The sequence below is a fragment of the Aestuariivirga sp. genome, assembly GCF_046294715.1.
Lineage (GTDB): Bacteria > Pseudomonadota > Alphaproteobacteria > Rhizobiales > Aestuariivirgaceae > Aestuariivirga.
This window is the reverse complement of sequence record NZ_JBKBKI010000005.1, coordinates 54,278-109,171: the sequence shown is the minus strand read 5'-3', so window position 1 is coordinate 109,171 and position 54,894 is coordinate 54,278. Positions and strand designations below refer to the sequence as shown.

Annotated in this window: 57 protein-coding genes (2 of these 57 only partly in view); 22 read left to right on the top strand and 35 right to left on the bottom strand. The window is 64.7% G+C overall.

The window, feature by feature from the left end; all coding sequences use genetic code 11:
- The 9 genes from ACK4HL_RS05580 to ACK4HL_RS05540 form a co-directional block, all read right to left on the bottom strand.
- A protein-coding gene (locus tag ACK4HL_RS05580; protein WP_409757054.1) for an acyl-CoA carboxylase subunit beta crosses the window boundary here: on the bottom strand, nt 1-982 show its 5' portion. Its footprint begins 551 nt before the window's first position; 982 of the gene's 1,533 nt are visible here — the first part of the coding sequence; it begins with the start codon at nt 980-982; its stop codon lies off the left edge, out of view.
- 106 nt (nt 983-1,088) lie between these two features.
- Nucleotides 1,089-1,784 (bottom strand): ATP12 family chaperone protein, encoded by a 696-nt coding sequence (locus ACK4HL_RS05575; RefSeq protein WP_409757053.1) that lies wholly within the window; start codon nt 1,782-1,784, stop codon nt 1,089-1,091.
- Nucleotides 1,781-2,455, bottom strand: a complete 675-nt coding sequence (locus tag ACK4HL_RS05570) for an HAD-IA family hydrolase (RefSeq protein WP_409757052.1) — start codon at nt 2,453-2,455, stop codon at nt 1,781-1,783. Before ACK4HL_RS05570 ends, ACK4HL_RS05575 begins: the two co-directional genes overlap by 4 nt.
- A complete protein-coding gene (locus ACK4HL_RS05565; protein WP_409757051.1) occupies nt 2,452-3,438 on the bottom strand; it encodes an RluA family pseudouridine synthase in 987 nt (328 codons plus the stop codon). Before ACK4HL_RS05565 ends, ACK4HL_RS05570 begins: the two co-directional genes overlap by 4 nt.
- A complete protein-coding gene (gene crcB / locus ACK4HL_RS05560; RefSeq protein ID WP_409757050.1) occupies nt 3,435-3,815 on the bottom strand; it encodes a fluoride efflux transporter CrcB in 381 nt (126 codons plus the stop codon). Before crcB ends, ACK4HL_RS05565 begins: the two co-directional genes overlap by 4 nt.
- On the bottom strand, nt 3,815-4,822 hold the full coding sequence (corA, locus tag ACK4HL_RS05555) for a magnesium/cobalt transporter CorA (protein ID WP_409757049.1): 1,008 nt from the start codon (nt 4,820-4,822) through the stop codon (nt 3,815-3,817). The genes crcB and corA overlap by 1 nt, the downstream gene beginning before the upstream one ends.
- A gap of 80 nt (nt 4,823-4,902) precedes the next feature.
- Complete coding sequence (locus ACK4HL_RS05550) at nt 4,903-6,243, bottom strand: pilus assembly protein TadG-related protein (protein WP_409757048.1); 1,341 nt, start codon at nt 6,241-6,243, stop codon at nt 4,903-4,905.
- A gap of 139 nt (nt 6,244-6,382) precedes the next feature.
- Nucleotides 6,383-7,408 (bottom strand): L-threonine 3-dehydrogenase, encoded by a 1,026-nt coding sequence (gene tdh, locus ACK4HL_RS05545; protein ID WP_409757047.1) that lies wholly within the window; start codon nt 7,406-7,408, stop codon nt 6,383-6,385.
- Nucleotides 7,409-7,410: 2 nt separating this feature from the next.
- Complete coding sequence (locus ACK4HL_RS05540; protein WP_409757046.1) at nt 7,411-8,595, bottom strand: glycine C-acetyltransferase; 1,185 nt, start codon at nt 8,593-8,595, stop codon at nt 7,411-7,413.
- A gap of 84 nt (nt 8,596-8,679) precedes the next feature.
- On the opposite strand from ACK4HL_RS05540, the gene trmFO reads away from it, so the two are divergent.
- On the top strand, nt 8,680-10,086 hold the full coding sequence (gene trmFO, locus ACK4HL_RS05535; RefSeq protein ID WP_409757045.1) for a methylenetetrahydrofolate--tRNA-(uracil(54)-C(5))-methyltransferase (FADH(2)-oxidizing) TrmFO: 1,407 nt from the start codon (nt 8,680-8,682) through the stop codon (nt 10,084-10,086).
- 28 nt (nt 10,087-10,114) lie between these two features.
- On the opposite strand, the gene ACK4HL_RS05530 is transcribed toward trmFO, so the two are convergent.
- From ACK4HL_RS05530 to yajC, 5 genes are read right to left on the bottom strand one after another with little or no spacing between them, the layout of a single operon-like run.
- On the bottom strand, nt 10,115-10,846 hold the full coding sequence (locus tag ACK4HL_RS05530) for a phytoene/squalene synthase family protein (RefSeq protein ID WP_409757044.1): 732 nt from the start codon (nt 10,844-10,846) through the stop codon (nt 10,115-10,117).
- Complete coding sequence (locus ACK4HL_RS05525; RefSeq protein ID WP_409757043.1) at nt 10,843-11,214, bottom strand: Mth938-like domain-containing protein; 372 nt, start codon at nt 11,212-11,214, stop codon at nt 10,843-10,845. Before ACK4HL_RS05525 ends, ACK4HL_RS05530 begins: the two co-directional genes overlap by 4 nt.
- Nucleotides 11,214-12,152: a protein translocase subunit SecF gene (secF, locus tag ACK4HL_RS05520; RefSeq protein ID WP_409757042.1), complete on the bottom strand. Its 939-nt coding sequence runs from the start codon at nt 12,150-12,152 to the stop codon at nt 11,214-11,216. The genes ACK4HL_RS05525 and secF overlap by 1 nt, the downstream gene beginning before the upstream one ends.
- Before the next feature lie 15 nt (nt 12,153-12,167).
- A complete protein-coding gene (gene secD / locus ACK4HL_RS05515; protein ID WP_409757041.1) occupies nt 12,168-13,769 on the bottom strand; it encodes a protein translocase subunit SecD in 1,602 nt (533 codons plus the stop codon).
- A gap of 7 nt (nt 13,770-13,776) precedes the next feature.
- A complete protein-coding gene (gene yajC / locus ACK4HL_RS05510) occupies nt 13,777-14,115 on the bottom strand; it encodes a preprotein translocase subunit YajC (protein WP_409757040.1) in 339 nt (112 codons plus the stop codon).
- 110 nt (nt 14,116-14,225) lie between these two features.
- Between yajC and ACK4HL_RS05505 the strand changes: the two genes are divergently transcribed.
- The gene (locus ACK4HL_RS05505) at nt 14,226-15,089 is read left to right on the top strand and encodes an ATP-binding protein (protein WP_409757039.1); all 864 of its coding nucleotides are present in this window, start codon (nt 14,226-14,228) and stop codon (nt 15,087-15,089) included.
- Between the two features lie 24 nt (nt 15,090-15,113).
- On the opposite strand, the gene ACK4HL_RS05500 is transcribed toward ACK4HL_RS05505, so the two are convergent.
- The 4 genes from ACK4HL_RS05500 to folK all read right to left on the bottom strand — a co-directional run bounded on the left by ACK4HL_RS05500 (nt 15,114) and on the right by folK (nt 18,473).
- Nucleotides 15,114-15,779 carry a glutathione S-transferase family protein gene (locus ACK4HL_RS05500; RefSeq protein WP_409757038.1) on the bottom strand — a complete coding sequence of 222 codons (666 nt, stop codon included), beginning with the start codon at nt 15,777-15,779 and terminating at the stop codon, nt 15,114-15,116.
- Between the two features lie 107 nt (nt 15,780-15,886).
- Entirely contained in the window at nt 15,887-17,203 is a 1,317-nt protein-coding gene (locus tag ACK4HL_RS05495; protein WP_409757037.1) for a peptidoglycan DD-metalloendopeptidase family protein, read from the bottom strand.
- A gap of 105 nt (nt 17,204-17,308) precedes the next feature.
- Nucleotides 17,309-17,935 (bottom strand): L,D-transpeptidase, encoded by a 627-nt coding sequence (locus ACK4HL_RS05490; RefSeq protein ID WP_409757036.1) that lies wholly within the window; start codon nt 17,933-17,935, stop codon nt 17,309-17,311.
- A 49-nt stretch (nt 17,936-17,984) separates the two neighbouring features.
- Nucleotides 17,985-18,473, bottom strand: a complete 489-nt coding sequence (gene folK, locus ACK4HL_RS05485) for a 2-amino-4-hydroxy-6-hydroxymethyldihydropteridine diphosphokinase (RefSeq protein ID WP_409757035.1) — start codon at nt 18,471-18,473, stop codon at nt 17,985-17,987.
- Nucleotides 18,474-18,537: 64 nt separating this feature from the next.
- Here folK and ACK4HL_RS05480 point away from each other — a divergent pair, with 64 nt between their 5' ends.
- Both ACK4HL_RS05480 and ACK4HL_RS05475 read left to right on the top strand, forming a co-directional pair.
- Nucleotides 18,538-19,134 (top strand): NYN domain-containing protein, encoded by a 597-nt coding sequence (locus tag ACK4HL_RS05480; RefSeq protein ID WP_409757034.1) that lies wholly within the window; start codon nt 18,538-18,540, stop codon nt 19,132-19,134.
- A 4-nt stretch (nt 19,135-19,138) separates the two neighbouring features.
- Nucleotides 19,139-19,780, top strand: a complete 642-nt coding sequence (locus tag ACK4HL_RS05475; RefSeq protein WP_409757033.1) for a uracil-DNA glycosylase — start codon at nt 19,139-19,141, stop codon at nt 19,778-19,780.
- A 12-nt stretch (nt 19,781-19,792) separates the two neighbouring features.
- On the opposite strand, the gene ACK4HL_RS05470 is transcribed toward ACK4HL_RS05475, so the two are convergent.
- The 3 genes from ACK4HL_RS05470 to dapA are packed head-to-tail and all read right to left on the bottom strand — an operon-like array spanning nt 19,793 to nt 21,676.
- Complete coding sequence (locus ACK4HL_RS05470; protein WP_409757032.1) at nt 19,793-20,293, bottom strand: redoxin domain-containing protein; 501 nt, start codon at nt 20,291-20,293, stop codon at nt 19,793-19,795.
- Between the two features lie 2 nt (nt 20,294-20,295).
- Nucleotides 20,296-20,793 (bottom strand): SsrA-binding protein SmpB, encoded by a 498-nt coding sequence (gene smpB / locus ACK4HL_RS05465; RefSeq protein ID WP_409757031.1) that lies wholly within the window; start codon nt 20,791-20,793, stop codon nt 20,296-20,298.
- 1 nt (nt 20,794) lies between these two features.
- Complete coding sequence (gene dapA / locus ACK4HL_RS05460) at nt 20,795-21,676, bottom strand: 4-hydroxy-tetrahydrodipicolinate synthase (RefSeq protein WP_409757030.1); 882 nt, start codon at nt 21,674-21,676, stop codon at nt 20,795-20,797.
- 199 nt (nt 21,677-21,875) lie between these two features.
- Here dapA and ACK4HL_RS05455 point away from each other — a divergent pair, with 199 nt between their 5' ends.
- Nucleotides 21,876-23,990, top strand: a complete 2,115-nt coding sequence (locus tag ACK4HL_RS05455) for a transglycosylase SLT domain-containing protein (RefSeq protein WP_409757029.1) — start codon at nt 21,876-21,878, stop codon at nt 23,988-23,990.
- 4 nt (nt 23,991-23,994) lie between these two features.
- Nucleotides 23,995-24,864 (top strand): alpha/beta fold hydrolase, encoded by an 870-nt coding sequence (locus ACK4HL_RS05450; RefSeq protein ID WP_409757028.1) that lies wholly within the window; start codon nt 23,995-23,997, stop codon nt 24,862-24,864.
- 103 nt (nt 24,865-24,967) lie between these two features.
- On the opposite strand, the gene ACK4HL_RS05445 is transcribed toward ACK4HL_RS05450, so the two are convergent.
- Nucleotides 24,968-25,210: a hypothetical protein gene (locus ACK4HL_RS05445; protein WP_409757027.1), complete on the bottom strand. Its 243-nt coding sequence runs from the start codon at nt 25,208-25,210 to the stop codon at nt 24,968-24,970.
- 399 nt (nt 25,211-25,609) lie between these two features.
- Here ACK4HL_RS05445 and ACK4HL_RS05440 point away from each other — a divergent pair, with 399 nt between their 5' ends.
- From ACK4HL_RS05440 to ACK4HL_RS05430, 3 genes are all read left to right on the top strand, one after another.
- Complete coding sequence (locus ACK4HL_RS05440) at nt 25,610-27,040, top strand: hypothetical protein (protein ID WP_409757026.1); 1,431 nt, start codon at nt 25,610-25,612, stop codon at nt 27,038-27,040.
- Between the two features lie 397 nt (nt 27,041-27,437).
- Nucleotides 27,438-28,874: a hypothetical protein gene (locus ACK4HL_RS05435; protein WP_409757025.1), complete on the top strand. Its 1,437-nt coding sequence runs from the start codon at nt 27,438-27,440 to the stop codon at nt 28,872-28,874.
- Between the two features lie 128 nt (nt 28,875-29,002).
- Nucleotides 29,003-29,848 carry a serine protease gene (locus tag ACK4HL_RS05430; RefSeq protein ID WP_409757024.1) on the top strand — a complete coding sequence of 282 codons (846 nt, stop codon included), beginning with the start codon at nt 29,003-29,005 and terminating at the stop codon, nt 29,846-29,848.
- A gap of 19 nt (nt 29,849-29,867) precedes the next feature.
- On the opposite strand, the gene ACK4HL_RS05425 is transcribed toward ACK4HL_RS05430, so the two are convergent.
- On the bottom strand, nt 29,868-30,839 hold the full coding sequence (locus tag ACK4HL_RS05425) for a quinone oxidoreductase family protein (protein WP_409757023.1): 972 nt from the start codon (nt 30,837-30,839) through the stop codon (nt 29,868-29,870).
- Between the two features lie 67 nt (nt 30,840-30,906).
- On the opposite strand from ACK4HL_RS05425, the gene ACK4HL_RS05420 reads away from it, so the two are divergent.
- A complete protein-coding gene (locus ACK4HL_RS05420; RefSeq protein WP_409757022.1) occupies nt 30,907-32,076 on the top strand; it encodes an aminotransferase in 1,170 nt (389 codons plus the stop codon).
- Nucleotides 32,077-32,078: 2 nt separating this feature from the next.
- Here ACK4HL_RS05420 and ACK4HL_RS05415 read toward each other — a convergent pair whose 3' ends face one another.
- The gene (locus ACK4HL_RS05415) at nt 32,079-32,795 is read right to left on the bottom strand and encodes a Crp/Fnr family transcriptional regulator (protein WP_409757021.1); all 717 of its coding nucleotides are present in this window, start codon (nt 32,793-32,795) and stop codon (nt 32,079-32,081) included.
- 95 nt (nt 32,796-32,890) lie between these two features.
- Complete coding sequence (locus tag ACK4HL_RS05410; protein ID WP_409757020.1) at nt 32,891-33,937, bottom strand: DUF2279 domain-containing protein; 1,047 nt, start codon at nt 33,935-33,937, stop codon at nt 32,891-32,893.
- A gap of 182 nt (nt 33,938-34,119) precedes the next feature.
- On the opposite strand from ACK4HL_RS05410, the gene ACK4HL_RS05405 reads away from it, so the two are divergent.
- The 3 genes from ACK4HL_RS05405 (at nt 34,120) to ACK4HL_RS05395 (ending at nt 37,632) form a co-directional block, all read left to right on the top strand.
- The gene (locus ACK4HL_RS05405) at nt 34,120-34,473 is read left to right on the top strand and encodes a PilZ domain-containing protein (protein ID WP_409757019.1); all 354 of its coding nucleotides are present in this window, start codon (nt 34,120-34,122) and stop codon (nt 34,471-34,473) included.
- Between the two features lie 60 nt (nt 34,474-34,533).
- The gene (locus ACK4HL_RS05400; protein ID WP_409757018.1) at nt 34,534-36,432 is read left to right on the top strand and encodes a methyl-accepting chemotaxis protein; all 1,899 of its coding nucleotides are present in this window, start codon (nt 34,534-34,536) and stop codon (nt 36,430-36,432) included.
- A 147-nt stretch (nt 36,433-36,579) separates the two neighbouring features.
- Complete coding sequence (locus ACK4HL_RS05395) at nt 36,580-37,632, top strand: Gfo/Idh/MocA family protein (RefSeq protein ID WP_409757017.1); 1,053 nt, start codon at nt 36,580-36,582, stop codon at nt 37,630-37,632.
- Nucleotides 37,633-37,634: 2 nt separating this feature from the next.
- Here ACK4HL_RS05395 and ACK4HL_RS05390 read toward each other — a convergent pair whose 3' ends face one another.
- Nucleotides 37,635-38,489, bottom strand: coding sequence for a Ku protein (locus ACK4HL_RS05390; RefSeq protein ID WP_409757016.1), 855 nt, complete (start codon nt 38,487-38,489; stop codon nt 37,635-37,637).
- Between the two features lie 331 nt (nt 38,490-38,820).
- Between ACK4HL_RS05390 and ACK4HL_RS05385 the strand changes: the two genes are divergently transcribed.
- The 3 genes from ACK4HL_RS05385 to ACK4HL_RS05375 all read left to right on the top strand — a co-directional run bounded on the left by ACK4HL_RS05385 (nt 38,821) and on the right by ACK4HL_RS05375 (nt 41,251).
- The gene (locus ACK4HL_RS05385; protein WP_409757015.1) at nt 38,821-40,287 is read left to right on the top strand and encodes a sensor histidine kinase; all 1,467 of its coding nucleotides are present in this window, start codon (nt 38,821-38,823) and stop codon (nt 40,285-40,287) included.
- Between the two features lie 76 nt (nt 40,288-40,363).
- Entirely contained in the window at nt 40,364-40,624 is a 261-nt protein-coding gene (locus tag ACK4HL_RS05380; protein ID WP_409757014.1) for a hypothetical protein, read from the top strand.
- 207 nt (nt 40,625-40,831) lie between these two features.
- Entirely contained in the window at nt 40,832-41,251 is a 420-nt protein-coding gene (locus ACK4HL_RS05375) for a lipocalin-like domain-containing protein (RefSeq protein ID WP_409757013.1), read from the top strand.
- Nucleotides 41,252-41,288: 37 nt separating this feature from the next.
- Here ACK4HL_RS05375 and ACK4HL_RS05370 read toward each other — a convergent pair whose 3' ends face one another.
- Complete coding sequence (locus ACK4HL_RS05370; RefSeq protein WP_409757012.1) at nt 41,289-41,657, bottom strand: hypothetical protein; 369 nt, start codon at nt 41,655-41,657, stop codon at nt 41,289-41,291.
- A 576-nt stretch (nt 41,658-42,233) separates the two neighbouring features.
- Here ACK4HL_RS05370 and ACK4HL_RS05365 point away from each other — a divergent pair.
- From ACK4HL_RS05365 to arsJ, 6 genes are read left to right on the top strand one after another with little or no spacing between them, the layout of a single operon-like run.
- Nucleotides 42,234-42,590: an ArsR/SmtB family transcription factor gene (locus ACK4HL_RS05365; RefSeq protein ID WP_409757011.1), complete on the top strand. Its 357-nt coding sequence runs from the start codon at nt 42,234-42,236 to the stop codon at nt 42,588-42,590.
- Nucleotides 42,583-43,077, top strand: a complete 495-nt coding sequence (locus ACK4HL_RS05360; protein WP_409757010.1) for an arsenate reductase ArsC — start codon at nt 42,583-42,585, stop codon at nt 43,075-43,077. The genes ACK4HL_RS05365 and ACK4HL_RS05360 overlap by 8 nt, the downstream gene beginning before the upstream one ends.
- A gap of 20 nt (nt 43,078-43,097) precedes the next feature.
- The gene (gene arsB, locus ACK4HL_RS05355) at nt 43,098-44,126 is read left to right on the top strand and encodes an ACR3 family arsenite efflux transporter (protein WP_409757009.1); all 1,029 of its coding nucleotides are present in this window, start codon (nt 43,098-43,100) and stop codon (nt 44,124-44,126) included.
- The gene (locus tag ACK4HL_RS05350) at nt 44,119-44,523 is read left to right on the top strand and encodes an OsmC family protein (protein ID WP_409757008.1); all 405 of its coding nucleotides are present in this window, start codon (nt 44,119-44,121) and stop codon (nt 44,521-44,523) included. Before arsB ends, ACK4HL_RS05350 begins: the two co-directional genes overlap by 8 nt.
- 45 nt (nt 44,524-44,568) lie before the next feature.
- Nucleotides 44,569-45,612, top strand: a complete 1,044-nt coding sequence (locus ACK4HL_RS05345; RefSeq protein WP_409757007.1) for an ArsJ-associated glyceraldehyde-3-phosphate dehydrogenase — start codon at nt 44,569-44,571, stop codon at nt 45,610-45,612.
- Nucleotides 45,612-46,841: an organoarsenical effux MFS transporter ArsJ gene (gene arsJ / locus ACK4HL_RS05340; protein WP_409757006.1), complete on the top strand. Its 1,230-nt coding sequence runs from the start codon at nt 45,612-45,614 to the stop codon at nt 46,839-46,841. Before ACK4HL_RS05345 ends, arsJ begins: the two co-directional genes overlap by 1 nt.
- A 259-nt stretch (nt 46,842-47,100) precedes the next feature.
- Here the strand turns inward: arsJ and ACK4HL_RS05335 are convergent, their stop codons facing one another.
- From ACK4HL_RS05335 to ACK4HL_RS05300, 8 genes are all read right to left on the bottom strand, one after another.
- The gene (locus tag ACK4HL_RS05335) at nt 47,101-47,877 is read right to left on the bottom strand and encodes a hypothetical protein (protein WP_409757005.1); all 777 of its coding nucleotides are present in this window, start codon (nt 47,875-47,877) and stop codon (nt 47,101-47,103) included.
- Between the two features lie 48 nt (nt 47,878-47,925).
- Complete coding sequence (locus ACK4HL_RS05330; protein ID WP_409757004.1) at nt 47,926-48,417, bottom strand: hypothetical protein; 492 nt, start codon at nt 48,415-48,417, stop codon at nt 47,926-47,928.
- Nucleotides 48,387-49,196, bottom strand: a complete 810-nt coding sequence (locus tag ACK4HL_RS05325) for a TSUP family transporter (RefSeq protein ID WP_409757003.1) — start codon at nt 49,194-49,196, stop codon at nt 48,387-48,389. The genes ACK4HL_RS05330 and ACK4HL_RS05325 overlap by 31 nt, the downstream gene beginning before the upstream one ends.
- Before the next feature lie 23 nt (nt 49,197-49,219).
- Nucleotides 49,220-50,209 carry a GTP 3',8-cyclase MoaA gene (gene moaA / locus ACK4HL_RS05320; RefSeq protein ID WP_409757176.1) on the bottom strand — a complete coding sequence of 330 codons (990 nt, stop codon included), beginning with the start codon at nt 50,207-50,209 and terminating at the stop codon, nt 49,220-49,222.
- Nucleotides 50,210-50,316: 107 nt separating this feature from the next.
- The gene (locus ACK4HL_RS05315; RefSeq protein ID WP_409757002.1) at nt 50,317-52,788 is read right to left on the bottom strand and encodes an arsenate reductase (azurin) large subunit; all 2,472 of its coding nucleotides are present in this window, start codon (nt 52,786-52,788) and stop codon (nt 50,317-50,319) included.
- Nucleotides 52,789-52,802: 14 nt separating this feature from the next.
- Nucleotides 52,803-53,324: an arsenate reductase (azurin) small subunit gene (locus ACK4HL_RS05310; protein ID WP_409757001.1), complete on the bottom strand. Its 522-nt coding sequence runs from the start codon at nt 53,322-53,324 to the stop codon at nt 52,803-52,805.
- Nucleotides 53,325-53,486: 162 nt separating this feature from the next.
- Entirely contained in the window at nt 53,487-54,812 is a 1,326-nt protein-coding gene (locus tag ACK4HL_RS05305; protein ID WP_409757000.1) for a sigma-54-dependent transcriptional regulator, read from the bottom strand.
- Nucleotides 54,802-54,894, bottom strand: the 3' end of a protein-coding gene (locus ACK4HL_RS05300) for a sensor histidine kinase (RefSeq protein WP_409756999.1). Its footprint extends 1,290 nt past the window's final position; 93 of the gene's 1,383 nt are visible here — the last part of the coding sequence; its start codon lies beyond the right edge, outside the window — the gene reads right to left on this strand; the stop codon is at nt 54,802-54,804. Before ACK4HL_RS05300 ends, ACK4HL_RS05305 begins: the two co-directional genes overlap by 11 nt.

Here is a 54,894-nt window from a genome sequence, read left to right as displayed (position 1 = left end):
CCATGGGCTGGTTCGCCACAATTCCCACCGTGCGGCCGTTGATGCGGGCCAACCCCGTGACGATGTTGCGGGCATGCGCCTCCTGGATCTCGAAAAAATCGCCCTCGTCGACGATCTTGAGGATGAGTTCCTTCATGTCGTAGGGCTGGTTGGGGTTGGCCGGGATCAGCGTGTCGAGGGAGTTGTCGACGCGCTCCGGCGCATCGAAGCTCGGCAGTTCGGGGAGCGGCGAGGTGTTGGAGGACGGCAGGAAGTCCAGAAGCCGGCGCATCTGCAGGAGCGCCTCGACGTCGTTCTCATAGGCCTTGTCGGCGATCGAGGACTTGGTGGTATGCACCGACGCGCCGCCCAGTTCCTCGGCCGTCACCGTCTCGTTGGTCACCGTCTTCACCACGTCGGGGCCCGTCACGAACATGTAGCTCGTGTCGCGCACCATGAAGATGAAGTCCGTCATGGCGGGGGAGTAGACGTCTCCTCCAGCGCAGGGCCCCATGATGACCGAGATCTGCGGGATGACGCCCGAGGCCAGCACGTTGCGCTGGAACACCTCGCCATAGCCGCCGAGCGCGTTCACGCCCTCCTGAATGCGCGCACCGCCGGCATCGAAGAGGCCGATGATGGGTGCGCGGTTCTGCAGCGCCATGTCCTGAATCTTGGTGATCTTCCGGGCGTGCGCCTCCGAGAGCGAACCGCCGAAGACCGTGAAATCCTTGGCAAAAACATAGACGACGCGGCCGTTGACGGTGCCCCAGCCGGTGATGACGCCATCGCCCGGCAGCTTCTGGCTTTCCATGCCGAAATCGGTGCAGCGGTGTTCGACGAACATGTCGAACTCCTCGAAGGAGCCCTCGTCGAGGAGCAGCGTGATCCGCTCGCGCGCGGTGAGCTTGCCCTTGGCATGCTGGGCGGCCACGCGCTTCTCACCGCCCCCGGCGCGCGCCTGGACGCGGCGGGCTTCAAGCTTCTCGAGGATCTCCTGCATGGCGGCAACTCCGGGAAAGGAAAATGTCCCGAAGGTGTTAAGGCCCGCCGCTGGCCCCGTCAAATCAGCCGAAAGGCTGACGATTTCCGTGACCGGAGCCCTTTCCCTAGTCGTGGGCCAGGGCCAGGAACCTGCAACAGGCGATGAACTCGGTGTAGCGGGCGGCGCGGCGGACTTGCGCCTCCTCGTCCTGGCCCCATTGCTCGACCTGGTAATCCTCGTCCACATGGGCCGCGATCCAGGCCGCCTCGGGCACGGCGGCGCGGCGGGCAAGCATCAGGGCGATGAGGGCGGAGCCTGTGAGCGTCATGATCGCGTGAAAGGCAGCGAGTTCGAAGTCGTTCAGCTCCTCGAGCGCCGCCTCGCAGGCACTGATCGCGGATGTGGGCTGGGTCTTGTGGATGACGCCGACCGTCACCTCGAAGGGGGCGTCGAGGGTGGTACGGGCCCAGTCGACGACAGGGTCCCACTCCCGGGCATGGCGTTCCACCAGCTGGGGCGGCCGATCGGCGCGGTAGCAGACGAGATCGCTGTTGGCGTATTCGAGCACCTCCGCCTCGATACGCTCGCGGTTCGGCCCCACGCGGTCGATCGCGGTGTTGGCGAGCCGCGTGAAAATCATGGAAGCGGGATCGATCTTCTCCCGCTGGGCGTCCCATTCCCCGGCCACGGCCTCTGCGAGAGCGCGGGTCGGCAGCCTGAGCGGCGCCTTCATCGGCGTCTTCACCGGCCGCCCGTCGAGCGCGATGCCGAGGTCACCGGTGACGGAGACGGACTTGTAGAAGCGGCGCCTGCCGCTCATCGCACGTTCTCCTGCCAAAGTGAATCAAGCTGCAGCTCCAACTCCTTGAAATCATTGGCAATGCTATGAGCGCCAGCCTTGCCGAGCTCGGCCGCCGCATGGTTGCCCCAAGCCACTCCCGCCGCCCAAACGCCGGCGGCGCGGGCCATGGCGATGTCATAGCTCGTGTCGCCGATCATGACGGCCGCGCCCGGCGCGAGGCCCGTCTCCGAGAGTGCCGCTGCGAGCATGGACGGGTGCGGCTTCGATGGGTGCTCGTCCGCCGTCTGCACGGTGGCGAACCAGCCTTCATAACCATGTTTTTCGATCAGGTGGGCAACGCCGCGGCGAGACTTGCCGGTGGCAATCCCGAGCACGACGTCGCTGCGCGAGCGGAGCCTCGCCAGGAGTTCGTGGGCGCCTTCGAACAGCGCCTCGGTGTGCTCGCCCCGGGCCCGATGTTCCCAGAAAGCCTGCTTGTAGGCGGCCGCGAGCCGTTCATGCGCTGCAGGCTCCTGCTCGGGCGCCAGGGCCTTCATCGCCTCCAGGAGCGACAGCCCGACGATCCCCATCATGCGCGCGCGCTCCGGCATGGGCAGGCCCTCCGCCCTGAAGGCGGAGGTGAGCGAGGCGGCGATCATGGCGCTCGAGTCCACCAGGGTGCCGTCCACGTCGAAGATGGCGAGCTTCATCCCTCCCCCTCCTCGAAGCGGCCGGGATCGAAACCGAACAGGGCGAAGCTCCGCAGCATGTGCTCCGGCAGGGGTGCGGAGATGTCGATCACGCCCTCGCGCGGATGCGGGAAGATGATCCGGCGGGCGTGGAGATGGAGCTTCCGGTCCATGCCCTCGGGCATTGCTTCGAGCCCGCCATATTTCTCGTCGCCCATGATCGGCGTGCCGACATGCGCCATGTGGGCGCGGAGCTGGTGCTGGCGGCCGGTGACGGGCTTGAGCGACACCCAGGCGGCAACGGGCGGCGCCTTGTCGATCACGGCGTAGTGGGTGACGGCGCGCTGCTCGTCCTCCTCCTCGCCCGTCTTCGAGGCGCGCATGCGGTCGCCCTCCGGGCCCTTGGCCTTGATGAGCGCCACTTCGATCCGGCCCTGGCCCGGCTTCGGCACACCCTGGACCAGCGCCCAATAGGTCTTCTTCACGGCGCGGGTGGCGAAGAGCTTGCCCAGTGCGGCGGCCACGGAGCGGCGCTTGGCGATGACGATGACGCCGGAGGTATCCCGGTCCAGCCGGTGAACCAGCAGCGGGCGCTCTCCCAGTTCCGCGCCGAGGCCCATCAGGAGCCCGTCGAGGTGTCGATGGGTCTTGGTACCGCCCTGCACGGCGAAGCCAGGAGGCTTGTTCAGCACATAGACGTCGCGGTCTTCGTGGATGACCATCGAGTCGAACAGCCGGCGCTCCTGCGGGGAGAGCGGCTTCACCTCGGCCTTGGGGAGGTCCGCCGGGCGGGTGTCGAAGGCGAGCGGGGGCACGCGGATTTCCTGCTCCGCCTCAAGGCGCGTGTTGGTCTTGGCGCGCGCGCCCCCGACCCGCACCTGCCCGGTGCGGGTGAGCTTGTTCAGATAGGCGAAGGTCACCTGCGGGAAATGCAGCCGGAACCAGCGGTCGAGCCGCATGCCGGCTTCCTCCGCCGCCACCACGTGTCGCTTCACTTCGCTCATGGTGCCACTGCACGTATCAGTTGGAGACCGGCGAACACCGCGGCAATGGAGAGGAACACAGAGGCCGCCGCATAGGCCCCGGCGGCGAATGTGGCCTTCCGCTCGACGAGCAGCGCAAAATCGAGCGAGAAGGCGGAGAAGGTCGTGAAGCCGCCCAGAATGCCCGTGGTCAGGAAGGCGCGCATCTCCTGCGACAGGTTGAGCTTCAGCGCCAGAAGGCCGGTGAGGACGCCCATCGCGAAGCAGCCCGCGACGTTGACGATCAGCGTGTGCCAGGGGAACTCCCCGCCCAGCACCCTGCCGGACCAGACATTCACGCCGTAGCGCGCCGCCGCGCCGATGCTGCCGCCCAGCGCCACCCAGAGCACCAGCGGCATCAGAGCCAGCCCTTCCGCTTGAAATAGTAGAAGGGCAGGATCGCCGACACGACCATCAGCAGCAGTGCGAAGGGATAGCCGATCCGCCAGTGCAGTTCGGGCATGAACTCGAAGTTCATGCCGTAGATCGAGGCCACCAGCGTGGGCGGCAGGAACACCACCGCCGCCACCGAGAAGATCTTGATGATTCCGTTCTGCTCGATCGAGATCAGGCCCAGCACCGCATCGAGCAGGAAGCTGATCTTGCCGGAGAGGAACGTGGCGTGGTCGGTGAGCGAGACGATGTCGCGCTGCAGGATCTTGATGCGGGCGCGGTTTTCCTTCGTCTGCTTGCTCTCCCGCATCTGGTCCGAGATCGCCTGCATAAAGGCCACGAGGCGGCCGATGGAGACGAGGCTCTCGCGCATCTTGGAAACGAAGTCGCCCTCCTCGCCGATGTTCTCGATCAGCTGTTGCAGGTTCACGCCGCGGCGCGGGTTCTGCTTGTGGACGCCCGAGAGCGCGCGCTTGGCGCCGAAGGTCTTCTTCGAGGTGTCGTCGACGATGAGCGCGGCGCGTTCCAGATGGTCGGCGGCGCGGTCCACCACCGCCTCGAGCAGCGAGATCAGGATGCCCCAGCCTGTCATCGCGGTGGTCTGCGGCTTCATCGCCCGCTTCACATAGACCGGGAAGGCCTGAGGGTGATGATAGCGGATGGTGATGAGGATGTTGTCCTTGATGATGAAGGTGACGGGGGAGGATTCCGGCTGGTCGTTGTCGCCGCGGCGGATCAGGTTCGCGGTCATGAAGGCGGCGCCGTCCTCCTGGTAAAGGCGGCTCGAGGCCTCGATCTCGGCCAGTTCCTCGCGCGTCGGGATGTCGATGCCCAGCGCCGCCTCGACGGCGGCCTCCTCCTCCGCCGTGGGTTCCACGAGATCGAGCCAGACAGTGTCCGGCGGCACTGCCGGCGCGGCGGTGGCGGGGAACTCGGTCAGGCAGCCATTGGCTGTTCCGTAGGCGTTGAGCATGGGCGGACTCGGGCAGGAAGGCTTGCTGTTCCCCTCCGGTTAAGCCTCATCCGCCCGGTTGGCAAGGCGGGCTGCCGCCTTCACTCCGTGAGGCGAACCTCGCCGGCCAGCATCGTGGCCTCCAGCATGCTCTGCAGTGCGTTCTGAATGCCGGCAGGCGAGGTGGCGTTGCGGAACAGGCCTGGGGAGGCGCACTCCCTGAGGCCAGGCTTGATGTAGTCCCGGATCGGCTCCACCCACTTCTTCGCGCCGTAAAAGCCGCCGTAATAGTCGACCTGCAGCGTGCCGACCACCACGTTGCTTCCCTTTAGCGAGTTGCACAGCCTGGCCTCGAAAGGGCCCGTCACGTGATGGCCATTCCCATCGTCGTACTTCACGAGGCGGCTTGGCGTCACGCCCCAGTTCAGCACCGGGTCGGTGTCGTAGACGCCATCGGTGATGATGAAGACGGCCTTCCTCGGCCACTTGGCCGCCTTTCCGACGAAACCCCTTCCGACCGACTCGGTGATCGTCTCCATCGCCTGGGGAAAATGCGTGTTGCCAATCGATGCCTGCACTTCGTCGATCAGAATGTTGTAGCTGCGCACATCCTTGAGGGTCGTGGTGAGCGGCACCAGCACCCGCGCATCATCGCTCATCCCCCAGAGCTGCACCGAGACATAGCCGCTGCGGCCCTTCTGCAGCATGGTGTCGATCAGCGCGCCCACCGCATCCTCGACGATGTCGATCCGCAGCCTGTGACCGTTCCTGCGCGCGACGGCGACCGTGTTGTCATACTTTTCGTTGTTCTTGTCGACATGGCAGGCGAACATGCATTTCTGATCCTTGTAGGGGTCGCGGTCCCAGGCCATCTCAGGGTCTGCAAACATATTCTCCATGTCCGCTTCGGACGCGCCGATGCCCATGGAGGCGGAAGTGTCGACCACGATGTGGAACTCCCAATACTCCATCGGCTTGACGATCTGCGTCGAGGCCTCCGCATAGCCTTCGATCGGAAGTCGATCGACGCCGACCAGAGACATGAAGTGCGGCCGGTAAAATCGCCAATAGGTCACGGAGGCGTTCCAGTTGGCGCCCACCCTGTCTATGGCAAACAGCCGCTTGCTTCCTTCCTGGACCCCCGCGGACTGGGTATTGGCATCCCACATGCCAATCGCAGCGTTGCGCCCGGCCTTGCCGGCGAGGCCCTCGCCCTTGCCGTCCTCCTCCATCCGGCGCGCCTCTGAAACGGCCGCGAGGACCGCGGCATCCGCCACGGCAGCCAGCTTGTCGCGCTCCTGAAGGTACATGATGTAGTCGATCGCCATTCCAGCGGCCGTCAAGACGATGAGTGCCGACAGCGCGAACATCACCGTGATGCTGCCCCGTCGAGAGGCGCGCCAGCGAGCTATCGGGCGGTGGGGATCGTGATTGTGCGCCATGGCACTGCTCCCGGAATACAACTGTTCCGGGTTTACACTGCCAAAACTTCAATACACTTAGGTCAGGAGGTGATTTCAATCAGAGCGTGAACGACACGTTCATGCAAAGCTTTTCACCGTCCCTTGGCGGGACGGCCGCTCATTGCCAGTCGAGAACCACCTTGCCGCAGCTGCCCTGCTTCATGAGGGCGAAGCCCTGGGCATAGTCCTCCGCCTTCATGCGGTGGGTGATGACCTTCCTCACGTCGAGGCCGGACTGCAGCATGGCGATCATCTTGTACCAGGTCTCGAACATCTCGCGGCCGTAGATGCCCTTGATGGTGAGCGACTTGAAGATCACCCGGTTCCAGTCCACCGTGGTGGGGCCCGACGGAATGCCGAGCATCGCGATCTTGCCGCCCATGATCATGCGGTCCACCATCTGGTCGAAGGCCTTCGGAGCGCCCGACATCTCGAGCCCGATGTCGAAGCCCTCGCTCATCCTCAGGCGGTGCATCACGTCCACCAGGTCCTCACGGGAGACGTTGACGGTCACCGCGTCCGTGACCTGGTTGCAGAGGTCGAGGCGGTAGTCGTTGATGTCGGTCACCACCACATGGCGCGCGCCGACGTGGCGGCAGACGGCGGCGGCCATGATGCCGATGGGGCCTGCCCCGGTGATCAGCACGTCCTCTCCCACGAGGTCGAAGGAGAGGGCCGTGTGCACGGCATTGCCCAGCGGATCGAGGATGGCGCCGATCTCGTCGTCGATTTCGGGCGGCAGGTGGATGGCGTTGAAGGCGGGGATCTTCAGGTAGTCGGCGAAGGCGCCGGGCACGTTGACGCCGACGCCCTTCGTCTCGGGATCGAGGTGGAAATGGCCGGCCCTGGCCATGCGGCTCTTCATGCCGATGAGATGGCCCTCGCCGGAGACGCGGTCGCCCAGCTTCACCGTGCGCACGTGGCTTCCCACCGCCTCGACGACGCCTGCGAATTCGTGGCCCACCACCATCGGCACGGGGATCGTCTTCTGAGCCCACTCGTCCCATTTCCAGATGTGGAGGTCGGTGCCGCAGATGCCGGTCTTCGCCACCTTGATCAGGATGTCGTCCGGCCCGATCTGCGGCACGGGCTCGTCCCGCATGACGAGGCCCTCGGCCTTCTCCGCCTTCACCAATGCACGCATGATCAGATCACCCCCAGTTCGCGGCCCGCTTGCGTGAAGGCGGCGATGGCCGTGTCGATGTCCTGCTCCGAATGCGCCGCCGACATCTGCGTGCGGATTCTCGCCTGGCCCTTCGGCACCACGGGAAAGAAGAAACCGGTCACGTAGATTCCCTTCTGATAGAGCTTCGCCGCCATCTCCTGCGCCAGCTTCGCCTCGCCCAGCATCACGGGGATGATGGGATGCTCGCCGGGGAGCAGCTTGAAGCCAGCAGCCGCCATGCCGGCGCGGAAGCGCGCGGCATTGGCGAAAAGCTTGCCGCGCAGATCGTCTCCCCGTTCGGCCAGGTCGATTGCCGTGAGGCCGGCGGCCACGATGGGCGGCGGCAGGGCGTTGGAAAAGAGATAGGGCCTGGCCCTCTGGCGCATCAGGTCCACGATGGGCTGGCTGGCGGCGATGTAGCCCCCCGCGGAGCCGCCCAGCGCCTTGCCGAGCGTGCCGGTGAGGATGTCCACCTTGACGCCGGCGCGATGCGGCGTGCCGCGGCCTTCCGGGCCGATGAAGCCGGTGGCGTGGCAGTCGTCCACCATGACCAGTGCGTCGAACCGGTCCGCCAGCGAGCGGATCTCTGCGAGCTTGGCGAAATACCCGTCCATCGAGAACACGCCGTCCGTCACGATGATGACGCGCCGCGCGCCGCCCTCCCGCGCCGCCTTGAGCTGCGCCTCGAGGTCGTTCATGTCGCCGTTGGCGAAGCGGAAGCGGCGGGCCTTGGAGAGGCGGATGCCGTCGATGATGGAGGCATGGTTCAGCGCATCCGAGACGATCGCATCCTGCTCGCCGAAGAGCGGCTCGAACACCGCGCCGTTGGCGTCGAAGCAGGCGGCGAACAGGATCGAATCATCCATGCCGAGGTAATCCGCGATGCGGCGTTCCAGCGCGAGGTGCAGGTCGCTCGTGCCGCAGATGAAGCGCACCGACGCCATGCCGAGCCCATGCGTGTCGAGCGCCTCCTTGGCCGCGGCGACCAGCGCGGGATGATCCGCCAGGCCCAGATAGTTGTTGGCGCAAAAATTCAGGACCTCTCGGCCGCCCTGGACCGCGATGTGCGAGGACTGGTGACCGAGGATCGGACGCTCCGTCTTCCAGAGGGACTGGGCGCGGATGGCATCGAGTTCGGAGGAGATGTCTTTCAGTGTCGTGCTCATGGGCCGGAATCCTACTCCGCCGGCGGAACCGGAGAAAGAGCCGAAGTCTTTCACCTCCAGGTTCCCCATGCTACGAGCCCTGCCATGACAAGACCCATTCACATCATCGGCGCCGGCATGGCGGGTTCCGAGGCGGCCTGGCAGGCGGCGGGAGCGGGCGTGCCCGTGATCCTCCACGAGATGCGGCCGAGGGTGGGAACCGAGGCGCACAAGACGGGAGGCTTCGCCGAGCTCGTCTGCTCCAATTCCTTCCGCTCGGACGATGCCGAGCAAAATGCCGTGGGGCTCCTCCACTGGGAGATGCGGCAGGCAGGTTCCCTCATCATGGCCATGGCGGACCGTCACCAGGTGCCAGCCGGCGGCGCTCTCGCGGTCGACCTCGAGGCGTTCTCGGCGGAGGTCACCGAGACGCTGAGGCGGCATCCGCTCGTCACCGTCGCGGAGGGCGAGGTCGCGGGCCTGCCGCCTGCCGATTGGGCGAGCGTCATCATCGCCACCGGCCCCCTCACCTCCCCCGCCCTCGCCGGGGCGATCCAGTCGCTGACCGGCGAGGACCAGCTCGCCTTCTTCGACGCCATCGCGCCCATCGTCCACCGCGAGACGATCGACATGGACGTGGCCTGGTTCCAGTCCCGCTATGACAAGGTGGGGCCGGGCGGCACCGGCAAGGACTACATCAACTGCCCGATGAACAGGGAGCAGTACGAGACATTCGTGCGCCTGCTGATCGAAGGCGAAAAGGGCGACTTCAAGGAATGGGAGAAGACCACGCCCTATTTCGACGGCTGCCTGCCGATCGAGGTGATGGCGGAGCGCGGGCCCGAGACGCTGCGCCACGGGCCGATGAAGCCGCGCGGCCTCACCAATGCGCACAAGCCCGAGGAGAAGCCCTACGCCGTGGTCCAGCTCCGGCAGGACAACAAGCTGGGAACGCTCTACAACATGGTCGGCTTCCAGACGAAGCTCAAATATGCCGAGCAGGTGAAGGTGTTCCGCAGCATTCCCGGGCTCGAAAGGGCGGAGTTCGCGCGGCTTGGCGGCCTCCACCGCAACACCTTCCTCAACAGCCCCCGCGTTCTCGACGGATCGTTGCGCCTGAAGGCTGAGCCGCGCCTGCGCTTTGCGGGGCAGATCACGGGTGTCGAAGGCTATGTCGAGAGCGCCGCCATGGGGCTGATGGCGGGCCGCATGGCCGCGGCGGAGGCGCTGGGCCGGCCCTTCCACCTGCCGCCGCCCACCACTGCCCATGGCGCGCTCATCAACCACATCACCGGCGGGCACATCGAGACGACGGACCAGCGCGGCTCCTCCTTCCAGCCGATGAACGTGAACTTCGGGCTCTTCCCGCCCGTCGAGAAGGTGAGGTCCAAGGATGGCAAGCGTCTGAAACATGCCGAGCAGGCGGTGGAGAGGAAGCGTGCCTATACGGCTCGCGCCAGGGCGGATTTCGAGGTGTGGATCGGGCATGCGCAGGCAAAGGCGGCGGAGTGAGTGGTCTTAAGTCCGCGTGCTCGAACCACTACCCCCAGCGCCGTGCCGTCCACCACATGATCAGCTGGCGCCTCAGCGGCGAGACGTTCAGGGCTTCATCCGGCGCTTGGGCGATGCGTTTCAGGTAGGTTCCGGTGAGGCTCACCGGCAGGAAGGCCGGGAGGACGGATCTGGGCAGCGCGGGGAGAAGCGCCATTGCCTCGGCCAGGCGTTTCTCCGCGTGCTCGAGCGCCGCCTTCACGTCCATGCCTTCGGGGAGGAAGGGGTCGCGGGTGCGCGGTTCGCCAAGGATCAGTGCCAGGCCCTGCGCAACGCCGGCGAGCCCCGCCGCCTCGCTCGCTCTCGCCGCGGCATCGCGGTCGAGGATCATCGCCGCCATCTGGATGAGGCGCGAATGGGTTTCGCCGAGATAAGCCTCGAGCTCGGTGAGGCCCGGCATCCTGTCCTCGAAGAGGTCGAACTCGCGGGCGGTGACGAGATCGACGAGCGCCTGCTTCGGCAGGCCTCCCTCCTTCATCGCGGAGAACAGCGCCTCAGCCACGGGGTGGCCGCCACTGGCGCCGCTTTCCAGGGTGTCCCGCCACCATTGCAGGCGGATCAGCCCGATGTTGGGATCGCTCACCACATCGCGCACCCGAGCCACCTCGGCGTTGAAGGCATAGAGCGCCAGGAGATGCGGCCGTTTCCCGTCCGGTGCGAAGAGGCTCGAGAGGAAACGGTCGCGGTCGTGCCTGCGAACGCTCTCCTGCACGTCGCTCATGCGCGATGGTCGACCGCGATCAAGGCGGCCGCCACGCGGCGCTTCTCCGCCAGCAGGAGATTGTAGGTGGCGACGGCATGGCCCGTGGCCATCGGATCGATCATGATGCCGGCAGCCGCGAGAGCCTCGCGCACGGGCCTCGGTGGGCGGGCCATGGCCAGCCCCGTGCCGATGACGAGAAGCTCGATTGCATCGCGCTCCGCCAGAACCGGGGCGAAATCCTCGGGCTTCAGGGCGAGCGGATCAGGGTTCCAGGCATGGATGCCGGAGGGCAACGCAAGGATCGAACCGCGATGCGACATCTCCGCGAAGCCGAAGCCCCCTGCGCCGTAGGAGTCGATCGGGACCCGACCCGGAAAATGCGCCATCACGGCCTTGCGGCGGCTGCCGCCTTGGCCTCGGCCGACTTCTGGGAATCGCGCGGCGTGCCGAGCAGCAGCAGCACCGGCGTGGCAATGAAGAAGGAGGAATAGGTGCCGACCAGCACGCCCCAGATCATGGTGAAGGTGAAGCCCGAGATCACCTCGCCGCCCCAGATGTAGAGGGCCAGCAGCGCCAGCAGCACCGAGACGGACGTCATCAGCGTGCGCGGCAGCACCGAGTTGATGGAGAAGTCCATCAGGTCGACGAAGGGCATGGACTTGTACTTGCGCAGGAACTCGCGGATGCGGTCGTAGATCACCACCGTGTCGTTCAGCGAGTAGCCGATGATGGTGAGGATCGCGGCGATGATCGACAGGTTGAATTCGAGGCCGAGCAGGCTGAACAGGCCGATGGTGAGGATCACGTCATGCATCAGCGAGGCGATGGCGCCCAGGGCGAACTGCCACTCGAAGCGGAACCAGACATAGATGAGCACGAGGAACAGCGCGATCACGACGGCGAGGATGCCCTGCTCGGCGAGCTCGCCCGAGACCTTCGGCCCCACCACCTCGACGCTGCGATACTCGACACCGGCGCCGAGCGCCGCCTTGATCTTGTTGACGGCGGCTTGCTGCGCCTCCTCGCCGCCCTCCTGCGTGCCGATGCGGATCAGCACGTCGTTGGGCGAGCCGAATTCCTGGAGTTCACCGGAACCCAGGCCCAAACCGTTAATGGTGGAGCGCAGCTGGTCGAGGTCGGCCGGCTGCTCGGTGCGGATGGTGATGACCGTGCCGCCCTTGAAATCGACGCCCATGTTGAGGCCGGCGAAGATGAAGAGAAGAAGCGAGGCGGCGCAGAGGATGCCGGACAGCAGATAGCCGATGCGGCTGAACCGCATGAAGGGAATCTTGGTGTCGTCCGGGATGAAGCGAATGCCTTTCATGGAATCCGTTCCGCCTTAGAGCGGAACCTCCCTCGGGCGCTTCACCTTGACCCAGAAGGCGACGATGAGCTGGGTGAGCGTGAAGGCGGTGAACATGGTGGTCACGATGCCGATGAACAGCGTGACGGCGAAGCCGCGGATCGGACCCGAACCGACGCCGAACAGCGCGAGCGCCGCGACGAGCGTGGTCAGGTTGGCGTCCCAGATGGTGCCGAGCGCCGCCTTGAAGCCCGTCTCGATCGAACTCAGCGCCGAGCGGCCGTTGCGCCACTCCTCACGGATGCGCTCGTAGATCAGCACGTTCGAGTCCACCGCCATGCCCATGGTGAGCACGATGCCGGCGATGCCGGGCAACGTCAGGGTGAAGCCGAAAAAGGACATGAGCGCGATGAGGGCGAGCAGGTTCACCAACAGCGCGATGTTGGCGAAGAGGCCGAACAGCCCGTAACCCAGAATCATGAAGGCCAGCACCAGGACGAGCCCGATCGCCGAAGCGATGAGGCCGGCGCGGATCGAATCCGAACCGAGGCTCGGGCCCACCGTGCGCTCCTCGACGATCGTGAGCTTGGCCGGCAGCGCGCCCGAGCGCAGGACGACGGCGAGGTCGTTGGTCTCCTGCACCGTGAAATTGCCCGAGATCTGACCGGAGCCGCCGAGGATCGGCTCGTTGATGTTCGGATAGCTCACCACCTTCTCGTCCAGGATGATGGCGAAGGGCTTGCCGACGTTGTCCCGCGTCAGCTTGCCGAAGCGCTCTGCGCCCTTGGTGTTGAAGCGGAAGGAGACGACGGGATTGTTGTTCTGGTCGAAGGAGCCGCGGGCATCGACGAGGTCGCCGCCATCCACCGTGGCGCGGCTCGAGGACTGCACCCAGAGTTCCCGGTTGGGATCGTCCTTCAGCGGGAAGGACTGGCATTCGGGCGGCGGGTTCTGCCCCGGGGCGGTGGGCTGGGCATCGCAGAGCAGCTGGAAGGTCAGCTTGGCGGTGCGGCCGATCACGTCCTTCACCTGGTCCGGGTTCTGGATGCCGGGAAGCTGGACGACGATGCGGTCCTTGCCCTGCTGCTGGATGATCGGTTCGGAGGTGCCGAGCGCATTCACGCGGTTCTCGACGATCCTGAGGCTCTGGCTGATTGCGAGCGCGATCTTGGCATCGAGGCCCTGGGGCGAGAAGGAGAAGGTGAACTGCTGGCCGTCACGCGCCAGATCGAACAGGTTGACGCTGCTGCCGCCGCCGAAGAGGCCGCTTTCCAGCGGGTTCAGGAGCTTCCTCAGCTCGGTCTCGGCGCGGTCCACGTCCTCGGGCTTGGTCACCCGCACGCGAACCGTGTTCTCGGCGCGGGCGAGGCCGCTGTAGCCGATCTTGGCATCGCGCATGGTGTTGCGCACATCGCTCGCCAGTTGCCGGGTGAGCTTGTCGTAGAGGTCGGCGCGGTCGACCTCGAGCAGCACGTTGGAGCCGCCTTGCAGGTCGAGGCCCAGCGTCACGGGCCGGAGGTTCCAGTCGCGCAGCCGCGCCTGGAGATCCGGCGGCAGCGCGTTGGGCAGCGCCAGCACCACCGCCAGCAAGATGGAGGCAAGGATGGCGATGGTCTTCCAGCGCGGGAAATGCAGCATGTCGGTGTTACTTGGTCTCGGTCTTGACGGGCTCGCCCTTGGCGCGCACGTCGGCGATGCCGCTGCGCAGGATGCGCACCTTGACGTTCTCGCCGACCTCGACCTGGAGCTCGCTGTCGTCCACCACCTTCACCACCTTGCCGATGAGGCCACCCGAGGTGATGATGGTGTCGCCCTTGGCGACCTTCTTCAGCATCTCCTGGTGTTCCTTCATCTTGCGCTGCTGCGGGCGGATCAGCAGGAAGTAGAACACGCCCATGATGAGCACGAGCGGCAGGATCATGCCGATGAAGTCGCCTGCACCGGGCGCGCCGGCAGCCTGGGCATAGGCCGGAGTGATGAACACGGAATTCTCCCGAACGAAAGTTTGGGCGGAATATAGCGATGGTTCCCTCTATTGCAACCAATCGATTGGCGGCGCTTTACCCGCCCCTCGCCCTCCGCTAAGAGGCCAGAATGGCACAGGAAACCGATCGAGAACTGGTGTTGCGCATTGCCGAGGCGCTGGAGCGTATGGCCCCCCGGAAGCCCAGGGAGCCGGACCTCCAGGTCTGCTCCGCCTTCGTCTGGCACGCGAGCCCCCCGGAACTCGAGCCGGTTCCAAGGGTCAACCGCGTGGACCTCTCGCTGCTCAAGGGCATAGACCTCACGCGCGACATCCTGATCGAGAACACCGAGCGCTTCGCCAAAGGCCTTCCCGCCAACAACGCGCTGCTCTGGGGGGCGCGGGGCATGGGCAAGTCCTCGCTCGTCAAGGCGGCGCATCACCAGATCAACGAGGCCACGGGCGGCAGGCTCAAGCTCGTCGAGATCCACCGCGAGGACATCGAGAGCCTGCCCCTCCTCATGAACGTCGTCCGCCGCGCGCCGGACCATCGCTTCATCGTGTTCTGCGACGATCTCTCCTTCGACGCCGACGACACCTCCTACAAGTCGCTCAAGGCGGCACTCGACGGCGGCATCGAGGGGCGGCCGGTCAACATGGTTTTCTACGCCACATCGAACCGCCGCCACCTCCTGCCGCGCGACATGATCGAGAACGAGCGCTCCACCGCCATCAACCCGTCGGAAGCGGTGCAGGAGAAGGTTTCGCTGTCGGACCGGTTCGGGCTGTGGCTCGGCTTCCACAATTGCTCGCAGGACGAATTCCTCGATATGATCGAGGGTTACGCCAAACACTTCGGGCTGAAGGTGAGCGCCGAGGAGCTCCGCTCCAGAGCCATCGCCTGGCAGGCGACGCGCGGCAGCCGCTCGGGCCGCGTGGCCTGGCAGTTCATCCAGGATCTCGCCGGCAAGCTGGGGCAGAGGCTGGAGGGGTAGGCAAGAGCCCTCATCCGCCCTGCCCTACGCCGTCTCCTTCTCGATCCTGTTCCAGTCGGCGAGGTTCTTCGCCCGGGGAACCGCCGTCACGGCGCGGCGGAAGGGCTCGCGCGCCTCGATGGATTCCAGCCACTCCAGAAGATGCGGCGTGTCTGGCTTGGCGCAGTCGAGGCCCATGAAGCGCCAGAGGAGCGCCCCCATCACGATGTCGCCGAAGCTGAACGCGCTGCCGGCGAACCAGTCATGCCGGGCGAGCCAGGAATCGGCGATCCTGAGGGCCTCCGCCGCCTGCTTCTCGCCCGTGGCCACGGCGGCCGCGTTGCGGTTTTCGGGAGCGCTGCGCACGGTGTTCATGAAGATCGCCGCCACCGCGGGAGAAAAGGCCTGCTGCTGCCACTCCATCCATTGCTCGGCCATGGCGAGGCCGCGGTGATCCTGCGGACGAAGGAGCCCCGCGCCGTAGCGGGCCGTGAGATAGCGCACGATGGCGTTCGACTCGAACATGGTCACGTCGCCGTCGCGGATCACCGGCACGAGGCCCATCGGGTTCATGGCGAGGAAGTCAGGATCGCGGTTGCCGCCGAAGCTGCCGCCGATGTTCTCGCGCGTGTATGGCACGTCGAGCTCCTCCAGCGTCCAGAGCACTTTCTGAACGTTGACGGAATTCCGCCGGCCCCACACCGTGATCATCGCAAACACTCCCGAAGCACGCCCGAGCATGACCGATCATGGCGCAAATGCAAGAGCCCGGGCCTCTTCGGCCCGGGCTCGTGTCAGGCACGTGGCCTGCGGTTCGTTCAGTTCGCCGCGGTCGAGGAGGAGAGATACTTCATCGGATCCAGAGCCACCGCGCCCTTGCGCACTTCGAAGTGCAGCTGCGGGCTCGAGACGGAACCGGTCTGGCCGGCCTTGGCGATGACGTCGCCACGCTTCACCGTGTCGCCGCGCTTGACGAAGAGTTCCTTCGCATGGGCGTAGGCCGTGACGTAGCCGTTCTCGTGGCGGATGAGCACGAGGTTGCCATAACCCTTGAGTTCGTTCCCGGAATAGGCGACCACGCCGCTGTCGGCCGCGCGGATCGAAGTGCCTTCCGGCACCGCGATGTTGATGCCTTCGTTCTTGAGGCCGTTGGCCTTGGGGCCGAAGCCGGAGATGACCTTGCCGCGCACCGGCCAGCGCAAGCCCGGCGCGCCGGCGATCGGCGCCTGCTCGGAAACCTGCTGGCCCGCAGTCTCGGCGGGCTGCTGCTCGACCGCGGCGGCGGCCTTTTGCGGTGCGGCGGGAACGGCGGCAACCTCGGTCTCGTCCTCCGCCGTGACGGCGGCAGTTTCGAGCTTGGGCTGGGCCGCCTGCTTCTTCACGGCCACGGCCGGAGCGGCGGATGCGGACCCGCCGGGGATTCTCACCCGCTGTCCAACCGCGAGCTGCGCGTCACGTGGAAGCCCGTTGGCCTCGGCGATCGCATAGGGCGACAGGCCGTATTTGCGGCCGAGCGAGAACAGCGTCTCGCCGCTGGCGACGGTGTGGCTCGCGGCCTTGCCGGAGTCGGTCACCGAGGGACCCTGCTTGAACGGCTTGGCCGGCGCGGGCGCGGTTTCGGGTTCGGCATAGGCGGTGGCCTGGCCGCTTCCGCCTGCCGGAATGCGCAGCGTCTGGCCGGTCCTCACCGAGTAGGGCGCGCGGATGCCGTTGGCGGCGGCGAGTTGCGAGACCGAGACGTTGTTGGCGCGTGCCACCGAGTAGAGCGTCATGCCCGGGCCCACGGTGACGGTGCGGCCGCCGGCGGCAGACGGAGCCTCCGCCACGTCGGGAGTAGCGGCGACGGCGGGCTGCCGGTACTGCGTCGTGCGGTAGGATTTCGAGTAGTCGTAGCTCGGCGGCTGCTGCGATGCGCCGGTCAAGGGCTTCGAGCTGATTTCGTCATCCATGCCGACATTGGCGGCGGTGACCTGCTTCGGCACGCTCGCCGTGTAGACGGGATCGGCATCTGACGGGTTGGACGCGAAGCGGTCGGACTCGGCGGAGCAGGCGGCGAGCATGACAGCGGCGGCAACGGACAGGAGGAACTTCGACCTGGATGCATTCCAGGCGGAACTGCGAACTTTCAACGGCATGCCCCGAACTCCAAAACAAACTGACACAAGCAGAATGGATCGTTTAGGTTAAGGGAGGGTTTATCGCGTCGGCAGGCCCGCAGAATTTTGCAAACACTCCCCGGATCAGTCTTCCACCATCACGGTGGCACCGATCCGGACGCGGTCGTAGAGGTCGATCACCTCTTCGTCGATGAGGCGGATGCATCCGGAGGACACGGCACTCCCGATGCTCCACGGCTCCGTGGTGCCGTGGATTCGGAACTGGGTGTCGCCGATGTAGATGGCGCGTGCGCCGAGCGGGTTGCCGGGGCCTCCGGGCACGAAGGCGGGAAGCACCCTGCCCTTCTGCATCTCGCGTGCGATCATCTCCTGGGGCGGCCGCCAGTCCGGCCACTCGGCCTTGCGCGAGACCGTGTCGGTGCCGCTCCAGGTGAATCCCTCGCGGCCGACGCCGACGTGATACTCGATGGCCTGTCCGCCGGGCAGGATGAAATAGAGACGGCGCGCACCGGTCTTCACCAGGATCGATCCGGGCGCGAGCGCGGAAGCGAAGGCGATGGTGCGGCTGCGCATGTGCGCGGGAAGTTCGGCGATGGGCCGCTGCTCCGCCATGGGCTGGCCGCTGCCGTCGTCAATGCCGCCAAGGACCTGGAAGGCCTGGCGCACGGACCCGATCCTTTCATCGGCAAGCGCAGCCGCGGGCGCGTGAAGCGCCGCGAGTGCCGTTGCCGCCCAACACCACACACGCATGAGACGTCACCCCGGGCGGCGAGACTGACGCCCGCCGATTAACCAGTGATTAAAGCAGGCCGCCCTCGCCCTCGGGGTCGAGCCGGCGCAGCATGGCGGCAGCGGTCAGGTGCGTCACCGGGTGGCGCCAGCGCGGCGCGATCTCCGCGATGGGGGCCAGCACGAAGATGCGGTCCTCGATGCCGGGATGCGGCAGCACCGGGCGGGCCGGGGGCAATCTCACCAGGCCGTGGTAGTCGATGAGGTCGAGGTCCAGCGTGCGCGGTCCCCAGCGCAGCGTGCGGCGCCTGCCCGCCATCCGCTCGATCAGGTGCAGGCGATGCAGCAGTGCCTCCGGCGAGGCCGCGGTCTCGATTTCCGCCACGGCATTGACGAAGGGCGGCTGGCCCGTCACCCCGTAGGGCGCGGAGACGAGAAGGCGCGAGCGGCGCCTCACCTTGAGCCCTCCGGTTCCCAGCCGCCGAAGCGCCTCCGCAACGGTCTCGCGCGGGCTTCCCCAGGGGCCGTCGCGATTGCTGCCGAGGGCGATCAGGATCATTTTTCTTGAGGCCGGTCCGATGGATGACTAAACGGGACCCATACACGACGTGGAGATTTCAGACATGCATTTTTATCCGGATGAGCGCGTCGCGCTCTTCATCGACGGCTCCAACCTCTACGCCACCGCCAAGACGCTCGGCTTCGACATCGACTACAAGCGCCTGCTCGGCTTTTTCCGCAAGCGCGCGCGGCTGATCCGCGCCATCTACTACACCGCCCTGCTCGACGACGCAGAATATTCGCCGATCAAGCCGCTGATCGACTGGCTCGACTACAACGGCTACCGGGTGGTGACCAAGCCCGCGCGCGAGTTCACCGATGCCATGGGCCGGCGCAAGGTGAAGGGCAACATGGACGTCGAGCTCGCCGTCGACGTGATGCAGCTCGCCGACCAGCTCGACCACATCGTGCTGTTCTCGGGTGACGGCGATTTCCGCCCGCTCGTCGCCGCGGTCCAGTCCAGGGGCCGCCGCGTGAGCGTGGTCTCGACGCTGACGACCAGGCCGCCGATGATCGCCGACGACCTCCGCCGCCAGACCGACCAGTTCATCGACCTCAGCGAACTGCGGGAGGAAATCGGCCGCGATCCTTCCGAGCGGCGAGAGCGGGCGCCGGCAGCGCCGCCGCGCGAGAGCTTCGAGGATTTCGCGGACATCTGAACCCATGCAGAGCCCGGAGCCGGGGCGCGACTGCCCGTTCTGCCCGCGTCTCGTCGCCTACCGGCACGAGCAGCGCGAGCTTCACCCCGCGTGGTTCAACGCGCCGGTTCCCTCCTTCGGCGGCGAAGAGGCGGAGCTGCTGATCGTCGGGCTGGCGCCGGGCGTGGCGGGCGCGAACCGCACGGGCCGGCCCTTCACCGGCGATTTTGCCGGCGACCTGCTCTACGACACGCTGCTTCACTTCGGTTTCGCCAGGGGCATCTATCGCGCCGATCCCCATGACGGGCTGACGCTCGCGGGCGCCATGATCTCCAACGCCGTGCGCTGCGTGCCGCCGCAGAACAAGCCGCTGCCGGCAGAAATCCGCACCTGCAACGCTTTCCTCCGTACACGGATCGCACTCCTGCCCCGGCTCAGGGCGGTGGTGGCGCTTGGCCGCATCGCACACGAGGGCGTGCTGACGGCGCTCGACGCGAGAAAGTCGGCTCACCCCTTTTCCCACGGCGCGGAACATGCGGTGGGGGGCTTCAGGCTCTTCGACAGCTATCACTGCTCGCGCTACAACACCAACACGGGCGTGCTGACGCCGGAGATGTTCAGGAGGGTGTTCGCGCGGGTAAGGGAGCATCTGGGTGCGCAGCCATAGCCCTCTTCCGCCCTAGGACAGCGCCGACAGCACCTCGGCGGCGTCACGCTCAGGTTCCGGGATCGGGTAGCGCACGCTCGAGATCACGCCGTCATGCAGGATGAAGGTGAGGCGCTGGAGATAGAGTTCGCCTCCCGTCTCGAACATGGGCAGCGCGAGGCGCGACTGGAGAGCGCGCGTGCTGTCCGAAAGAAGGCGGAAGCTGAGGCCGTTCCGCTGCACGAAATCGCGCTGCCATTCGGTGGAGAGGAGGCTCAGCCCGAAGAGCTTGACGCCGAGCCGGCGGAAATGCCCATAGGCCTCGGAATAGGCGAGCGCCTGCGGGGTCGAGCCGTGCGCGCCGGGAATATGATCCCAGTTCTGCGGGTTGGGGTAGCCCGGCCTGCCGGTGAAGGGATAGCAGAAGATCACCGCGGGACCGATGAGCCTGGCAGGGTTGACGGGGCTTCCCGATGTCGCCTCCAGATCGATGCTCGGCATCCGGCGGCCCACGAGATGCTGCATGAAGACCATGCTCAGCCCTTCTCCCTCATGAGGCGCGCACGCTCCCGGTCCCAGGAGCGTTCCTTGATCGTCTCGCGCTTGTCGTGAAGTTTCTTGCCGCGGGCGAGAGCGATGTCCACCTTCACCCGGCCCCGCGTGTTGAAGAACATCTTGAGAGGCACGATGGTCAGGTGCTCCTTCAGCACGCCCGCCGCCAGCTTGTTGATCTCGGACTTGTGGAGAAGCAGCTTGCGCGGCCGCTTGGGCTCGTGGTTGAAGCGGTTGGCCTCGCGGTATTCCGGGATGTTCGAGTTGATGAGCCAGAGCTCGCCCCCCTTCATCGCCGCATAGGCCTCGCCCAGGTTGGTGTGGCCCGTGCGCAGCGACTTCACCTCGGATCCCTTGAGTTCGATCCCGGCCTCGTAGGTCTGGAGGATCTCGTAGTCGTAGCGGGCCCGGCGATTGTCGGAGATGACCTTGATGCCCTCTTCCTTGCGCGAGGCCTTTGCCCCGCCGCTCTTTGAACTCATGTCAGTTCAGGAGCCCGGCATGCACCATGGCCTTGCGCACCGCCTGCTTGGTGGATTCGGCGACGGGCACCATGGGAAGGCGCGCCTCGGGTTCGCACAGGCCGAGCAGGCTCGCGGCATATTTCACGGGGCCCGGGCTCGTCTCCACGAACATGGCGTGGTGGAGCGGCATCAGACGGTCCTGCAGCTTCAGCGCCGTGGCGTAGTCGCCCTTGAGGGTCGCCTCCTGGAACTCGGCGCAGAGGCGCGGCGCCACGTTGGCGGTGACGGAGATGCAGCCAACCCCGCCATGGGCGTTGAAGCCGAGCGCCGTTCCGTCCTCGCCCGAGAGCTGGATGAAGCCGGTGCCGGATTCGAGGCGCTGGCGCGAGGGGCGCGTCAGGTCGGCCGAGGCATCCTTGGTGCCGACGATATTCTTGAAGTCATGCGAAAGCCGCGCCAGCGTCTCCACCGAGATGTTGGCCACCGTCCGTCCCGGCACGTTGTAGACGATGATCGGGATGTCCACCGCCTCGGCGATGGCCTTGAAATGGGCGTAGAGGCCTTCCTGGGTCGGCTTGTTGTAATAGGGTACGACGACCAGGGCGGCATCGGCCCCCGCCTCGCGGGCGTGGATCGTGTATTCGATGGCCTCCATCGTGCTGTTGGAACCGGTTCCGGCGACGACCGGCACGCGCCCCCTCGCCTCCTCGATGCAGATCTCGATCACCCGCTTGTGTTCCTCGGGCGTCAGCGTCGGGCTTTCACCCGTCGTGCCCACCGGCACCAGGCCGTGCGAGCCCTGCTCGATCTGCCAGTTGACGAATTTCCGGAAAGCCGCTTCGTCGACCTCGCCATTCCTCATGGGGGTGATGAGCGCGGGAAGGGAACCTCTCAACTGCACGGGAACAACTCCGGTAATGACTTGGAAACCATGGGAGGACTAGATTTGCGAGGCGTTTCCGCGAGCCGCAAACGGGCGGGCACATTAGACGTTTGCCCGGGCACGGGCAAGCACCGATCAGGACTGGCCCGCAGCCATCCTATCGGCGTATTTGCGGGCTAGCGGGCAGTTGATGATTCTTGGTGTGATTGGACAGTCCATGCGTTTCAGCCGGTTTCTGCGTGTCAGCCTCATTGCCCTCGCCGCGGCCGCGGCGACGGTTTCGCCCGGCCTTTCGCCGCTCGGCGCGGTCGTCCAGGCCCAGGCCAATCCCTCGGGGCAGGCGGTCGAGGCGGCGAAGCTGGCGCTCAAGGGCGACTTCGTAGGCGCCGGCGCCGCGGCCGAGCGGTCTGGCGACATCGCCGCGATCAAGCTGGTGGAACTCATCTATCTTCGCGACCACCCGAACGACGCCGGCTACCAGCGCATCGTGGACTTCCTCGAATTCGCGCCGAAATGGCCTCTGGCGGAAGCGCTGCTGAAGCGCGCCGAGCGCTCGCTCTATGTGAACAAGGAGAGCGCGAACCTCATCCTCGGGCATTTCGCCAAGCGCAAGCCGACGACGCCTGAAGGCTCTCTGGCGTTCGCCCGGGCCCTCGCCGCCACCGGCAAGTCGGACGAGGCGAGGACGCAGGTCCAGGCGGTGTGGCTCAACGCCGACATCACGGCGGAGATGGAGAAATCCGTCGCCGCGGAATTCGGCAAGCTCCTCACCGAGGACGACCACAAGCGCCGCATGTGGCGGCTCGTCTACGCGCAGGAAACCAATGCGGCGATCCGGGCATCGAAGCGCCTTCCCTCGGACTACCAGAAGGCGGCATCCGTCGCGCAGAAGCTGATCCGCAGCGAGAAGGGCGCAGACAAGCTCTACAACGGGCTCCCCTCCGCCATGCGCCAGTCGCTCGGGATGAAATATGCCCTGGCGCGCTATTACCGGCGCACCGAGAACTACGCGAAGGCTCGCGCCATCCTGGCGGAGATCCCGGGCGAGGCCTCGAAGATGGGCGACGCCGGGGCGTGGTGGATCGAGCGCCGCATCGTGGCGCGGCATTCGATCGGCATCAACAACCGCAAGAACGCCAAGGCGGCCTACCGGATCGCCAGCGCCCATGGCTTCAGCAAGGGTGAAGAGGCGCTGGAGGGCGAATTCCTCGCCGGCTGGATCGCGCTCCGCTACCTGAAGGATGCCGAAACCGGTCTCCGCCACTTCCAGCGCCTGGGCGAGATCGCCGAATCGCGCACCGAGAAGGCGCGCGCCGGATACTGGAGGGGCCGGGCCCTCGAGGCCATGGGCCGGAAGGGCGAGGCCAAGACGGCCTATGCCGAGGCCTCGGCCTATTCCACCGTCTATTACGGCCAGCTGGCGCGCGAGAAGATCGGGCTCGGCCGGGTGCCGGAGGAGATCGACAGCGGCAAGGCCTCCGCCTCGGCAGTGGCCAATATCGCCAAGGACGAGGTGGTGCGCGCCTTCAAGATCATGCAGAAGGCCGGCAGCCAGAACGACCTCTACATGTTCCTTTGGTCCTTCGCGAACCGCTTCGACACGGTGGACGAGATGAACGCCGTGGCCGACGTGGTGTGGGACGCGGGCGGAGCCACCATGGCGGTGAGGCTCGCCAAGGCCTCGGCGGCCCGTAACATCGACATCGACGCCTGGGGCTATCCCATCCGGGCGCTCCCTGACTGGAAGCAGATCGGCAAGCCGGTGGAAAGGCCGCTGGTCTTCGCGCTCGCCCGGCAGGAAAGCGAGTTCAACCCCAAGGCCGGCAGCAAGGTGGGCGCCCAGGGCCTCATGCAGATCATGCCCGGCACGGCGAAGCTCATCGCCAAGCAGCACGGCATCAAGCACAATCCCGGGCAGCTGATGAACCCGGAGTATAACGTGAAGCTGGGTGCGGCCCACCTCGGCGACCTCATCGCCGATCACGGCGGCTCCTACGTGCTGACCCTCGTATCTTACAATGCCGGGCCGCGCCGCTCGCGCGAGTGGCTGGTGGAATACGGCGATTTCCGCAAGGGCGAGGCCGATCCCATCGACTGGGTGGAATCGATCCCGTTCCAGGAAACGCGCCAATATGTGCAGAAGGTTCTCCAGAACCTGCACGTCTACCGCTCGCGCCTCGCGCCCAAGACGGTGCGGCCGATGTCGGCGGACCTGGCGCGCGGCACCAAGGGCGACGGGCTCAGCGTGGCCTCCACCTCGGCGCCGGCGGAAGCGCAGGAAGCAGCCTGCGGCAAGGGTTCGATCGCCGATCTCATCACCAGCTGCGACTGAGCCGTTGCAGTTCGCCGAGCACATCATCGCCGCCGCCGACGGCACGCCCCTCTATGCGCGTGACTATCAGGCCGAGGGCCGCGGGCTGACGCCTGCCGTATGCCTGCCCGGCCTCACCCGCAATGCCAGGGACTTCGAGACGATCGCACCCCTGCTGGCCCGGAAAAGGCGCGTCGTCGCCCTCGATTTCCGGGGGCGCGGCCGGAGCGGCAGGGCCGATCCCGCCACCTACCGGCCCGACCAGGAGGTGGCCGACACGCTCGCCGTGCTCGACGCGCTGGGGGTGGAGCGTTTCGCGGTCATCGGCACCTCGCGCGGCGGCATCGTGGCCATGGTCATGGCGGCGCGCGCCCTGCCCCGCATGGCGGGCGTGCTGTTCAACGACATCGGTCCCAGGATCGACAAGGCGGGGCTCCTCCGCATCCGCGGCTATCTCGGCAGCGATCCGAAATTCGCCAGCTGGGAGGAGGCCGTGGCGGCGCTGAAGGCCGGCAATCCCGGCTTTCCTTCGCTGAGCGACGCCGAATGGCTGGCCTTCGCGCGGCGCGTCTATCGCGAGGATGAAGGCGGCCCCCGCGCCGATTACGACCCCGGCCTCGCCGTCAATTTCCCGAGCGCCGCGGAGATCGAGGAAGGCAAGGTGCCGGAGCTCTGGGCGCTGCTCGAGCTCATGGCGGAGGTGCCATCCCTGGTGCTGAGGGGCGAACACTCGGACCTGTTGAGCGAAGAAACCGTTGCGGAGATGCGCCGGCGGCACCGGCGGCTTTCCGCCGCCACCGTGCCGGAGCGCGGCCATGTGCCCTTCCTGGACGAGCCTGTGAGCCTCGAGGCCATTGCAGGATGGCTCGCCGCGGTCGATTCGGCCCGGGGCTAGGGCTCCTTGCGGCCGAAGAGGTTGAAGGCCACGGCGCCGACGAGGCAGCCGAGCAGGAAGATCAGCAGCATCGCCAGCCCGAGTTCGACGGCATACTGCATCGTCATGCGCCGGCCTCCTCTTCGGCGGAGGGCCGGTCCGTGGCGGTGTACCAGCCGACCCAGACGCCGAGGCCAAGCGCCACCAGCATCCAGGCCCAGTGGTGGCCGAACAGAAGCAGCAGCTCGGCGAAAACCGGCAAACCCTCTTCCGCTTCGCCCGCCTTGCCCTGGTGAAGCAGGGCGGCAAGGAACGGCAAGACGGCGACCGGCGTGTAGAGCAGCCATTTCACGGGCCTGAGCGGCATGGAATTCCCCCGGGTGTGAGTCGCTATATTCCGCAACTCCGGGGTGGAGTCGAGGGGGTTCGGGGCCGTTCCGCAGGCCGACGGACTTCGCTCAATCCTCCCGCGAAAACGTGGGATTTGCCGCTCCGACATCGGCACAGCGCACGCCTATCTCTCTGGCAGCGCTTGCATTATGCGACTTGCAAACGTTTTCACCTAATTCCTTGTTTTATAGTGGTTTTTACTGTGGCAGATGAGTGACAGCGCCGGAAATTCGGGCCCGCAACGCACTCGCATGCGTTGACCTTTTCGCCGATTTCATCAACAACTCCCACGTGCGCTTTTCACCGCGTGCAGCCTTCCAGCGCCGTTTGCAGGGGATGGGGGCTACTCAACTCCAAGAGACTTGGGAGAACAGACATGAAGAAGATCAAACTGGCGCTTCTGGGTGGTGCGGCCCTTGCCGTGTCCGCCGCCGGCGCCCAGGCCGACGATCTCGACGCCCTCAAGGCGCAGATCGAGGCGCTGAACACCCGCATGGCCGCCATGGAGGCCGCCCCCGCGGTTCCCGCCGGCTACCAGCTGCTGACGATCTCGGAAGGCGAGCTTCCGCAGGTTCCCGGCCTTGGCATGAAGCGCGGCGACCGCCTCAGCTATGGCAACGAGGCCACCATCATCAGCGTCATGCCGACGGCTGACGCCCCGGCCGGCACGAGCATCACCTGGTCCGGCCAGGCTCGCGCGGGTCTCGTGTACGAGAACCGCGAGGGTTCGTTCGACGTGAGCTTCAGCGATCCGGACGATGCCAACAGCTTCGGTGACGCCTTCAGCCCCTACAGCAGCGACGGTGAATACAGCGTCGACAGGGACGTCGACGATCTCGATGTGAAGGCGCAAGCCCGCCTGCGCGTCGTCGGCACGACGGACACCGCCGTTGGCGAAGTCGGCGCCTCGCTGGAAGTCCGTGGCGACTTCAACGGCACCGGCACCGGCGACGCCTACGTGAAGGAGGCGTGGGGCTGGTGGGCTATGACCCCGGAGATCACCTTCGGCGGCGGCTATGCCGGTTCGCTGGGCGACATCTGGTACGGCTATGACGGCGCCTGCAGCTGCGTCTGGGTCGACAACGCCGACATGTCGTTCAATCCGGGCGACGTGACCCAGATGCGCCTGGCCTATGGGTCCGGCCCGCTCAAGATGGCCGTTGCGGTTGAGGACGGCGGCACGAACGACGGCTTCGGCGACGACAACTCCGGCGCCAGCGGCGACAAGCTCGGCGTGTCCGGCGAGGTCAAGTACTCGAGCGACATCGTCTCGGGCGAGATCTCCGGCGTCTACCGCGCTGTCGAGGAAGACGATTATTTTGACGTCGATGCCAACTGGCAGGTCGGCGCCGGCCTCAGTTTCGCACTGGGCGACATGGCGAACCTCTCGCTCGCCGCAGCCCTGGGTGAAGGCCCGACGACCAAGGTCGACGATGGCGACATCGTGACCAACCTGCCCCTCAACAACAGCTGGTGGGGCGTCACGGCGCTGGCATCCTTCAATCTCACGGATGAGGTTCATGCCGAACTGGCCGGTGGCTACAAGAAGCGCGAAGGCGACGATGTCACGGTCACCGACGAGGACGACGTTGACTGGAACTCCGACGGCTTCGAGTACGAGCAGTGGGCAGTCATGGGCGGCCTGTACTACACGCCCGTCGATCAGCTGACGATCGGTGTCGAAGGCGAGTACTTCACCACCTCGGTTGACTGGAGCTTCGACGAGGACGGCGGGGACGAGTCGATCGACGCCGAGGGCGACGTTGACAGCTTCTACGCTGCCTTCACCGGCGTCTGGCGCTTCTGATCCGAAACGCGACTCAGCGAATGGGAGACGGCCCGCTTCGGCGGGCCGTTTTCTTTTTGTTTCGCTGAATCGGCCCTGCCCCATGCGTGGCGGCACCGTGGCAGCCACAGGATCGGGATTGCTGCACGTGCACCAATAACCGGCGCGCTACCTGTGCCGCAGCGCGTTAACTGACTGTTTTAACTCACTTTTCTGGAGCTTCCAGGGGCGCGGCAGGACTGTGGCATTCGGGTGACAGATACCGAAATTCGCATGTCCAAATACTCACATACATTGACCTTTGACGGGTTTGGTCAGAGAAATCACGGGTGTGCGATGAACTCGTGCATTGCCTTCCAGCACCGTTTGCAGGGGATGGGGGGGTCTACTCAACTCCAAGAGACTTGGGAGAACAAATATGAAATCGATTAAGTTGGCGCTCCTGGGTGGTGCGGCTCTCGCCGTGACCGCCGCTGGCGCTCAGGCCGACGATCTGGACGCCCTGAAGGCCCAGATCGAGGCGCTGAATGCCCGCGTCGCCGCGATGGAAGCTGCCCCGTCGGTTCCCGCCGGCTATCAGCTTCTGACCATCTCGGAAGGCGAACTGCCGCAGGTCCCCGGCCTCGGCATGAAGCGTGGCGACATGCTCAGCTACGGCAACAAGGCCACCGTGATCAGCGTCATGCCGACGGCTGACGCCCCGGCTGGCACGACCATCACCTGGACCGGCCAGGTCCGCGCCGGCGTCGTCTACAATAGCTTTGATCGCGACGTTGATCTGAGCTTCGAGGATCCTGGCGATGCCAACGAGTTCATGGGCGGTAGCTGGCTTAATAGCGAAGACGTTGACACCGATATCACCATCTCGAACGACGACGATGATATCGACGTCCCGGCTCAGGCCCGCCTACGCGTCGTCGGCACCACCGACACCGCCGTTGGCGAAGTGGGCGTGGCGATCGAGTTCCGTGGCGACTTTAACGGCACTGGCAGGGCTCACGCCGACATCAAGGAGGCTTGGGGCTGGTGGGCGATGACCCCCGAACTGACCTTCGGTGGCGGTTACACGGCCTCGCTGGGCGACATCTGGTATGGCTATGACGGCGCCTGCAGCTGCTACTGGGTCGACAACGCCGACATGGCGTTCAATCCGGGCGACACGAGTCAGCTGCGTCTGACCTACGCGTCCGGCCCCCTCAGCATGGCCATCGCGGTTGAAGATGCCGGAGCGAACGACGGCTACGGCGAGGACGATGATAACATCAATGGCGACAAGCTGGGTGTTGCCGGCGAGATCAAGTACTCGAGCGACACCATCTCGGGCGAGATCTCCGGCGTCTACCGGGCCGTGGATGAAGACGAGTACTGGGACGTCGATAGCCTCTGGCAGATCGGCGCGGGTCTCGGCTTCGCGCTCGGCGACGTTGCTAACCTCTCGCTCGCCGCCGCGATGGGTGAAGGTCCGGCCACGAAAGTTGAAGACGGTGACATTGTCGATGCGTCCTACGTCAACAACAAGTATTGGGGCATTACTGCTCTTGCTTCCTTCAACCTGACCGATGAAGTGCATGCCGAACTCGCCGGTGGCTACAAGCACCGTGAGACTGATGAGAGCGGCTGGGTTTACTCGGGTGGGGATTGGTGGGAAGGCAGCGGTATCGATTATGATACCTATGCCATCATGGGCGGAATTTACTACACGCCCGTCGAGCAGCTCACCATCGGTGTCGAAGGCGAATGGTATACGGTTGATGCTGGTTTCGACCTTACGGAACAGTATTCCGGAGACAAGGTCGACATCGACGTCCAGTCTGACACCTTCTACGCTGCCTTCACCGGTGTCTGGCGCTTCTAAGCGCTCTGCACGGCAAACGATTGTTGACGGCCCGCTCCGGCGGGCCGTTTCTTTTGGGCAAATGGTTTTGCAGGCCTTGCTGCCGCCGCGATTTCGATTCATAGAGACGAGCGAAACAGAGTCCCGAGATGCCCCTGCCCCTTCGCACGCTGATTGCCGCCCCGCTCATCGCACTGGCGCTCGCCGGATGCGAATCGACGTCGAATGTCGATCTCGAAGGCCGGAACTTCAACGTGCAGCAGACATCCGCGGGCGAAGCGGTCGCCAGCACGGAGCAGATTGCAGCCCTGGTGCGGCGTTCCGGCCCTTCCTATGTGACGCTCATCGTTTCCGAGCAGGTCTCGGCCGACCAGCGCTCCAAGGACAACCAGCGCGGCTCGCCCGTGACCTCCGGCAGCGGCTTCGTGGTTGAATCGTCGGGCTATGTGATGACGGCCGCGCATGTCGCCAAGCGCCCCGGCAACACGGTCTCGGCGCGCGCCGCCAACGGCCGCGTCTATTCCGGCCAGGTCGTGGCGGTGAACCCGGAGAACGACATGGCGCTCATCAAGCTGCGCGGCTTCTCCGGCAAGACGGTGACGCCGGGCGACAACCAGTGCCTGGAACAGGGCAATCTCGTCTATTCCCTCGGCCGCCCGCATTCGCAGGGCGACACGGCGCGCCTTGGCGAGTTCGAGTCGATGAGCTTCGGCCAGGCCGTGCGCTATGCCGGCACCAATGGCAAGTTCGGCTATCCGGACGCGATGGTGCTTAGGCTCTCCACCCAGAAGGGCGAATCAGGTGGGCCCCTGTTCGATGCCGATGGCGAGCTCGTCGGCATGATCGTGAGCACGCTCTATGACGGCGCGGGCCAGCCGCTGAACCTTGCCCATGCCGTGCCCTCGCGGACGCTGGCGGGCTTTCTCTGCGCCAACATGAGCTGCTCCCCCAAGTGGCGGAGCCTGCCCACCGCCCCGGCCTGCAGCCGGGGCTGAGCGCCCCGCCCAATCCTTCTCAGGGAATCAGGATCGTCGTGCCGGTCGTGCGGCGGCTCTCGAGGTCGCGGTGGGCCTGCACCACGTCTGCCAGCGCATATCGCTGGTTCACGGGAATCTTCACCTTGCCGCTCGCCACCATCTGGACCAGGTCTTCCGCCGTTTCCTTCAGGTCCTCGTCCGAGGCGGTGTAGGTCATCAGCGTGGGCCGCGTCACGTAGAGCGAGCCGCGGGCGGCCAGGAGGCCGAGGTCCAGCGACTTCACCGGCCCTGACGCGTTGCCGAAGCTCACCAGCAGCCCGCGCGGCTTCAGGCAATCGAGCGAGGTCATCAGCGTCGCCTGGCCGACACCGTCATAGACGACCGGAACGCCCTTGCCGCCGGTGATCTCCTTCACGCGCGCCACCGTGTTCTCCGTCGAATAATTGATCACGTGATCGCAGCCATGGGCGCGGGCCGCCGCCACCTTCTCCTCCGATCCCACCGTGCCGATGACGGTGGCGCCCAGCGCCTTCGCCCACTGGCTGAGGATCTGCCCGACGCCGCCCGCCGCGGCATGAAGCAGGATCGTCTCCCCCGGCTGCAGCTTGTAGGTGGCACGCAGGAGATAGCGCACCGTCATGCCCTTCAGCATCATGCCGGCCGCCGTCTCGTCCGTGATCGCATCGGGAAGCCTGGTGATGCGGTTGGCCTGCAGGTTCCTCCCCTGGGCATAGGCGCCGAGCGCGCCCACGCCATAGGCGATGCGGTCTCCCACCTTCAGCGAGCTGACGCCCTCGCCCAACTCCTCCACCACGCCCGCTGCCTCGAGCCCGAGCCCGGAGGGCAGCTGCACCGGATAGAGGCCGGAGCGGTGATAGGTGTCGATGTAGTTGAGGCCGACCGCCGTCTGCCGCACGCGCACCTGACCGGGGCCGGGCTTTTCCACCTCGACATCGACCAGCTTCATCACTTCGGGCCCGCCGTTTTCGGTGATCCGGATCGCTTTCATGCTTGCACCTCCTGGCGGTGCCCGGCATGTTCCGGCGCAACCGCATTCCGCTTTCTGGTGCCCCATCATGTCATACGCCGTCAATCCCGCCATCCACAGGATCGAGGCACCGCCCATCATGGAGGCGCAGGGCTGGATCAGGCCCGGCCTGCGCAATCGAAAGCTCCTGAACTTGTGCCAGGCGGTGCCGAGCTGGGCCTGCGCGGAAGAGCTGAACGAAGCGGTGGCGCGGCTGGCGCATGAGCCCGGCATCCACCTCTATACCGATATCTTCGGCTTGCCGGAACTGCGCGATGCCATCGCCGCGCATCTCTCGGCCGACTACGGCGGCCGGGTCGCGGCGGAAAACGTCTGCGTCACCGCCGGCTGCAACCAGGCCTTTGCGGCGGCGGTGATGGCGGTCGCGCGCGCCGGGGACAATGCAATTGTGCCCGTCCCCTACTTCTTCAATCACACCATGTGGCTCGGCATGCTGGGGGTGGAGGCGCGCCATGTCCCGGCGGTTTCCGGCGATGCCACCCATCCGAGCCCCGAGGATGCGGCGGCGCTGATCGATTCGCGCACCCGTGCCATCGTCCTGTGCTCGCCCAACAACCCGACAGGCGCCATCTACCCGCCCGAGGTGATCGACGGCTTCTTCGATCTGGCGAGGAAGCACGGCCTCGCCCTCATCATCGACGAGACCTACAAGGATTTCCGCGAGGGGGAGTCACCCGCCCATCGCCTCTTCGCACGTCAGGACTGGGATGAGGCCTTCATCCACCTCTACAGCTTTTCCAAGGTCTTCGCGATGACGGGCTACCGCGTCGGCTCGGTCACCGCATCGGCCCGCGTCTTAGGCGAGATCGAGAAGATCATGGACTGCATGGCGATCTGCACCTCGCACATCTCTCAGCGCGCCGCGTTGTTCGCGCTCTCCTCGCTCGAGGATTGGAAGCGGCAGAAGATGGCGATGATGCAGGGCCGGCTCGAGGCGCTTCGATCCGCCTTCCGGCGCCCAGCGCTCCGCTACCAGCTCATCAGCTCGGGCGCGCTCTTCGCCTATGTGAAGCACCCTTTCCGGGACCAGGGCGCGAAGCAGGTGGCCATGCGGCTGGCCGGCGAGCATGATCTGCTCTGCCTTCCGGGCTCGATGTTCGGGCCGGGCCAGGAGAGCTACCTGCGGATCGCCTTTGCCAACGCCGAGGCCTCCGACATGGAGACGCTGGTGGACCGGCTCGTCGAGAGCCAGGGCTGAGATCAGATCTCCGCCATGTCGCGCAGCTCGTCCGGCTGCACGATCACGTAGAAGCTTCCTTCGCGGCCCAAGATGCCGTCGCGCAGCAGGTCGTTGATGGCGCGGCTCGCATTCTCGCGGGCGACACCCGCCATGCCGGCAATGTCCGTCTGGGTGATCTTGTTGGGAAGCAGGACGCGGCCTCCGGGACGCGGCTCGCCCAGGCCCTCCGCCAGCGAGGCGAAGGCGCGGGCCACCCGGCCCGCTACCGTGACGGTGCCCTGCGCCACCATCGACTCGTTCGTCTCGCGCAGGCGGCGCGCCAGGATCTTCAGCGCCTCGCGATAGACCTGCGGATTGGCGTCCGCCAGGCGGAAGAACGAGGACTTGGAAAGATGCAGCAGGCGGCAAGGCTTGAGCGCTGAAATCGTGGCCGAACGCGGCGCGTCATCGATGAGGGAGAGCTCGCCGATGAGGGAGCCGGGGCCCAGAACGGCGAGGAGCCGTTCCTGGCCGTCCTTGGCCACCACCGCGGCCTTCACCACGCCTTCACGCAGGTAGTAGCAGCCCTCGCCCGCATCCCCGGCGTGGAAGAGAACCTCCCTCACCTTGAGGTCCAGGGGGCGGGCGGCAGTGAGCAGCGAACGAAGGATAGGTCGCGGCACGGGCGGGGGAGCCGTCCGCCCGGTGCGGCCGGTGCGGACGGTCTGGGTTACCCGCGGGCGGGTGTTCTGCAGCATGCGCGTTCCTCCCGTTTTCTGTGATCCATATCACAGGGCGGAGCAAAGTTCGCGAAAATCTGCAAACGACTTCAAGATACGGGAAGATCGGGTTATCAGCGCGAGCTGGTGGGAACGTATGTGTAGGGAACCTGCAGGTATTCCAGTGCCCGGCTGGTGGCGAGGCCCGGGAGCGTGTCACGCACCTCCGGTGCTTCGCCGAGGAGTTCGTTCAGGTTGAGGCCGATCGCCACGTAGGGCTCTCTCCGGGGGTCCACGCCCCTGTCGCGCTCCTCGTCGGTGTAGCCTTCGGTGAAGTAGCCTGCCTGCAGCTCGAGGAAGCGCAGCGGCGTCTCCTCCAGGTCTTCGAAGCCCGAGAGCTTCAGCGCCAGCACGTATTTCTGGCCCGCGTAGTCGGTCGCCGGCGCGAAATCGGAATATTCCGACTGGATGTATTCCATGCGGAAATCGAGCTTCTCGCCCAGTTCCGGAATGGTGTTGCGCAGGAAGGAGAAGCCGACGCCCAAGCCATCGGCGATCAGGTCCTCGTAGGAGAATCCATGGCCGCCCGAGAAGCCGTCGAAGAACTCGATGTAGGTCTGGAGGCCCATGCCGAGAATGGCGCCCGTCACGATGGCACCGTTGGGATCGTCAGCCGAATGAGCGATGCGCTGCGAGAAGTACTCGGTGAGCAGGTAGCCCGTATAGGCATGGCCCAGCTTGTCCATGCCGCCGTATTTCGTATCCTCGCCGAACCAGCCTTCATTCTCGAAATGAAAGCCGGAGCTGCCCCATTCCCAATTCTTGAGACCGAAAGCCGTCGTCAGGCCGTAGATGGCCGCGATGTCCCAAACGATCGCACGGGAATGGTCGAAGAAGAGAGCGGCATCGTAATCCGCATAGCCCGAGACGTCGAGTTTCTCGAGATTGTATTCCAGCCGGTCGACGAAACCGGCCACGGCCGAGGCGGGCTCGATGCGCACCGGAGAGACGAGCTCGAGATTGCGCAGTTCGGTCTTGGTCAGGACAGTTTCATGCCCCAGCGGTTCGAATGTCGCGAGCGGGGCGATCTCGGCGAATACCGGCAATTCGTCTGCCACCGCGGCGCCAGGCGGCACCACGGCGAGCATGCACGCAAGAGCCGCCGTCGCCATCCGTTCCATGGGGCAAGTGTTACAATAATCCCCTTGCCTCACCAAGGACATTTCGGGGCCGGGTGCTGACCAATGAACAGGCGCTTCGGAACCTCGCCCCGGCAGCTGCAACCACAGGCAGGGGGCGACCTCCAGCTTGGCACAACGTTGCCCCCCTAGCGTCCGGCAGCGAGGACGAGGCAGGAGCATCCATGGCCCCCGACATATTCGGCGCAACGCGCCTCAAGACGGCCCCGACATTCGACCTGCGGCCACGGCTCGAGCGCCGGACCTGCGACCTCGCCGCCCGTATTGCGACGGTCCATGGCGAGGCTCATGCCCGCATCCTCAACATCTCCGCGGGCGGCATCGGATTTACCACCGACCCCGTGCTGATGCTGAAGCCGGGCGAGGCCTTCATTATCCGGCATGACCGCCTGGGAGACGTGCGCTGCCAGCTGCGCTGGGCTCTCCACCCGCGCTATGGCGCCGAATTCGACGCTGCCGGCAAGGCCTCGGGAGCGGTGCATGCCTTCTACGACTCGCTTCCGCCGGAGCCCGGCTGACGGGTTCATCCTTCCGCCCACCAAGAAACCGCAACCGTCAAGAAGACAAGGCGTAAACACATGACCAAAAGCCTCTTCACCATCCAGCGCCTGATGATCACCTTCGGGGTGATCATGGTCGGCCTCATGGCCTTCCTCGGCCTGCAGACCTACAACACCATCAGCGAGGTGCGGATCGGCAGCAAGGACTATACCAGCATCGTCCAGGGCAAGGATTTCGTGGCCGACATCCTGCCGCCGCCGCTGTTTCCGGCGGAACCCTTCGCCTACATGCAGATCCTCGAAAGCAATCCCGGCCTCCTGCCGCAGCTCAAGCCGCGGCTGCTGAGCCTGCACGACGCCTACAACACCCGGCTCAAGTTCTGGGAGGACAACATCGCGGGCTTCGGGATCATCGATCCCGCCGAGTGGACGGCCTTCCGCAGCGAATTGATGAAGCGCGGCGAGCCATTCTGGAACGAGCTCGAGAACGTCTTTATTCCGGCGCTGGAGCGCGGGGACACGGCCAGTGCCGGCGCCTCGATCAACCGCGTGCGCGCCACGTTCGTCGACTTCGGCGAATACATGAACGGCGAGGCCGCGAAGATGGGCGCCAACGTAACCAAGATCGAGCAGTCGGGCATCGGCACGTCCGAATCGAGCCTGAAGTTCATGACCGCCATCAACGGCAGCATCGCAATTCTCATCGCCCTGCTGCTCATCGCCTCGCACCAGTTCGTGGTGCGCGCCCTCACGCGGATTTCCGCCACCATGGGCCGCCTCGCCGGAGGCCATCTCGAGGAAGAGGTTCCCTATGCCACGAGGGGAGACGAGGTGGGCGCAATGGCCCGCGCGCTCGCGGTATTCAAGGACCAGGCACTGCAGAACCGGCGCAACGACGAGAACTCCAAGCACATCATCTCGGTTCTGGGCCAGGGCCTCGAAAACCTTGCGCAGGGCAATCTCACCCATCGCATCGACCAGCCCTTCCCCGATGCCCTGGACAGGCTGCGCCAGTACTTCAACTCCGCCGCCGACAGCCTGACGGAGACGATCAACACGGTGAAGCGCGGCTCATTCGGCATCAAGTCGGGCACCGAGGAGATCGCCCAGGCCTCCGACAACCTGTCGCGGCGTACCGAGAACCAGGCCGCAAATCTCGAGGAGACGGCAGCCGCAGTGGCCGAAATCACCTCGACCGTGAAGAAGACCGCCGAGGGCGCCCAGCATGCCCGCAACATGGTGACCGCCGCCAAGGAGGATGCCGACAAGAGCGGCGTCGTCGTGAAGCGTGCCGTCGAGGCGATGCAGGGGATCGAGAAATCCTCCCAGGAGATCACGCAGATCATCGGCGTCATCGACGAGATCGCCTTCCAGACCAACCTCCTCGCACTCAATGCCGGCGTCGAGGCGGCGCGGGCGGGCGAGGCGGGCCGCGGCTTCGCGGTGGTGGCCTCCGAGGTCCGGGCGCTTGCCCAGCGCTCTGCAGAAGCCGCGAAGGAGATCAAGGGCATTCTCTCCACCTCGCGCAACCAGGTTCAGGAAGGCGTGCAGCTGGTGGCGGAAACCGGCACCTCGCTTCGCCAGATCATCGAGCGGGTGAACGAGATCAACACCATCGTGACGGAGATCGCCCGCAGCGCCGAGCAGCAGGCCACCGGCCTCCAGGAGGTGAACACCGCCGTCGACCAGATGGACCAGGTGACCCAGCAAAATGCCGCGATGGTGGAAGAAGCCACCGCCGCCACCCGTACCCTTACCCAGCAGTCGACCGAGCTTGCGCAGATCGTCTCCCGCTTCACCACCGCTGCCGCCGCGATCATCGCGCAGGCCGAGGAAGCCCGAGAAACCCACAAGCCGGCACCGCGCGCGCCCTCGCGCAAGATGAGAGCCGCAGCGGCTGCGGCCGCGGGCGGCAGCGGCGGCGGCACGGCCATGGCCAAGGCGGAACCGGCCGATGCGGGCTGGGAGGAATTCTGAGCCCGGCATCCACTCCCTTTCAAGCGACCTGGGCCCGCCGCGCACTCACGCGGCGGGCCTTGCCGTCCAAGTTCGACCGTCGATTGACACTGCAGGGGCGTGCAACCACACTCCGATGCTCACAAATGGAGAGGGCGAGACTGGAACATGGCGAGCAACCCAACGGTGTCCATCGGCATGGTGGGCTGTGGCTTCTATGCGCAGAACCACCTCCACGCATGGGCTGATCTGAGGCCGGAGGGTGCGGTTCTCTCCGCCGTGTGCGACCGCGACCCGCAACGGGCCGCGGCGGCCGGGGCGAAGTTTGGCGTCCCGCATTTCACCGACATGGCGAGCATGCTGGACCAGGTGAAGATCGACCTCGCCGACATCGCCACGCGAATGGACACGCATCGGGAACTGGCCGCGATCGCCGCCGAGCGGGGCGTGGCGGCAGTGGTGCAGAAGCCCTTCGCGCGCACGTGGGAGGAGTGCGTCGCCATCGTGGAGAAGGCGCGCGCGCACCAGGCCTGGCTCGCAGTGCACGAGAATTTCCGCTTCGGCACCGCCATGCGCAGTGTCCGAAAGGCAATCGACCAGGGCACGATCGGAAACCCGACATGGGCGAGGCTGTCGTGGCGAACGGGCTTCGACGTCTATCGCGGCCAGCCCTACCTCGCGGAGGAGGAGAAACTCGTCATCCAGGACGTGGGGATCCACGTTCTCGATCTCGCCCGCTACTTCCTGGGCGAAGTCGAGAGAGTGACCTGTGAAACCCAGAGGCGCAATCCGCGCATCCGGGCGGAGGACACGGCGACGATCATGATGCGGCATGTCTCGGGCGCCGTGTCGGTGGTCGAGGCGACCTATGCCGCCCGCCGCGGCAACGATGCCTTTCCCGAAACCCTGCTCGAGATCGAGGGCGACGGCGGCTCGATCGTGGTGACCCGGGGCGAGAAGATGACCGTGACCACCAATGGCCTCACCTTCGAGGATTCGATCGGCGGGCCCCTCCTCTCCTGGACCAGCCGGCCCTGGCATGTGTCCCAGGAGGCCGTGCTGCATGCCAACCGTCACATGGTCCAGCGGCTGCGGGAGGGAAAGCCTGCGGATACCTCGGGAGAGGACAATCTCCGGACCTATGCGCTGGTCGAGGCGGCCTACGAGTCGGCCCTCAGCCATGCCGCGGTGAAGCCGAAGGTGTGGTCACCGGAAGGTTGAGGTCAGGACGCGCGCTTCTGCTCCGTCCGCCCGCGCTTGGCGGGTGACTTCGCCGGGGCGGGAGAAGACCCGCCATTGGCCTTGAGGCTCTTTCGCAGTGCGTCCAGCAAATCCACCACCTTGCCTTCGGGGGCGGCCGGCGAGGGCCTGGCCACGATGCGCTTGCCCTTGGCCTTTTCCGCGATCAGCGTCTTCATGGCCTCGGCATAGCTGTCGCGGAAACGGCCGGGCTCGAAGGGCGCGGCCTTCTTGCTGATCAACTCGCGCGCCAGAGTGACCATCTCCTCGTCGAGCTTCAGGGGCGGAAGGTCGCTGAAATAGGGGTTGGGCGAGCGCACCTCGTCGGCATAGCGAAGCACCTCCATGACGAGCCCCTTCTCGACCGGCCCCACCGCCACGACGTGCTCGCGGCCGGACATGGTGATCTGCCCGACGCCCAGCTTGTTCATGCCCCTCAACGCCTCGCGGATCACGAGATAGCCCTCGGCCGCATGCTCATCCGCCGGGACGATGTAATAGGGCTTTTCGAAGTAGCGGGGGTCGATCTCCGAGGCGTCGATGAACTGCTGCAAGTCGAGAGTCTTCTTGGACTCGACCTTCAGCGCCTCGATCTCGTGCGGCTCGAGCGTGACGTAAATGTCCTTGTCGACTTGGTACCCCTTCACGATGTCGGCGGATTCCACAGGTCCGATGCCCTGGACCGTCTTCGTGTAGTTGACGCGCTTTCCCGACGGCTTGTGAATCTGGTTCAACGCGATCGCCGAGGATGTTTCGACCGCGCTGTAGACCTCCACCGGGATCGACACCAGAGAAAGGCGCAAGAATCCCTTCCAATACGCACGACCGGGCCGCGGCATTGTACGCTCCTGATACTCTACTCACTGGACTCGCTCTGCGTGCCATGCCTCGCAGACGCGAATCAGAACGTGAGTCGCGTAGAGTCAGTTCCGGCGGTGCGAGGGGGCCTTCGGCATTCCCCACGAAACAACGTAACGGAAGGTGCGGCAGCCCCGTAGGCCACGGGCTCTTTTCCCCTTCACATTCACGGATCGTTCTGTATCTTTCCTTCGGAACTCTGCCGATACGTGCTAGAGATTTCAAATCAACCCACCTTGCCAGTGTAACTGAAGGCACATGCGACGCGTTCTGGTTGGTGCCTGCGCAGTTTTCGCGCTCATAACGGGGTTGGTGACCGCCTACATCGTCGAGCGGGACCGGGCCGACGCGCTGCGGCTGGTGGGCGAGCGGACGTCCTCCATGTCCCGCATGATCGTGGCGCACGGGGATGCGGCAGCGGATTCCGCGCTGCAGATCATCAACAGCGTCTATCCCGTGGTGGCCGCCTGGGACCTCGAGGAGACGGACACCGGCCGCACCATCGCCGCGCGCATCACCGAAATGGCCTCCAGCAACGGCATCATCTCCGCAGCCTGGGTGCTGGATGCTGCAGGCACCAACCTCGTGGACAGCTGGGGTTACCCGGCGAAGCCGGTGAGCGCGGCGCAACGGCCCTATTTCAAGGCTCATCTCGCCGGCGCGCCAGATCCCGTGATCATGGGCGACGAGCAGCCGGGCTCGGTCACCGGAAAGGAGCGCTTCACCATCAGCCGGGCGGTCCGGCAACCAGACGGTTCGCTCAAGGCGGTGATCGCGGTTGGCATCTACAAGAACATTTTCGATACGCTGTACAAGGAGGCCGTGAACTGGCCGGGCGCCCGGGCAGGCCTCTACACGGTGAGTGGCGATGTATTGGCACGCATCCAGACGGCGGATCGCGCCACGCCGGCCTTCGTGACGGAGCTCACCCGCCGCGCGATGGAAAGGGTGAGCGGAACCGAACTCGTGTCGGTCGAGCCCATCCCCCGCATCGTCTCCTGGCGCAGGTCGCAAGCACACCCGGAGCTGTTCGCCACGAGTTCACAGCCCGTGAAAGTGGCACTTGGGGAATGGGAGGCACGCGCCTGGGTGACCGCGCTCCTGGCGCTCGCCGCCAACGGCGTGTTCTGGATTCTCGCATGGTTTGCCGCCCGTTCGGCACAGGCGCGGCAGGAGGCACAGGCGAACGAACTTGCCGTGCGCGAGGTGAACCACCGCGTGAAGAACTCTCTCCAGCTCATCTCGAGCCTGCTGCAGCTCAAGGCCCGCAAGTCCGACGACACCTCCTACACCGAAGCGGTGCGCGAGGTGACGGCGCAACTCACCGCGCTGGCGGAGACCTATCGCTTCGTGCAGGGCGCGAGCAAGCTGGGCACCGTCGATGCGGCTCTCACCATCGAAGGCTTGTGCAACCATCTCGGCGAAACGTATCAGGTGCCGATCGCGCTCGAGGCGGTCTCGTCCATCGTGGTCAGCGCCAACCACGCAACGGCGCTCACCGTCATCGTCAACGAACTCGTCACCAACGCCATCAAGCACGGTGGCGGTCCGGTGACCGTCTCGCTGAAGCAGGACAAGGAAATGCTGTGGCTGAGCTTCCTCTCTACAAAGGGCCGTTTGCCCGAAGGCTTCAGCCTGGAGGAAGCGAAGGGCTTCGGCCTCAGGGCGGTGCGCAGCATGCTTTCAGGCCTCGGCGGCCACATCACGGCGAAGAACCTGGTGAAGGAGGGAACCGCCTTCACCGTCAGCATTCCGGTGGCGGCACTGCAGAAGGCGTGAGCGCAACACCGCCACCGAGCGGCTGTTTCGCGTTCCCGTATGCTCCCTCGCGGCGCGAAGGCTGTTAGAATCGATCATGGTCGATGTGATTCGTGCTTTCCTGCTGCAACCCACGCCCAACTGGCTCACTGTCGTGGCAATCCTGTTGCTGGTGGCCGTGCTGGCGAGACAGCATGCCATGGCCCGTCGCGTCGCGCGCCATGCGAGGAGCATCGCCAACATGGATGCCTGGGCCGACGAGACCGATGAGCGCCTCGAACGCGTCGACTGGATAAAGACGCGCCAGCGCCCGGCCAACGACACCCGCGGCGTGACGCGCACGCGGCGGGCGGGCTGAAGCCAGGCTGCGCCCCCGTCCCCCAGTTCACCTGTCTGCCAGAACGGCGACGCTGCTGGTCTTCCATAAGCAGGAGGGATATAAGCATCGACGGACGGTGCTTTGCCCGGGTTTGAAGCCTGCTGCGGTTTCCATCGCTTGCGTCCGCGTTCTGAACTTCTCACCCGGATCTGAACCTCGGATTCAACTCATGGGGAGAACCGGATCATGGCAAGTGCAGATCTCATTGGCAGCTGGAAACTTGTTTCGCTGCAATTCGAGTATTCCGACGGCGGCGAGCGGACCGACATGTACGGGGAAAATCCGCAGGGCTATCTACTCATTGCCGAAGGCGGTCGCATGATGACGATCATTGCCGCGCGGAACCGCGGAGAGGTCGATGGCGAAGCCGACGAGGCCCGGCTCTTCCGGTCCATGATGGCTTATTCCGGAAGCTACCGGACCGAGGAGCCGGATCTCTTCATCACCAAGCCGGACGTGGCCTGGCATCCGGTGTGGCTGGGCAAGGAGCATGCGAGGCACTTCAGGATCAATGGCGATGCGCTCTCCATCGTCACGGCGGAAACGACGCACCCGATGTTCCGCGACCGGAAAGGGCGCGGCGTGCTGACCTGGCGGAGAGAATAGCCTCAGGCCTTACTATCGGAGAGCGGTGGCTGCACCCTCAGCACGTCGTGCTGCTGCCCGCAAAGGCGCGCTCGCCGAAGTGATAGCCGAAGTCGCAGGCGTAGGTCTCGTCATCGTACGCGATGCAGTGAAGCCCCCTGCCGTCGCTCTTCTCCAGCCCGCCCGTGCATTCTTCCCTCTTCGCTTCCCCCGCCATGCCTTCGTAGAGCCGCTTCGCCGCAGCGCCCTGAAGGTAGAAGCTGAGATTGCAGCCTTCTGCCTGAAGTCCTCCCGAGCAAGCCTCCTCGTCGAGGAAAGCGGTGCCCTCGAGCTTGAATTCCTCGAGCGCAAGCGCCTGAAGCGGCTGCACCGTCATGGCGGCGCAGAACGACAGCGCGGCGAAATACCGGCTCGGAGAAACATTCATCGGCGATCTTCTCCTCTCTCGAGCGCTTCTGCGCCCGGGAACACAGGCCTCACGAACGAAGTGGTCCAGCCTGATACGCAGGCGCAGCCTTACGAAACACCGGCCCAGGATGGGCAAACTCTAGAAGAGGCAATGGATCCGATCAACAAGGTGCAGATCAGCAGCGGGACCCCAACTGAACTGATTGGCCGCCGTTACAAGTTCGATGGCAAGCTGAAGAAAGTAGGGAGAGAGTGAGCTGCCGAAAGCGGGTCAAAAGCAGCCGCAATCCTGAAAAAGTTGAAACCTCAGCGGATGGTGGCGGAGGGAAAGGTACTGGGTGCGAACTCTCTGGGCGGGATGAATCGAAGCCGTTCGCACGGTTGCGCAAAGTGCCGTTCAAACCCGGTTACGCGCGATTGCGCTCCTTCCCGCCAGGCAGAGACTGGCTATCCAATCTCCCATTTTGGTCTTGCTGCCACCCTGCCGCGCCGCCGGGCGTTCGATGCACCCCTCCAGCGGATGCGAAGACGATAGTCGGATATTGAGACTTTGTGTCATTTGACTGTCACACACTACGTCGATAGTCCTCGACAGATGAAACAGGACCTCGCAATTGACGCCCTCTCCGCACTGGCCCAGCCGACCCGGCTGGAGGCCTTTCGCCTACTGGTGAGGCAGGAGCCAGACGGGCTCCCTGCCGGCGAGATCGCCCGCAGGCTCGACGTGCCCCACAACACCATGTCCACCCATCTGGCGATCCTCACCCGTGCCGGGCTCATCTCCGTCGAACGGCACAGCCGCAGCATGATCTATCGGGTGGAACTCAAGACCGTGCGCAAGCTCGTGCTGTTCCTGCTCAAGGACTGCTGCGATGGCCAGCCCGAGCTTTGTACCCCCCTGATTGAAGACATCACCAGATCCTGCTCAACCTCCGGAGGCTCCTGTGACTGACGCCGCTTACAACGTCCTGTTTCTCTGCACCGGCAATTCGGCGCGGTCGATCTTCGGCGAGACGATCCTCAACCGGTCTGCCGCCGGGCGCTTCTGGGGTTTCAGCGCCGGCAGCCAGCCGCGCGGCGAGGTGCACCCTTTCGCCCTCGACCTTCTCCGCAATCTGGGTCATCCGGTGGATGGGCTCCGTTCGAAGAGTTGGTCCGAATTCGCCGCCGCCGATGCACCGCGGCTGGATTTCGTGTTCACCGTCTGTGACGATGCGGCGAAGGAGACCTGCCCGGCATGGCCCGGCCAGCCCATGTCGGCCCATTGGGGCATTCCCGATCCGGTGCAGGTTGAGGGAACCGACGCTGAGAAACGTCTCGCCTTCGCGGAGGCCTATCGCATGCTCAAGAACCGTATCGAGGCATTCACCGCCCTGCCCATCGCCTCGCTTGACCGGCTCAGCCTCAAGAACAAGCTTGACGCCATCGGCAAGCTCTGACGTTTTCCAGGACAGATTGAATGTCGCTCTTCGAACGTTACCTTACCCTGTGGGTTTTCCTCTGCATCATCGCCGGCGTGCTGCTGGGCCAATGGCTGCCGGGGCTTTTCGCCGCCATCAGCGCCATGGAAGTGGCGAAGGTGAACCTGCCCGTCGCAGTGCTGATCTGGCTGATGATCATCCCGATGCTGGTGAAGATCGACTTCTCGGCGCTGGGTCAGGTGGCCAGGCACTGGCGCGGCATCGGCATCACGCTGGCGGTGAACTGGGCGATCAAGCCCTTCACCATGGCGCTGCTGGGCTGGCTCTTCATCGGCTGGCTGTTCCGGCCGCTGCTTCCCGAAGCCGAGATCGAGAGCTACATCGCAGGGCTGATCCTGCTGGGGGCCGCCCCCTGCACCGCTATGGTGTTCGTCTGGAGTAATCTCACGCGGGGCGAGCCGCACTTCACCCTGAGCCAGGTGGCGCTCAATGATGCAGTGATGGTGGTCGCCTTTGCGCCCATCGTGGCGTTGCTGCTGGGCCTCTCGGCCATCGTCGTGCCGTGGGAGACGCTGCTCCTGTCTGTAGCGCTCTACATCATCGTGCCGGTCATCATTTCCCAGATCATCCGCCGCTCGCTTGTCGCATCAGGCGGGCTGGAGCGCTTTCTCAAGGCTATCGCGCCCATCTCGCTTCTGGCGCTGCTGGCGACCCTCGTTCTGCTCTTCGCCTTCCAGGGTGAGCAGATCCTAGCGCAGCCGCTGGTCATCGCGCTGCTTGCCGTGCCCATCGCCATCCAGACCTACGCCATCTTTGGCATCGGATATGTCTGGAACCGCTTCGCGGGCGAAGCGCATTGCATCGCCGCACCTTCGGCTCTGATCGGCGCCTCCAACTTCTTCGAACTCGCCGTTGCCGCGGCGATCAGCCTGTTCGGCCTCAACTCCGGTGCGGCACTCGCCACCGTCGTCGGCGTGCTGATCGAGGTGCCGGTCATGCTCTCGCTGGTGAAGATCGTGAACGGCTCGAAGGGCTGGTACGAAAAAGGATTGAAGCCCCATGCTTGAATACCGCGTCTTGGCCCGCAGGTTCGATGCCCATGGCAGCGAAGCAACCACGAAGCAGGCAACCCTCACGCTCGATACGGAAGTTCATGGGCGCGCCGACGCCTTCAACCCCGCCGAGTTGTTTCTGGCCTCAATCGCCGCCTGCATGATCAAGGGCATCGAACGGGTGGCGCCGATGATCCACTTCACGTTCGATGGCGTGGAGGTCAGGCTGCACGGCATTCGCCAGGATGCGCCGCCAATGATGGTGGAGGTCCGTTACGAGATCATCGTGCAGACGGTTGAGGACGATCGGCGGCTGGACCTGCTCCACACCAACGTCCGTAAATACGGCACGATCTCGAACACGGTGGCGAAAGCGACAAAGCTCGAAGGTACGATCAGGCGCGCCGACTGAGTGCGCACCAGCCTGCAACAACGGAACAGCGAAGGAGACCATCTCATGCGTGTGGGTATCAACGGCATGGGCCGCATCGGGCGTCTGGCCCTCAGGGCCGCTTTGGGTGCCGCGGAGCGTGGCGAGGACGATCCACGTCGCGGCAACCGCCTGGAGATCGTTCATGTCAATGAGGTCAAGGGGGGTGTAGCGGCAACGGCCCACCTACTGGAGTTCGACTCCGTGCAGGGGCGCTGGCGTAACAGGTTCTCCGTCGATGGCGAGAATGCCATCGGGATCGGCGAGCACAAGATCGGCTTTTCCGCCTTGCCCGCCGCGGCGGACATCCCCTGGGGCGACATGGGCGTCGATATCGTGCTCGAATGCACTGGCAAGTTCCTGAACCATGGCACGCTCGACGGCCACCTGAAGCGCGGCGCGAAGCGGGTGATCGTCGCGGCGCCGGTAAAGGAGCCCGACGTGCTGAACGTCGTCGTCGGCGTCAACCACCATCTTTATGATCCCGCGAAGCACCGGGTCGTGACCGCAGCCTCCTGCACCACCAACTGCCTCGCCCCCGTGGTCAAGGTGGTGCATGAGAACATTGGCATCCGGCACGGGCAGATCACCACGATCCACGACCCCACCAACACCAATGTCGTGACCGACGCGCCGCACAAGGATCTGCGCCGTGCGAGATCCGCCATGCTCTCGCTCCAGCCGACCACCACGGGCAGCGCCACCGCCATTTCGCTGATCTATCCCGAACTCAAGGGCAAGCTCGACGGCCACGCTGTCCGCGCCCCCGTGCTCAACGCCTCCCTCACCGACTGCGTGTTCGAGCTTCGGCGCGAGACAACGAAGGAGGAGGTGAACGGGCTCTTCGCGGAGGCGGCCGCGGGCCCGCTCGCAGGGATCCTCGGCTATGAGCCGCGGCCGCTCGTCTCGATCGACTACGCCCGCGACACCCGGTCCTCCATCGTCGATGGGCTCTCGACTCTTGTGACCGACGGGACACTCCTCAAGGTCTATGCCTGGTACGACAATGAAATGGGCTATGCCTGCCGCATGGTAGACTTGGCCTGCCACATGCGTAACGCAGGCATCTGATGGCTCCCGGCACCCGCAACTACGCCATCGTTACCGCAGCCTATTGGGGCTTCACCCTGACGGACGGCGCGCTGCGCATGCTGGTGCTGCTGCACTTCTTCCAGCTTGGCTATTCGCCATTCGTCCTGTCCTTCCTCTTCCTGCTCTATGAAGCAGCCGGAATTGCCGCCAACTTCCTCGGCGGATGGCTTGCCACGCGCTTCGGCATTACGCGCATGCTCACCGTCGGCCTCTCGACGCAGATCGCAGGCTTTCTTGTGCTGTCCGCCCTGTCTCCGGACTGGGCGGTCGGCTTCTCCGTAGCCTGGGTGGTCCTGGCGCAGGGGATTTGCGGTATTGCCAAGGACTTGACGAAGACGGCCTCCAAGTCGGCCATCAAGGTAGCTGAGAAGGAAGCGAAGGCGGAGAACGCCGAAGGCCGCCTGTTCAAATGGGTCGCCTGGTTCACGGGTTCCAAGAACGCCATGAAGGGCCTGGGCTTCTTCCTCGGCGGACTGCTTTTGCAGTTCGCTGGGTTCCGCCTGTCGCTCTGGCTGATGGCCGCGATGCTGGCGCTGGTCCTCGCAGGCGTTCTCATCTCTTTGCCGCCCATGATGGGAAAGACCAAGGCGAGTTCTTCCGCGCGTGAACTGTTCGGCAAGTCGCGGGGCGTCAACCTGCTGGCTGCAGCGCGCGTGTTCCTGTTCGGGGCGCGCGACATCTGGTTCGTCGTCGGCGTTCCCGTGTTCCTCTATGCAAATGGCTGGACCTTCACGATGGTCGGCGGCTTCATGGCGGCATGGACGATCTTCTATGGCCTGGTCCAGGCCGCAGCCCCCGCCGTCATCCGCCGCAGCCCCGACGGCCTGTCGACGGAAGTTCCTGCGGCACGTCTGTGGTCAGCACTCCTTGCCCTGATCCCTGCCCTGATCATCCCTGGCCTCGCGGCAGGCACAGCAATCCGCCCCGATGTTATCCTCGTCATGGGTCTCGCGGTCTTTGGCGCGGCCTTCGCCATCAATTCCTCCATCCACTCCTACCTGATTCTCGCCTATGCGGGCTCAGAGAAGGCAGCCGAAGATGTCGGCTTCTATTACGCGGCCAATGCCGCAGGACGCTTCAGCGGCACGCTGCTCTCAGGCCTGCTCTACCAGTGGGGCGGCCTCACCGCCTGCCTCGCGGGTTCGGCGCTCATGCTGGCAGTATGCTTCGCCACGACGCTGCTACTGCCGGTACGACGTGAGGATTAGCCGACAGGTTGCCAGCGGGATGTATCCGCAAGCTCGTCCTCGGCGACGATCAGTCTTTGGTCCTTGATCGTCTCACATTGAAGTGACCAGCGCATCGGGCTGTCCATCTCGTTTGCTGGCGCAGTGACCTCATATACATGACCTGCGTGAAGTCCCGTGAGCTTCTTGTAGCGAGTTTTCAACATGCAACCTGTCTCCACTATGAACATGCATCCTTGGCAGACTGGGAACGTCCTGCCGATGACCCAGATCAAACCGGTCAGACGACGAAGACAGGCGCAAATCCGCCACCGGGCGTACGGAAATTGGTGGCCTGCCCCTGATAGAGTCGGGCCGCCGCCAGAAGCGTCCGTCCCTCATAGGCATAGAGCCGAACGTCAAGTTTTCGGGGCTCCGCCACGCCCTCGATGCGCATCATCCTCTCGCTTGGCGGAGCGAAAGCCTGGGCAACGTAATCTCCCTTGAGGATTTCCTCGAACACGCCGCGCGTCACCTTCTCACCACGGTAGACCGCCTTGCTGCCATACCCCCGCATGGGCTTGAAGAACAGGCCCCTGCGCTCGCGCCAGATGTTGTCCGCATTGGTGGGTTCTACGACCACCGTCCTTGGCACAGGCCGAAGCGCGTCCCGCAGTCGCGGTTCCACGCCGAGGGCGGCCAATCGGTCCGGATCGGAGAGGAGCACGAGATTGCGTTTGTCGGCCATCAGCGCATGGCCGTGCGGGTTAGGCGTTATTGCGGCGGCGCGCGAAACATAGGCCATGCGCAGCGCGGCATGTCGCGGCTCCTCCAGGGCGAAATCGACGAGCCGGTTGTAGACGAGATCGACGGAGCTTCCTTCCAGCAGCAGACCGCCGTCTTCGAACCGCAGCGCCTCAGGTGCGGCTATCTCAGCCGCATACCCGGCTCGCGCCAGCATCTCCCGCGCGAGGACGAATTCGGGATAGAGATACTGGGATTGCGGCTCGTCATCGACGATAGCGATCCGCCGTAGCGGTCGATCTTCTCCATGGAGACGCCATTCAGCCTCGAACATGGCGACGACATCGTCCCGAAAACTCCCGCCCGGGGAAAGGCGGAAAGGTTACTTCATTTCCCTGCAGCAGGCGTGTTGCGCCTTTGCCAGGAGCTCGTTCAGGAAGGCGCCGCCGGCATTTGTATTCACCTCGATGAGCTTTGGACCGCTGGCGGTGAGATGAAAATCGAAGCCCATGAACACGCCCGACGGACCCGGATCGGCCCGCGCAATCTCTGGCGCCCAGGACAGCACCTGCTCCCGATAACCGGGCAGACGGCTCACGGCATGCACGGCCTCAACGACGTCCTGCATGGCGGAAATGCTTGCCGCGGTCAGGAACACCGGGACATTCGAGAACAGGTTGCTGCGCGGCATGACATGGGCACGGCAGAAGGCTGGATCGCCGGCCTCATTCTCGAGCGCGGCACAGAGCGCCTTGCGATCGAGCGTCAGGCAGAAGCAGCTACTGTTAAGATGACCAGCGCCTGCCATTCCGTTCTGATCGTCCCTACCGGGTGTGTTGGGGGTCATTTTTTCGCGTGCCGCCACATTTTCCATGCTGAGACGATCAGGATGGCCGCCAGAATGGGCAACAACAGAGCTCCGTCAACCCATTTGAGAAGTTGCCCGCCCAGGAAGGCCCCGACAATCGAACCTGCCGCCATCGTCAGGCAAAAGCGCCCTTCCTTCGTCAGAACGGTGAAACTGCCGTCCCGACTGTAGCGCGCGAAACCCGTCACCATGGTGGGCAGGCTTATGAGCAGTGACAGGCTGCCGGCGAGTTTGATATCAACCCCGTAGAGGATGACAAGGGTCGGGATCAGGAGTTCACCTCCGGCTACGCCGAGCAGCGATGCCACGACCCCAATCCCGAAGCCGGTCACCACGCCAGCCAGAACAAGGGGTAGGCCGCTGAGGGCTGGTCCGGCTTGGGAGCTTGAACCGTGCCCCAGAAGCAGTGCCACGGCCATCAGCAGAAGCAAGGCCGAAATGATCCGGTAGAAGCGAGATGTCTTGAGACCCACCGCCCAGGACGCCCCGGACCACGCGCCGAGGAGGCTTCCCGCGAGCAGATTTACGATTATAGGCCAATACGCAAGCGTGTCTTCGAACGGGATGGCGCCCATGCGGAAGGGGATGGAGAATGCCACCACCACCAGGCTCATTGCCTTGTTAAGGATGACGGCGCTCAGGGCGTCGAACCCGAAAACACCGATCAGGATCGGCAACCGGAACTCAGCTCCACCGAGCCCTATTAGCCCGCCAAGGACCCCTACGGCAGAACCGGCAAGAAGGGCGGTCAAAAGCCGATATGACAAGGCGGAACCTTCGAGCATTACGCGATACGTATATCGCGGGCTCAGCCCCCGGTCACGCTCATGTGACGGGCCACCGCAGGCTTGTTGTGGCGGCGGTCGATGATGAAGTCATGGCCCTTGGGCTTTCTGGAGATCGCCTCGTCGATGGCGGCATTGAGCAGGTCGTTGCCCTCGGAGGCGCGGAGCGGCGCGCGGAGGTCGGCGGCGTCCTCCTGGCCCAGGCACATGAAGAGCGTACCGGTGCAGGTGAGGCGGACGCGGTTGCAGCTTTCGCAGAAGTTATGGGTCAAGGGCGTGATGAAGCCGAGTCGTCCGCCGGTCTCCTTGATGCGCACGTAGCGGGCGGGGCCGCCGGTCTTGTAGGGGATGTCCTCCAGCGTGAACTGGTCCATCAGATTGGCGCGGACGACGGACAGGGGGAGGTACTGGTCCGTCCGGTCGCCGTCGATGTCGCCCAGCGGCATGGTCTCGATCAGGGTGAGGTCCATGCCCTCGCCATGCGCCCAGCGGATCATCTCGGGGATTTCCGCGTCGTTGACACCCTTCAGGGCCACGGCATTGATCTTGATCGCGAGGCCTGCAGCCTGCGCGGCGCGGATGCCTTCCTTCACCTTGGCGAGTTCACCCCAGCGGGTGATCTGGCGGAACTTGGCGTCATCGAGCGTATCGACCGAGACGTTGATGCGCTTCACGCCATGGGCGGCGAGCTCGGCGGCGTATTTCGAGAGCTGGGAGCCGTTGGTGGTGAGGGTGAGTTCCTCGAGCGCGCCCGAGCGGAGGTGACGGCCCAGGCTTTCGACCAGCGTCATGATGCCCTTGCGCACCAAAGGTTCGCCGCCCGTCAGGCGAAGCTTCCTGACACCCTTCTCGATGAAGGCATCACAGAGCCGCTCCAACTCCTCGATCGACAGAAGATCCTTCTTGGGGAGGAAGGTCATGTCTTCCGCCATGCAATAGACGCAACGGAAATCACAACGGTCGGTTACGGAGACCCGGAGATAGGTGATGGCCCGCCCGAAGTTATCCACCATGCGGCTTTCTGTGCCCGCGGTCACCTCAGGACGAAACAACTGGTTCATCGGACCCCCATCTCTGCAAAAGAGGTGACCCGGCATATCTGCCGGGCCACCGAGTGTTGTTACGAGGCGACGTAGTCGAACGACTTGAACGACAAAGCCTTCACCGAGGCCGGCGCATCCGAGATCTTGCGGATGTTGGCCCAGGTCTGCTTGTAGTTCGGCAGGATCAGTTCGTTGACGCCGGCATTCACGATGTTGCCCTGCGTGCCGCTTGGCGCGCCGAACAGCATGAAGGTTTCGTTCTTGCGGGCCGTCGCTTCCGGATAGACCATCGCCTGAGTGGCACCGACATCGTTGTAGACTTCGACCAGGTCACCAGGATTGAGTCCCAGTTCCGCCATGTCCGACGGGTTGATCTGGATGAAGGGATAGGGGAAACGGTCGGCAACGAAATCGTCGTCCTTGTCGAGGAACCAGTTCTGCCAGTTGATGTTGGAGCGGCCATTGTTGACGAGGAACCGGTAGTTGTCCCTCTGGGCCGCCTTTCCCGCCGCCTGCAGACCGCGCCACGCGCCACCGCAGAACAGGGCCTTCTTGTCCTCCCGGCCATGACGGGTGAACTTGCCATCCTCATACAGGCGCTTGGTCCCGACAAGTTGGCCGTCCTTGAAGTCGACCACCGGCTCCTGCACGCCATTGTTGCCCATGGCACGGAGGCGGTCATAGGTGACGATCTTGCCGGTGTTGTTGTGATAGCCGTCCATGAAGGCGTCTTCCTCGGTCTTCCAGTCATAACCCTTGAACTGGTCGGCATACTCATTTCGGCCCTGCTCCCGCAGGACGCGCTCGAGGTGCTGGGCAATCCCAGCCGCGATGAGGCAGTCGGGCTTCGCGGAACCCGGGCCATCCATGTATTTCTCGACGAGGCGCATGCGGCGCTCGCCGTTCATGGAGGTGAGGTTCATCTCGCCCGATTCCACCGCCGGCAGGATGACGTGCGCCGCCTGGCCGATCTGACTGTGGATGATGTCGACGTTGACGGAGAACAATCCGCCCGCCTCGATCGCCGCCACGATGGCATCGACCAGTTCTTCACGCGTCGCACCGGCCCGCGCATCCATGGCTTCCTTCACCATGTTGGTGCGACGGTTATACTCACGCTTGAAGACGCTGGCGTTGAGCGTCGTCTTGTAGTGGTCGTTGGCCCATATGTGATGCACCTTGCCACGGCCGGCGATCAGCAGCTGGTCGATGTAGGGCGCCGGACGGCCCACATGCGCATCCGACGGGCGCATGTAGCCTTCCTGGTGACCGCCGAGGCGGCACACACCGCCGCCTTCGCGGCCGATGTTGCCGGTCGCCAGCGCGATGTTCACCAGGGCACCGATGGTGCGGTAGTTGTCGTTGCCCCAGATGATACCTTTCTCGTAGGCGGTCACGCATTTGCGGCGCGAACCGTCATCCTTGGGCTTGGCGATCCATTCGGCCGCCTTCTTGATGTCGTCCTCCGAGACGCCACAGATCTTTGCGCCGTCGGCAAGCGACATCTTGCACTCGGCGCGCGCCATTTCGAAGCTGCCGAGAGGTGCGGGGTGTGCCTCGTCCAGCGCCTGCACAACATCACCCTCGATAGTTGAGTTGGCGATGAAGTCCTTGTCGATCCAGCCCTGGTCAGCGATGTAGGTGAACAGCGTGTTGAACAGCGCCAGATCGGTTCCGGAATTGATCGGAAGATGCAGCACGTTGTCCTTGCCGGCCTCGACCCGGCAGGCGTTGATCGTCACCGTGTGGCGCGGGTCGACCACGATCACCTTTGCGCCATTGCGGATGCCGGGAACCATGTGGTTGAGAAACAGGTTCGTCTGCGTCTCGAGTGGGTTGGCACCGATCAGAAAGATCGTGTCCGTGAGCCCGTAGTCCTCATAGGCATAGTTCAGCTCATCGATGCCCATATCGCGCGTCGAGTGGACCTCGGAGTTATAGGCTGGGCGGTTGTGAATGCGGCAGTGCTTCACCTTCATGGATGCGAAGTAGAGCTTGCCGGTGCCCCAGGTGTTCTCGTAGCCGCCGGCCGATCCGCCATGATCGAACATGGAGACGAAGAGATCGTCTTCGTTTTCCTTGTCGATGACGCGAGCGGTGACGCGGGCGACGAGATCGAGCGCGTCGTTCCAGCTCGTCGGCTGCCATGTGCCGTAGCGCCAGATCATCGGCTCCTCGAGGCGCTGCTGCTGCGTGCCGGTCTTGTCAGAGCGGCGGTTCTCGGCCATGCGGGCGCCGCGAACGGAGCCGAGGCCGGAATTCACGCTGCATCCGGCGTCAGGCTTGATGACGAGATGCACGTCGCGGCCGTCCTGCTTCACGATGTTGTACATCGAGGGCGAATACCAGGCTTCAGTGTCGGCGGGCTGCTGCTTCGAGAGGTCAACCCCCATTGCGTTCTCGCTTGGCGCCGTGCCGCCCTGCTTGTTCACCGGCCAGGTGTAAGCATTGTAGCCGCAGCCGACGATGCAGTAGTGGCAGGTGACATTATGCTTCTTGGCGTCTGCCGGAATGATCGGGAGACGGTCGATGTTTCTCTTGTAAGCCATGATCTTGTTCTCCCTCAGAGCACGTTCGACAGGCGGCCGTAGAGTAGTTCGTCCACGCCCTCGGCGTAGATGTCGCCCTTGTCGTCGATCCTGAGCATGTATTGCGGCAGGTTCTGCGTGGCCTGGCCCCAGGTCTGCTGGCCGCCGGCCTCGCAATCAAACACCGAGTAATGGCCGGGGCAGTTCATTGTCTTGCTCTCAGCATTGTAGGAGAGCGGGAAGCCCTTGTGCGGGCAGACGGTGGAGAAGCCGACGATGTCGCCGTCGGGGCCTGCACCGCCTTCCACTGCCTTGCCGAGCTTCAGCAGCACGCCCGGCGCATCCGCGTCCGGATAGGCGATCTCGAGCGGTTCGTTGGGCTTCAGGTCCTTAACATTGGCAAGCTTCGCCGAAGGATAGTCGAGAAGTGCTCCATTGCTGGCGGCCTTCGCTTGCGTGGCTCCGAGGCCGACGACGGGCAGCGAAGCGGCGGCCACGATGCCCCCACGCAGGAACTGGCGGCGGCCAACCTCGACCATCTTGTCACATCTTTTCATTGGCATGTCTCCCATTTTGGCAGGAGAAGACTAGACCGAGTCCATGCGATCACTCTTTTGCGCCGCACCAATTGCAAAGTGCCAATTTCTTGGTTTCCAAAAAGCCCAACTGTCCGGAAATCCGAACATGCTGCGCTGCAGATGTCCGGGAATTCGGACAGCCTATCGGAAATCACCCTCAAGCCCAAGGCGCCGCATCTTCTCCCACAGCGTGGTGCGGGAAACGCCCAGCAGCTTGGCGGCCTTGATGATGTGACCATCCGTCTCCTTGAGGGCCATCACGATCTGGCGGCGTTCAGCGTCATCACGGGCCTCCGACAGCGTCGCAAAAGGCCTTTCGGACTGTCTGGCGGTATCACCAGAAATGACCGCCAGATCGGGAAAGAAATCTGCGGGCATGATCAACGCGCCCTGCGCCAGCGCCGCCGCCCTCTCCAACCGGTTGCGAAGTTCCCGAACGTTGCCGGGCCATGAGTAAGATCGCGCAACCTCGAATGCCTGTGAGCTTGCCGACCTTGGCCCCGCTCGTCCCTTGAGCTTCTCGAGGAACAGACTGATAAGCCAGGGAATGTCATCAGGCCTCTCGCGGAGAGGCGGAACCTCGATACTCATTCCGGCGATTCGGTAATAGAAGTCTTCTCGGAAGCGTCCCTCGCGAACCATTTCCTGAAGATCCTGGTTTGTGGAGCAGATGATCCGGCCGTGGAACACCATCCCCTGCTCACCACCCAGGCGGTGGTATTCCCGGGTCTCCACCAGTCTCAGAAGCTTGGCCTGCAGCGACATCGATAACTCCGACACCTCGTCCAGAAACAGAACGCCGCCCCGGGCACGCTCTGCAAAGCCGCGGTGGTAAGCTTGCGCGGAAGCCCCCCTGTACCCGAAGATCTCCTGCTCCATCATCTCTGCGGCAATAGCCGCGCAGTTCACGGCAATGAATGGTTCCTTAGAGCGCGACGAGATTGCATGGAGAAAACGTGCACAGATTTCCTTTCCGGCTCCGGTCTCGCCGGAAACGAGAACGGGACTGGTATGATCGGATATCCGCCTGAGCGTCTCTTCAACCTGCTTCATTTCCCGGGAAACGCCCAGGGCTGAACCGGCCCTCGTCGCCGAATTCCTCCGGATCAGGGACTGAAGGCGCGCGATCACCAAAGAAATGTCGAAGGGCTTGGTCACATAGTCTCCAGCACCTTCCCGCATCAGGGAGACAGCCTGGTCAACATCGCCGTAAGCCGTTACAAACAGAAAAGGCGGAAGCGGCATAACGGCAGCCTGATCCCGGAACAGCGCCTCGCCCGTTGTATCCGGCAGCCGAATGTCACAAATCACCGCATCGGGCGATTTGGCGCGCAGGCCGCGCGCTGCTTCCTCACCTGTCTTCCACCAATCGACGTCACAGCCCTCGAGCTTTAGGGACTGAACAAGAGATTCCCCCATGACAGGATCGTCCTCGATCACGGCTATGAAAAACCCCTCAAGCTGCATTTTCGAGATTGCTCCGCAGCGGTATCACGAGACGCAAGGTCGTACCTTCCGGCCCAGCAGCCATCACCTTCAAACTCCCATG

Coding starts and splice junctions, on each gene's coding strand:
- ACK4HL_RS05345 (WP_409757007.1), top strand. CDS start 44,569: ATGCGTGTGGGTATCAACGGCATGGGCCGCATCGGGCGTCTGGCCCTC.
- ACK4HL_RS05550 (WP_409757048.1), bottom strand. CDS start 6,243: ATGGCGCACAATCACGATCCCCACCGCCCGATAGCTCGCTGGCGCGCC.
- ACK4HL_RS05365 (WP_409757011.1), top strand. CDS start 42,234: ATGAAACAGGACCTCGCAATTGACGCCCTCTCCGCACTGGCCCAGCCG.
- ACK4HL_RS05540 (WP_409757046.1), bottom strand. CDS start 8,595: ATGAGCACGACACTGAAAGACATCTCCTCCGAACTCGATGCCATCCGC.
- ACK4HL_RS05470 (WP_409757032.1), bottom strand. CDS start 20,293: ATGGTCTTCATGCAGCATCTCGTGGGCCGCCGGATGCCGAGCATCGAT.
- ACK4HL_RS05325 (WP_409757003.1), bottom strand. CDS start 49,196: ATGCTCGAAGGTTCCGCCTTGTCATATCGGCTTTTGACCGCCCTTCTT.
- ACK4HL_RS05500 (WP_409757038.1), bottom strand. CDS start 15,779: ATGATCACGGTGTGGGGCCGGCGGAATTCCGTCAACGTTCAGAAAGTG.
- ACK4HL_RS05305 (WP_409757000.1), bottom strand. CDS start 54,812: ATGCAGCTTGAGGGGTTTTTCATAGCCGTGATCGAGGACGATCCTGTC.
- ACK4HL_RS05370 (WP_409757012.1), bottom strand. CDS start 41,657: ATGAATGTTTCTCCGAGCCGGTATTTCGCCGCGCTGTCGTTCTGCGCC.
- ACK4HL_RS05495 (WP_409757037.1), bottom strand. CDS start 17,203: ATGCCGTTGAAAGTTCGCAGTTCCGCCTGGAATGCATCCAGGTCGAAG.
- corA (WP_409757049.1), bottom strand. CDS start 4,822: ATGCTCAACGCCTACGGAACAGCCAATGGCTGCCTGACCGAGTTCCCC.
- ACK4HL_RS05445 (WP_409757027.1), bottom strand. CDS start 25,210: ATGCCGCTCAGGCCCGTGAAATGGCTGCTCTACACGCCGGTCGCCGTC.
- ACK4HL_RS05315 (WP_409757002.1), bottom strand. CDS start 52,788: ATGGCTTACAAGAGAAACATCGACCGTCTCCCGATCATTCCGGCAGAC.
- arsB (WP_409757009.1), top strand. CDS start 43,098: ATGTCGCTCTTCGAACGTTACCTTACCCTGTGGGTTTTCCTCTGCATC.
- ACK4HL_RS05405 (WP_409757019.1), top strand. CDS start 34,120: ATGGCCCCCGACATATTCGGCGCAACGCGCCTCAAGACGGCCCCGACA.
- ACK4HL_RS05435 (WP_409757025.1), top strand. CDS start 27,438: ATGAAATCGATTAAGTTGGCGCTCCTGGGTGGTGCGGCTCTCGCCGTG.
- ACK4HL_RS05400 (WP_409757018.1), top strand. CDS start 34,534: ATGACCAAAAGCCTCTTCACCATCCAGCGCCTGATGATCACCTTCGGG.
- ACK4HL_RS05455 (WP_409757029.1), top strand. CDS start 21,876: ATGCGTTTCAGCCGGTTTCTGCGTGTCAGCCTCATTGCCCTCGCCGCG.
- tdh (WP_409757047.1), bottom strand. CDS start 7,408: ATGCGTGCATTGGTGAAGGCGGAGAAGGCCGAGGGCCTCGTCATGCGG.
- ACK4HL_RS05330 (WP_409757004.1), bottom strand. CDS start 48,417: ATGGAAAATGTGGCGGCACGCGAAAAAATGACCCCCAACACACCCGGT.
- ACK4HL_RS05415 (WP_409757021.1), bottom strand. CDS start 32,795: ATGCTGCAGAACACCCGCCCGCGGGTAACCCAGACCGTCCGCACCGGC.
- ACK4HL_RS05570 (WP_409757052.1), bottom strand. CDS start 2,455: ATGAAGCTCGCCATCTTCGACGTGGACGGCACCCTGGTGGACTCGAGC.
- moaA (WP_409757176.1), bottom strand. CDS start 50,209: ATGGTGGATAACTTCGGGCGGGCCATCACCTATCTCCGGGTCTCCGTA.
- ACK4HL_RS05505 (WP_409757039.1), top strand. CDS start 14,226: ATGGCACAGGAAACCGATCGAGAACTGGTGTTGCGCATTGCCGAGGCG.
- smpB (WP_409757031.1), bottom strand. CDS start 20,793: ATGAGTTCAAAGAGCGGCGGGGCAAAGGCCTCGCGCAAGGAAGAGGGC.
- ACK4HL_RS05490 (WP_409757036.1), bottom strand. CDS start 17,935: ATGCGTGTGTGGTGTTGGGCGGCAACGGCACTCGCGGCGCTTCACGCG.
- ACK4HL_RS05375 (WP_409757013.1), top strand. CDS start 40,832: ATGGCAAGTGCAGATCTCATTGGCAGCTGGAAACTTGTTTCGCTGCAA.
- ACK4HL_RS05530 (WP_409757044.1), bottom strand. CDS start 10,846: ATGAGCGACGTGCAGGAGAGCGTTCGCAGGCACGACCGCGACCGTTTC.
- ACK4HL_RS05420 (WP_409757022.1), top strand. CDS start 30,907: ATGTCATACGCCGTCAATCCCGCCATCCACAGGATCGAGGCACCGCCC.
- ACK4HL_RS05425 (WP_409757023.1), bottom strand. CDS start 30,839: ATGAAAGCGATCCGGATCACCGAAAACGGCGGGCCCGAAGTGATGAAG.
- ACK4HL_RS05430 (WP_409757024.1), top strand. CDS start 29,003: ATGCCCCTGCCCCTTCGCACGCTGATTGCCGCCCCGCTCATCGCACTG.
- ACK4HL_RS05380 (WP_409757014.1), top strand. CDS start 40,364: ATGGTCGATGTGATTCGTGCTTTCCTGCTGCAACCCACGCCCAACTGG.
- folK (WP_409757035.1), bottom strand. CDS start 18,473: ATGATCCTGATCGCCCTCGGCAGCAATCGCGACGGCCCCTGGGGAAGC.
- ACK4HL_RS05575 (WP_409757053.1), bottom strand. CDS start 1,784: ATGAGCGGCAGGCGCCGCTTCTACAAGTCCGTCTCCGTCACCGGTGAC.
- secD (WP_409757041.1), bottom strand. CDS start 13,769: ATGCTGCATTTCCCGCGCTGGAAGACCATCGCCATCCTTGCCTCCATC.
- ACK4HL_RS05395 (WP_409757017.1), top strand. CDS start 36,580: ATGGCGAGCAACCCAACGGTGTCCATCGGCATGGTGGGCTGTGGCTTC.
- ACK4HL_RS05350 (WP_409757008.1), top strand. CDS start 44,119: ATGCTTGAATACCGCGTCTTGGCCCGCAGGTTCGATGCCCATGGCAGC.
- ACK4HL_RS05390 (WP_409757016.1), bottom strand. CDS start 38,489: ATGCCGCGGCCCGGTCGTGCGTATTGGAAGGGATTCTTGCGCCTTTCT.
- arsJ (WP_409757006.1), top strand. CDS start 45,612: ATGGCTCCCGGCACCCGCAACTACGCCATCGTTACCGCAGCCTATTGG.
- ACK4HL_RS05310 (WP_409757001.1), bottom strand. CDS start 53,324: ATGAAAAGATGTGACAAGATGGTCGAGGTTGGCCGCCGCCAGTTCCTG.
- crcB (WP_409757050.1), bottom strand. CDS start 3,815: ATGCCGCTGGTGCTCTGGGTGGCGCTGGGCGGCAGCATCGGCGCGGCG.
- ACK4HL_RS05475 (WP_409757033.1), top strand. CDS start 19,139: ATGCAGAGCCCGGAGCCGGGGCGCGACTGCCCGTTCTGCCCGCGTCTC.
- secF (WP_409757042.1), bottom strand. CDS start 12,152: ATGAAAGGCATTCGCTTCATCCCGGACGACACCAAGATTCCCTTCATG.
- ACK4HL_RS05525 (WP_409757043.1), bottom strand. CDS start 11,214: ATGGCGCATTTTCCGGGTCGGGTCCCGATCGACTCCTACGGCGCAGGG.
- ACK4HL_RS05480 (WP_409757034.1), top strand. CDS start 18,538: ATGCATTTTTATCCGGATGAGCGCGTCGCGCTCTTCATCGACGGCTCC.
- trmFO (WP_409757045.1), top strand. CDS start 8,680: ATGACAAGACCCATTCACATCATCGGCGCCGGCATGGCGGGTTCCGAG.
- ACK4HL_RS05410 (WP_409757020.1), bottom strand. CDS start 33,937: ATGGAACGGATGGCGACGGCGGCTCTTGCGTGCATGCTCGCCGTGGTG.
- ACK4HL_RS05565 (WP_409757051.1), bottom strand. CDS start 3,438: ATGAGCGAAGTGAAGCGACACGTGGTGGCGGCGGAGGAAGCCGGCATG.
- ACK4HL_RS05335 (WP_409757005.1), bottom strand. CDS start 47,877: ATGTTCGAGGCTGAATGGCGTCTCCATGGAGAAGATCGACCGCTACGG.
- ACK4HL_RS05440 (WP_409757026.1), top strand. CDS start 25,610: ATGAAGAAGATCAAACTGGCGCTTCTGGGTGGTGCGGCCCTTGCCGTG.